Genomic DNA, 48,081 nt, shown 5'->3' on the forward strand with positions numbered 1-48,081 from the left:
TCATCCAACTGTTCGGGCTCTCGCCAAAGTGGAACGGTGAATGGCAGCTTGTGCTCCCACACGTGCTCAAGGCACCTCTGGCATTCAGCTTGCCATTCACCGCTCTCACTTCAGATTCTAATCCCCTCTCAAGACACAAGCTGGCTTGCCGGCGATAGGGCCAGCAGCCTCGACCCAGATTCATCAGGTAGCCGGCCGAATCTCGCGGATCAGCCCCTCGAGGCTGTACCCCAGGCGCGGCGCCAGCGCCTCGGCCCGGGCCCTCAGCCCATCCAGGTCCAGCGTCTGCTCCAGGTCCGCCGGCACCAGCAGGATCACATTGCCCTCCTTCACCGGCAGCTCCCAGTAATGCCGGTGGTACAACCCGCGCAGCAACGCCGCGCCCAGCGGCTTGCCGTCGTCGGTGGCCCACTGGTTGATCACCAGCCACCCACCCGGGTTCAGCTGCTGCTGGCAGTTCTCCAGGAAGTTCCACGCCAGGTGCCCCACCCCCGGCCCATGGTCGGTGTACAGGTCGACGAAAAGCAGGTCGGCCTTCTCCGCCGTGGGCAAAAGCTCCAGGGCATCACCGCTGCGTACATACAGCCGCGGGTCATCGTCCAGGCCCAGGTACTCCATGGCCAGGCGCGGTACGTCCGGGCGCAGTTCGATGGCCTCGATGTCGTCCAGCGGCAGAAACTTCATGCAGGCCTGGGTCAGCGTGCCGGCCCCCAGGCCGAGAAACAGCGCGCTCTCCGGCTGCTCGTGGCACAACGCCCCCACCAGCATGGCGCGGGTATAGTCGTATTCCAGCCAGCTTGGGTCGGCCGTGAACACGCAGCTCTGCTCGATCGCATCGCCGAACTCCAGAAAGCGGTAGTCGTCGACTTCATACACGCTGATGACACCAAAGGCGTCCTCCACCCGTGCCAGTAGCCGCTCTTCCCGTTCCGCCGCCATGCTCACCACCCACCCGCGCAAAAACGCGCATTGTCCGCCAACACCCTTGATGCAACAAGCGCAGCGCCAACTGTTACCATGGCCCATAGCCTACAACCGACAAGACCGAGCCCGAGATGAACCAACCGTGGAGCCCCGACAGCTGGCGTGCCCTGCCAATCCAGCAGCAACCGACCTACCCCGATGCCGCGCACCTGCTGAAGGTCGAACAGACCCTGGCCAGTTACCCGCCGCTGGTGTTCGCGGGCGAGGCACGCGAGCTGCGCCGGCAGTTCGCCGAGGTCACCGAAGGCCGCGCCTTCCTGCTGCAGGGTGGCGACTGCGCCGAGAGCTTCGCCGAGTTCTCGGCGGCGAAAATCCGCGACACCTTCAAGGTGCTGCTGCAAATGGCCATTGTCATGACCTTCGCCGCCGGCTGCCCGGTGGTCAAGGTCGGGCGCATGGCCGGGCAGTTCGCCAAGCCGCGCTCATCGGGCGATGAAACCATCGGCGACATCACCCTGCCCGCCTACCGTGGCGACATCGTCAACGGCATCGGCTTCGACGCGAAAAGCCGCATCCCCGACCCGGAGCGCCTGCTGCAGGCCTACCACCAAGCCACCGCCAGCCTCAACCTGCTGCGCGCCTTCGCCCAGGGCGGGTTTGCCGACCTGCACCAGGTGCACAAGTGGAACCTGGACTTCATCGCCAATTCAGCGCTGGCCGACAAGTACCACCAGCTGGCCAACCGCATCGACGAAACCCTGGCATTCATGCGCGCCTGCGGCCTGGACAGCGCGCCGCAGCTGCGCGAAACCAGCTTCTTCACCGCCCACGAAGCACTGCTGCTGAACTATGAAGAAGCCTTCGTGCGCCAGGACAGCCTGACCGGCGACTACTACGACTGCTCGGCGCACATGCTGTGGATCGGCGACCGCACCCGCCAGCTTGACGGTGCTCATGTGGAGTTTTTGCGCGGCGTGCACAACCCGATCGGGGTCAAGGTTGGCCCGAGCATGAACCCCGAGGAGCTGATCCGCCTGATCGACACGCTGAACCCGGCCAACGATCCCGGGCGCCTGAACCTGATCGTGCGCATGGGCGCCGGCAAGGTTGGCGAACACCTGCCGGGGCTGATCCGCACTGTCGAGCGCGAAGGGCGCAAGGTGCTGTGGAGCTCCGACCCGATGCATGGCAACACCATCAAGGCCAGCAGCGGTTACAAGACCCGTGACTTCGCGCAGATCCTGGATGAGGTGAAGCAGTTCTTCCAGGTGCACCAGGCCGAGGGCAGCCATGCCGGCGGTATCCACATCGAGATGACCGGGCAGAACGTCACCGAATGCATCGGCGGCGCCCGGCCGATCACCGAGGATGCGCTGTCCGACCGGTATCACACCCACTGCGACCCGCGCATGAACGCCGACCAGTCCCTGGAGCTGGCATTCCTGATTGCCGAAACCCTCAAGCAGGTGCGGCGCTGAGCAGCGCCTGGCGCAACTGGCTGCCCTCCTTGCGCGGGCAGTTAAGTTGCACCTTTTCCAGGCCCAGCCAACTGGCCAGGCGCAGCAGGTTGCCGGCCAGGGCCTGGTAACCTTCCTCGTCCAGGCCTGCGGCCTCCACATGCACGGCATGCACTGCCAGTTGCCCCTGGGCGCGCTCGGCGCGCAAGTCCACCCGTGCGCCGATGCGTTCGTGGTACAGGAACGGCAGCACGTAGTAGCCGTACACCCGCTTGTGCGCCGGGGTGTAGATTTCCAGGCGGTAGCGGAATTCGAACAAGCGCTCGGTACGGTTGCGTTCCCAGACCAGTGAATCGAACGGCGACAACAGTGCGCTGGCCTCTATGCGCCGGGGGATACGCGGTGCGCCGGCGCAGTAGGCGAGCTGCTTCCAGTCTTGCACCTCGACCGCTTGCAGGCGGCCGTCAGCCACCAGTTCGGCCAGTGCAGCCCTGCCCTGCCCCGGTTCCAGGCGGAAGTAGTCGCGCAGGTCACGCTCGGTGGCTACGCCCAGGGCCGTGGCGGCGTGCAGCATCAAGCCCTGATGCGCCTCGGTCTCGCTGGGCAAAGGTTGATCGAGGATCGCCTTCGGCAGGACCTTTTCCGGCAAATCGTAAAGCCGCTCGAAGCCGCGCCGGCCAGCGACCGTCACTTGCCCTGCGGCGAACAGCCACTCCAGTGCGTGCTTTTCCTCGCTCCAGTCCCACCAGGGGCCGGCCCGCTCCTCGCGGGTGGACAGGCTGCCTGCGCCGAGGGCGCCCTGTTCGCGGACGGCGGCCAGTACCCGGGCAATCACGTCCTGGCGTTCGCGGCCAAACTGCGCGAGCTGGCGATAGATGCCACGACCGTCGGCGGCATGGGCCATGCGCCAGCGCAGCAGTGGGTACAGGCTCAGCGGCAGCAACGAGGCTTCGTGGCCCCAGTATTCGAACATCAGGCGCTGGCGGCCACGCCCCCAGGCGAGCTGGTCGAGGGCGGCAGGCGAGTAGTGGCCCAGGCGTGAGAACAGCGGCAGGTAGTGGGAGCGGACAAGGGCGTTGACCGAATCGATTTGCAACACGCCCAGGCGTTGCAGCATGCGTTTGAGTGCCGGCCGCGTCGGCACCGATTCTGGCTGCTTGCCGAAACCTTGGGCAGAAAGGGCCAGCCGGCGGGCCTGGTTGATGGACAGCTTGAGGGGCAAGCCTGAACTCCTTGTGGTGTCTGCACTGGCCCTTTCGCGGGTGAACCCGCTCCCACAGGGATACCACTGGCCTCGGGCAATGTGGAGTTCCTGTGGGAGCGGGTTCACCCGCGAAGAGGCCAGTGATTCCACCGACAAACTTAGCCTATTTGCGCAGCGGGTCATCCCAGAAATGCCGCTCGGCCTCTTGCTGGATATCCGCCCGGCTCAACCCCAGATCGTGCAAGGTTGCGTCACTGAGGCTGGCCAGTTCCTGGCGCTGGCGGTACAGCTGCAGCCAGCGTGCCGGGCGCTGCAGGGCGGCATGCCACAGGTGGTTCAGGGAAAAGGCAGGTTGCTGGATGCTGCTGACATGACCTTTCATCGTGAAGCCCTCCGTGTTGATGGCTCCAGTCTCCTGCCAGGCATAAGATCAATCCAACGAATGTTTCTGATGCCATGCATCTCGGAGATTGATGCAATGTCCCAGTACCAGAGCCTCGATGCGGACGTACTGCGCACTTTCGTGGCCATCGCCGAGCAGGGCGGCTTCACCCGCGCCGGCGAGGTGGTCAACCGCACCCAGTCGGCGGTGAGCATGCAAATGAAACGCCTGGAAGAGGACATCCTCCAGCGCCAGCTGTTCGAGCGCGACGGCCGCCAGGTGCGCCTGACCGCCGAGGGCCAGGTGCTGCTGGGCTATGCGCGGCGCATCCTCAAGTTGCATGGGGAAGTGTTCAACACCCTGCGCATGCCGCACATGGTCGGGGTAGTACGCATCGGCACGCCGGACGACTATGCCATGCGCTTCCTGCCGACCATCCTGTCGAGCTTTGCTCAGGCCTACCCACTGGTGCAGGTGGAGGTGCATTGCGACTCCTCCAAACAACTGATGCTGCGCCAGGACCTGGACCTGACCATCGTCACCCGTGAGCCGGGCAACGAGATTGGCCAACTGCTGCGCCAGGAACGCCTGGTCTGGGCCGCCGCGGAAGGCTTCTGCCCGCACGAGCAACGCCCCATGCCGGTAGCCCTGTTCAACACTGACTGCTTCTGCCGGGCCTGGACCTGCAATGCCCTGGAGGCCCAGGGCATCGACTACCGCATCGCCTATACCAGCCCGAGCCTGGCAGCGATCTTTGCCATCGTCACCGCAGGGTTGGCGGTGACCGCACAGTTGCAGAGCCTGATTGGCGGGAATATCCGCATTCTGGGCGAGAGCGAAGGGTTGCCGCAGTTGCCGGTGGCCAATGTGATGCTGGTGCGCAGTACCCAGAACCCTTCGCCAATTACCGACTGCATGGCCGACTACATTGTCGAAGGGTTCAAATAACTTGGGGCCGCAAAGCGGCCCCAAAATCTCAAAGCTCGAACCCGAGCATCACCGCACAACCCACCAAAAACACACAGAACATCGCCCGCAACACCTTCTCCGGCAATGCATGGGCCAACTTCACCCCCCAGCTGATACTCAGCAGGCCGCCCAACGCCAATGGAATCCCCACCCCCCAGTCAACACTGTGGTGCACCCCGTAAGTCACCAGGGTTACCAAGGTACTCGGCGCCGCCAGCGCCAGCGACAGCCCCTGCGCTACCACCTGGGTGGTACCGAACACACTGGTCAGGATAGGCGTGGCCACCACGGCCCCACCCACCCCGAACAAGCCGCCCATGGTCCCGGCAAAACTGCCAAGTACACCCAGCCACGGCCAGGCATAGCGCAACTCGGCGCTGGGCGGCGATACTTTCATGAACATCCGCGCCACGTTCCACACCGCCAGGGCCACCAGGAAGCCGACAAAACCCAGGCGCATGGATTGCGCATCCAGCCCCACCGCCCAGATCGACCCCAGCCAGGCGAACACGAAGCTGCACAGCGACAGCGGCACCGCATGGCGCAACTCGATGCGGTTACGCTGGTGATAACGCCACAGCGCCAGCAGCACATTGGGCACTACCATCACCAGCGCCGTGCCTTGCGCCAGTTGCTGATCCAGGCCAAACAGCACGCCCAGCGCCGGAATCGCGATCAGCCCACCGCCAATGCCGAACAAGCCACCCATGGTCCCCAGGGCTGCGCCCAGCACGATATACAACAACCATTCGATCATCAGGGCCTCATCCGCCTGTACACACAATGCGAGCATGCTAACGAGTGCGGGCTGGCGGGGAAACGCATAGCAGCGCACAATGGCTATGCGTTTTTCGCAAAAGCAAGGCAGCCATGAACCCCGATACCCTGACCGACCAGCTAAGCCTGTTCCTCGATGTGCTGGAAACCGGCAGCTTTTCTGCCGCCGCCCGCCGCCACCCGCTGACCCCGTCGGCCGTGGCCCGGCGCATCGACAACCTGGAAAGCGCCGTGGGCAGCCGCCTGTTCACCCGCAGCACCCACGCCGTGCGCGCCACGCCTGCCGGCAACGCCTTTGCCGAACGGGCCAGGCGCATCATCGAGGAACTGCGCCTCGCCCGCGCCGAAGCGGTGTCGCTGAGCAATGCACCCGAAGGTCTGATCCGCATCGACGCCCCGGCGGCATTCGGCCGCCGCCACCTGGCCCCGGCCATTGCCGATTTCCTGGTCGCCTACCCAGGCCTGGATGTGCAACTGCGCCTGATCGACAGCTTCGTCGACCTGCATGGCAGCCACCTTGGCGAGGTCGACCTGGTGCTGCGCGCCGGCCCCCTGGCCGACACCCGGCTGGTCGCCACGCCATTGGCCTACATGGTGCGCATTGCCTGCGCCAGCCCGGCCTACCTGGCCAGCCGCGGCATGCCAATATGTCCCAGCGAACTGCCCGGGCACGACGGCCTGGACTGGGATGGCCTGGCGCCGCCATTTGCCTGGCGTTTCAACGTGGCCGGGCAAACCCACCTGTACCGCCCCTCACGCATGCGGATGGCCGCCAACAACGCCGAAACCCTTCTGTTCGGCGCCCTCGCCGGCTTAGGCATAGCCCACCTGCCTACTTGGCTGATCAGCGAATACCTGCTGCGTGGCGAGTTGATACCTTTGTTTTGCGACGGTGGCTTGCCCGAAGCGGAGACCAGCGGTATCTATGCGCTTCGCCTGGAACATGAAACGAACTCTCGCAGCCGTTTGCTGCTCGAATTTCTCAAGAGCCGCTTCAGCCCGATTCCACCCTGGGACCTGGCCTTGCGCAGTGAACTGCGCGAATAAAGCGCGCACTGACGATTCGCGTGCCAGACTTTCCCATTGATTACCTTCAAGGACCTGCATGAACGCCAACAACCAAGCCTCCTGTGACGAGCTGCTGCTGGACAACCAGGTCTGTTTCGCCCTGCACTCCACCTCGTTGCTGATGACCAAGGTCTACAAACCGCTGCTGCAGGCCCTGGGCCTGACCTACCCGCAATACCTGGCCATGCTCGTGCTGTGGGAGCACGACGGCCTGACCGTAGGCGAGATCAGCCAGCACCTGCTCACCGACCCCGGCTCGCTGACGCCGTTGCTCAAGCGTCTGGAAAGCGAAGGCCTGCTGCAGCGCAACCGCAGCCGCGAAGATGAACGGGTTGTACTGGTGCAGCTGACCGACAAGGGCCGCGCCTTGCAGCAGCAGGCCAAGGAAGTGCCGCAGTGCATCCTCAAGGCCAGCGGACGCAGCCTGGAACAGCTGCAACAGCTGCAGGCCGACCTGCTGGCGCTGCGCGAGAACCTGCAGAAAACCCTCTGACAGCTATGCTGTGCAATGGCCGTTCGGACGAGCGGTGACGATTTATCTTGCGCACTAACTAATTGCGCGCTAATTTAAATCCCACACCAACCCGCGCCCTCCTCCACACGGCGAGCGCACAGCACATTAGCGAGGCTCAAGATGCAAAAGGTCACTCCACTGTACATCGCAGAAGCTACCTCCACCGGTGGGCGCGATGGCAAATCCCGCTCCAGTGACGGCAAACTGGTGGTCAGCCTGAGCACCCCCAAGGAACTGGGCGGCGCAGGCGGTGACGGCACCAACCCCGAGCAGATGTTCGCCGCCGGTTACTCGGCGTGCTTCATCGGTGCACTGAAGTTCGTGGCCGGGCAGGAGAAAAAAGCCCTGCCGGCGGACTCCTCGATCACCGCGAAGGTGGGCATCGGCCAGATTCCGGGTGGTTTCGGCCTGGACATCGACCTGCACATCAACCTGCCGGGCCTGGCCCAGGCCGATGCCGAAGCGCTGGTGGAAAAAGCACACAAGGTGTGCCCGTACTCCAACGCCACCCGCGGCAATGTGGATGTGCGCCTGCACGTGACCGTCTGAAGTTCACGCTTCCCCTGTAGGAGCGGCCTTGTGTCGCGATGGGGCGCGAAGCGGCCTCGGAATCTCGGGTACACCTTGAGATCGCCGGGGCCGCTTTGCGGCCCTTTCGCGACACAAGGCCGCTCCCACAAAAGCAAGAGCAAGCATCGAGAACTGCAAAAACGCAGGCATGAAAAAACCCGGCCAAGGCCGGGTTTTTTGCGTTTCACAAGAAGGATTACTTCTTGGAACGGCCTTTGAAGCTGTTGTCGCGAGTGTCGATATCGATCCACTCGTCGATCTGGATGAAGTCGGCAACCGAGATCTCGGTACCGTTCTTCAGCTTGGCAGGCTTCATGACCTTGCCCGAGGTGTCGCCGCGAGCAGCGTTCTCGGTGTAGACAACCTGGCGGCTGATGGTGGTCGGCAGTTCAACCGATACCAGGCGGCCTTCGAAGAACACGGCTTCGCAGACGTCTTCCATGCCTTCTTCGATGTACGGCAGAACGGCTTCGATGTCCTCGGCGTTCAGTTCGTACATGGTGTAGTCGGTGGTGTCCATGAAGGTGTATTCATCACCGTTGATGAACGACAGGGTCGCTTCTTTGCGATCCAGGATAACGTCGTCCAGCTTGTCGTCTGCACCGTAGACGGTTTCGGTCTTGTAGCCGGTCAGCAGGTTCTTCAGCTTGGTCTTCATGATCGCGCTGTTACGGCCCGACTTGGTGAACTCAGCTTTTTGAACCAGCCACGGGTCGTTGTCGATCCGCAGGACGGTACCGGGTTTCAGTTCTTTACCAGTTTTCATTACGAAGTATCCGAATCTGGATGGATTTATAAAAATCGAGGCCGCGTATCATAGCGAATTTCGGTAAAAGTGTACTAGCGCTGTGGCAAGGTCCGGCTGAGCGGCCTGTCGCGCTGCCCAAAGCCGGGCATGCTGTTGCAGTTCCGGCCAGTGCTGGCGGGCCGCCTGCCAGGCCTGGCCCATGTCGCGGTCCATGTTCCAGGCACGCCACAAGCCAAGCAGGGCGGCATCGGCATCGTCTGACAGCCCGTGTCGATAATGCGCCAAAAACGCTTCGAGCTTTTCCCAATGGGCATTCTCGTCCTGCACGTAGATGTGCCACAGCATCGGCTGCCCGGCCCACTGCGCGCGCACGAACGAGTCTTCGCCGCGCACGGCATTGAAATCGCAGCTCCACAGCAACCGGTCGTAGTCGTCCTGGCTGACGAAAGGCAGCACCTGCACGGTCAGCGCCCCTCGCTTGCGCACGCTGCCCACTTGCAGCGCCGCCTCGCCAAGCCACTGGCCGAGCCCCGCGACAACGCGCCCTTGCGGCACCAGCAGGTGGCAAGGTTGCTCGCCCGAGGCCAGAGCATCAAGCCAGTTGCCCAGTTGGGGGTTTTCGTAGGCGAACAGGGAAATCAGCAACGTTCCCGCTTCAGGGTTTACGCCAAGCCCCTGCAAGAACGCCTGCCGGGCGCCTTGCTGGAACGCATCACGCCGCGCCAGCAGCGAGCCCTCGCGCAGCAGGCCACCGGTTTTTTCGGTAAAGCCGGGAAAGAAAAATACCTTGCGCAAGCCGTTGGGCTGCGGCGAAGGCAAGCCATGGCAACCCTCCACCCAGTCCTCGGCACTGAGGTATTCGAGGTTCAACCACAGCGGCGGCGTGGCGCGAGCACGCATTGCCTCTACATAAGCTGCTGGCAACTGGCAGGCGAAGGCACCGATCACCACATCGGCCGGCGCCACTGGCAACCAGGTCACCGGCCACTGGCGCACATCCACACCGTGCTGCCACTGCTGCGGGGCGGTGGCATCGGCCCCGGGGCACATGGGCGTGAACGCATTCAGGTCATCCACCCACAGCCGCACTGCCAAGCCGTGCTCTGCCACCAGCTGCCGGGCCAGGCGCCAGGTCACGCCTATATCGCCGTAGTTGTCGACGACGCTGCAGAAGATATCCCAGGTGGCTTTCATGTGCCCTGCCCTCGCCCAGCGGAAAAACCGCGCATTCTGCGCATAAATTGTCGCTGACAAAAGCGCCTGCGCGGAAAAATGCCCAGGCGCATGCGACAATGCACCCCGAACACCCTGCCAGGAGGCTGCCATGCCGCGCCACCGTGAACTGAAGATCACCCTCAAGCCGTTGCCATTGATCGTGTGCGTTGCCTTTGGACTGTGGCTGGGCGCCGTGGCCATCGCCGCCAGCCTGTGGCTGGCCCTGCAATTGTGGCCACAGCAGATACAGCCTCTGGCCCAGGCCGTGGCCCCCGCCGCGTACCGGCCTGCCGCGCCGCCAGCGCCAGCCCCTGCAGCGGATGCCCAGGCGGAAATGTTCGAACGCTACAAGGACATCCTGCACAAGCAGGAGCTGCAACAGGCCGCCGACGCTGCCCAGGGCAACCCGCGCAACCTCAACAGCCCCAAATGCCAGTTCTGGCTGCAGCAGAACCGCACCGCGCCCACCGACAAAAGCCAGGCCAACGTGCTGGAGTTCTGTTACTGACCATGGACAAGCCCAGCCTGCTGGCGCAGATCGTCGCCACCCTCGAGCATGACCTGGATGTGCTGACCCGCGCGGCGCAAACCGCGTACGAAGCCGCCACTGCAGAAGAAAACATCGCCGAGAACAAGTACGACACCCTGGGCCTGGAAGCCTCGTACCTGGCCACCGGCCAGGCCCGCCGCAGCGCCGAGATCCGCAAGGCGCTGGTGACCTACCAGCAACTGCTGCTGCGCGATTATGACCCGGCACGCGGGGTGCAGGTGAGCAACCTGGTGACGCTCGAAGATGAAGATGGCGGGCAGCGCCGACTGTTCCTCGGGCCGGAGGCTGCGGGGTTGAAGATTGGCGAGGGGGATGGGCTGGTGACGGTGATTACACCGCGCTCGCCGCTGGGGCAGCAGCTGGTCGGCAGGAAGGTTGATGATGAGGTGAGCCTGGCGGCACAGGTATTGTTCATAGTCGATGTTGTCTGAACCGGCCCTATCGCCGGCAAGCCAGCTCCCACAGGTACAGCGACAACCCCGAGATCAACGCTGCACCCGTGGGAGCTGGCTTGCCGGCGATAGGGCCGGTTCAGGCAATACACTTCTAAAGGGTTTGCAAGGCATCGAACCGTCGCGCCAACCCCTGCTCTTCGAACTGTTCCACCACAAAATCGACAAACGCCCGGGTCTTGCCCGGCAACAGTTTGTGCTCGGCGAAATACAGGCTGATATGCCCATCGTCCACATACCAGTCCGGCAGCACCCGCTGCAGCCGCCCGCCCTCCAGGTACGGCACGGCAAAGGGCAAGCTCACCAGGGCAATCCCTAGGCCCTGCTCGGCCACCGCGCAAGCCGCATCCGAATCGCTCATGGTCATCGTCTGGCGCAACTGCAATGGCTGCTGCACCTGCCGACGGCTGGTCAGCGGCCATGATCGCACCCGCCCGGTCTGCGGCGAGCGAATCAGGATACCGTCATGCCGTTGCAATACCTGCGGGTCGTCAATCGGCGCATACCGGCCCAAATATGCCGGCGATGCCACCAGCACCCTGTGCGCCGGGGTCAGCTTGCGCGCCACCACCCCTGGTGGCAAATCGAAGCCTCCACCAATCGCCGCATCGAAGCCCTGGCCAATCAGGTCGACCTGGCGGTTGTCGAAATGCCAGTCCGGGGTAATGGCCGGGTAGCGACGCAAGAACTCGCCCAGCAATGGCAACACATACAAGCGCCCGAACACCGTGCCCATGCTCACCCGCAACAACCCGGCCGGCTGGCCTTCGCTGCTGGCCAGGTTGGCCACGGCGTACTGGATGGTGCGGAAGCTGTCACTGACCTCGCCCAAAAATCGCTGCCCTGCCTCCGTCAGGGTCAGCTTGCGGGTACTACGCTGGAACAACCGCACCCCCAGGCGCGCTTCCAGCTGGGCAACATGCTTGCCCACGGCAGCCGGGGTAATGCTTAGGCGCCTGGCGGCTTCGGCAAAGCTGCCCACTTCGGCACTGCGGATGAAGCACTCCAACGCGTTGAACGATTCCATGGCCATGATTGGCAACCAAAGGTTTACTCTGCTGATAGTGATTGCCATCTTATCAGCAGGTAATCAAGCGCCGATACTGCGCCCATCCAAGGCATTCCGGCCTGGCTTCCAGCAGGAGATCAGCATGTCCAAGCAACACACTCTCGAAGGCAAAGTAGCCCTGGTACAGGGCGGTTCCCGCGGCATTGGCGCGGCCATCGTGCGACGCCTGGCCCGTGAAGGTGCACAGGTGGCCTTCACCTATGTCAGTTCCGCCGGCCCGGCGCAGGCGCTGGCTCAGGAAATTACCGAAAACGGCGGCAAGGCCCTGGCCCTGCGGGCCGACAGCGCCGACGCAGCGGCCGTGCAACTGGCCGTGGATGACACCGTGAAGGCCTTCGGCCGGTTGGATATCCTGGTCAACAACGCCGGTGTGCTGGCGGTAGCGCCGGTGACCGAATTCGACCTGGCCGACTTCGACCACATGCTGGCGGTGAACGTGCGCAGCGTATTCGTCGCCAGCCAGGCTGCGGCACGCTACATGGGCGAAGGCGGGCGCATCATCAACATTGGCAGCACCAATGCCGAGCGCATGCCGTTTGCCGGTGGCGCCCCCTATGCCATGAGCAAATCCGCGCTGGTCGGCCTGACCCGCGGCATGGCACGTGACCTGGGGCCGAAAGGCATTACCGTGAACAACGTGCAGCCAGGGCCGGTGGACACCGACATGAACCCGGCCAGCGGCGAGTTCGCTGACAGCCTGATCCCGCTGATGGCGATCGGGCGCTATGGCGAGGCGGATGAGATTGCCAGCTTCGTGGCTTACCTGGCGGGGCCTGAGGCAGGGTATGTCACAGGGGCCAGCCTGACGGTCGATGGCGGGTTTGCTGCCTGATTGAAGGGTTGCCTGTTCCGGCCTCTTTGCGGGCGCGCCCGCTCCCACAGGTATCCCGCCGGCCTCAAACCCTGTGATAATCCTGTGGGAGCGGGCAAGCCCGCGAAGGGGCCGGCACAGGTTGACCCCGCTCCTATCTCCCGTCTGCCACGAGAACCCCATGAATACCCCCACGCTCAGCCGCGCCCTGATCCTGCTGATGGCCACCGCCACCGGCCTGGCCGTGGCCAGCAACTACTACGCGCAACCACTGCTGCACAGCATCGCCCAGCAGTTCGGCCTGAGCACCGCCAGTGCCGGCAGCATCGTCATTGCCGCGCAACTGAGCTATGGCGCCGGCCTGTTGCTGCTGGCGCCGCTGGGCGACCTGTTCGAGCAGCGCCGGCTGATCACCGTGATGACCGCCATTTCCACCCTGGGCCTGGTCATCAGTGCCTGCGCACCGAGCCTGCCCTGGCTGATCCTTGGTACGGCGCTGACCGGGCTGTTCTCGGTGGTAGCGCAGATCCTCGTGCCCATGGCCGCGACCCTCAGCGAGCCACACCAGCGCGGGCGTGCGGTCGGCACCTTGATGAGCGGGTTGCTGCTGGGCATCCTGCTGGCGCGTACCGCCGCCGGTTTCATGGCCGAACTGGGTGGCTGGCGCAGCATCTACGTGCTGGCTGCGGTGCTGATGGCCATCACTGCCGTGGCGCTATACCGCAGCCTGCCGCAACACCACAGCCATGCCGGGCTGAAATACCCCGCGCTGATCGGCTCGGTGTTCCGCCTGTTCGTCGAAGAACCGGTGCTGCGCCTGCGCTCGCTGCTCGGCCTGCTGGCATTCAGCCTGTTCGCCCTGTTCTGGACGCCACTGGCGTTCCTGCTGGCGAAAGGCCCATACCACTATTCGGACGCGGTGATAGGGCTGTTCGGCCTGGCCGGTGCAGCGGGTGCGCTGTCGGCCAACTGGGCCGGGCGCCTGGCCGACCGTGGCAAGGGTTCGCTGGGCACCACCGTGGGCCTGGTGGTACTGCTGCTGTCGTGGGTGCCGCTGGGCTTTGCCGAACAATCGTTACTGGCCCTGCTGATGGGTGTGCTGATGCTCGACCTGGCAGTGCAACTGGTGCACGTGAGCAACCAGAACGCGGTGATTGCCCTGCGGCCCGAGGCGCGCACGCGGCTTAATGCCGGGTATATCACCTGCTACTTCATTGGCGGGGCCTTGGGGTCGTTGCTGGGCACGCAGCTGTTCCAGCGCCAGGGCTGGATGGGGATCGTGGTGGCCGGGTTGGTGATTGGCGGGCTGGCGTTGCTGGCGTGGGGGTTGGCCGAGCGCAAGCGCAGGAACGCTTTGCAAGCGGCCTGAAAAATTTTTGTTGGATTCTTCGCGGGCACGCCCGCGAAGAGGCCATCAGCCATGGCGACAATGCACCGCACGACCCTCTGTCGCATGGCCGTTGACTTGGCTGCCCGGGCAGCGCTCAGTAGGCGCTGGTCAATGCCCTTTTCCTGACAGGACGACGTTATGACAAGACTCACGGTGCAATCCGGCGATTTCTTGCAAGGCGAAGGCGAGTATCGCAACGGATCGCTCACACTCAAGACCCCGCGCAGCCCCTCCCCGGGCGAGCGGATTTCCCTGGCACGCATCAGCGACCTGCGGCTGGCCAGTCTGGAATCCAGCCGTAGCCTGGGCAGTGCCCTGGGTTGGGGCGTGGCCGGGGCCCTGGTGGCCGGGCCGGTGGGGTTGCTGGCTGGGCTGTGGCTGGGTGGCAAGGAGGAGGAAGCCACCTTCCTGGCCACTTTCAAGGACGGGCGCAAGCTCATGGCAATTACCGATGGCAAGACCTGGTCGAAGATCGATGACAACTGGCGGCAGCACAGGCGGGCGGCCCGCAGAGGCTGACAGGTTATCGCTGGGCCCGGATCGTTTTATGTTGAAGGCGGCTGTAAGATGCCGCCTTTTTCATGGCCTGTGCCGGCCCCTTCGCGGGTAAACCCGCTCCCACAGGGATATCACTGCACCTGAGGATAGTGATTTTCTTGTTGGAGCGGGTTTACCCGCGAAGGGGCCCGCTAAGGTGTCGCGCATCCAGGAGCCCCACCGCATGCCCCCGCGTCATCCCTGCCTGCCCCTGAGCCTGCTCAGCCTGGGCCTGGCCCTGCATTGCCCCCATGTGCTTGCCGAAGACAGCGTGCTATTGGCCCCGCTGCAGGTGTCCGACACCTACACCAACGACGGCTATCAGGTACGCCAGGCAGCAGTAGGCGGCTTCCAGCCCGCGCCCCTGCTCGACACCCCGGCCTCGATCAGTGTGTTCAGCCAGCAACTGCTGGAAGACCGCCAGGTGCGCCAGCTCAGCGAAGTGCTGCAAAGCGACGCCTCGGTGGGCGAAAGCTACGCCCCCATCGGCTACTACGAAAACTTCAACGTGCGCGGCTTCGAGCTGAATGCCGCCAGCAGCTACCGCATCAATGGCCAGACCATCACCGGCGAGCAGAACGTGGCTCTGGAGAACAAGCAGCAGGTGGAGCTGCTCAAGGGTTTGTCCGGGCTGCAGAGCGGCGTGTCGGAGCCGGGAGGCCTGGTCAACTACGTGACCAAGCGCGCCGAAGACGTGCGCAGCGTCACGGTGTCGACCAACGAACAAGGCGAGCGCTACCTGGCCACCGACCTGGGCGGCTGGTTCGGCAGCGAGCGGCAGTTCGGCCTGCGGGCCAACCTGGCCCATGAAGACATCCGCTCCTACGTCGACCACGCCGATGGCAAGCGCGACTTCGCCTCGCTGGCCTTCGACTGGCAGATCAACCCGGATGCCACCCTGCAGCTGGATGCCGAATACCAGCACCGCGAACAGCGCTCGGTGCCGGGTTACCAGCTGCTCGGTAGCAGCGAAGTACCCCATGGCATCGACCCCGACGACCGCCTGGCCTACCAGCACTGGGCCAAGCCGGTGCAGAATGACTCGCTGAACCTGGGTGGGCGCTTCGAGTATCGTTTCAACGAAGCCTGGACCGGGACCTTGAGCGCCTCGCGCAGCAAGGTGGTGATAGATGACTACAGCTCGTTTGCCTGGGGCTCGAGCGAAGGCGCGTTCTTCGGCAGAAACGGCGACTACGACATCTACGACTTCCGCAGCCCCGACGACACCCGCCGTACCGACGAGGCGCAGGCCGTGCTCAACGGGCGTTTCGATGCGCTGGGCGTAGGGCATGAGCTGAGCGTGGGCACCAGTGCACAGCGGCGCACGTTGGACCAGCGCCCCAGCTATATGGAATGGGTAGGTACAGGCAACATCCACACCGGTGCGCCAGGCTTTGACCCATCCGACAAACCCATCGGGTCTAGCGAACGACGCCTGGACAGCCGCCAGTACGGGCTGTTCGTGAGCGACCGCATCAGCTTCAACGAGCAATGGCAGACACTGCTGGGTGCCCGCGAAGTACGCCTGGACGAGAAAACCTGGAATGAGGACGGCGTTGCCGGCCGCCATACCCGACAGTACAAGTTGCTGCCCAACGCTGCGCTTATCTACAAGCCGCAGCCGGATACCACGGTATATGCCAGCTACTCCAAAGGCCTGTCGGCAGGCGGTACCGCACCGTGGTTCGCCGAGAACAGATTCGAAATCCTCGCTCCGACGACATCGCACCAACTGGAACTGGGCCTCAAGCATGACTGGCAAGGCCTGAGCTTCAGCGCCGCACTGTTCCAGATACGCCAGGCATACCAATACGCGCGCCCGGACGGCGCCGGCACTTTCACCTATGTGCAACAAGGTCAGCAAAAGAACACCGGCCTGGAGCTGGGCGCCAGCGGCTGGGTGACCTCGAACCTGCAGGTGCAGGCCAGCGCTGCGGCGATTCGGGCGCGGGTGCAGAACAGCGACACCGATGCCTATGAAGGCCACCAGGCAATCAACGTGCCCAGGTTCCGGGCGGCGCTGCAGGCGGAATACACCCTGCCAGTACCGGGCTTGGCACTGCTGGGCGGGGCGCGCTACAGCGCCAGCAAGTATGCGAGCCAGGCGGGGAATGTGGAAGTTGGTGGGTATACGGTGTTCGATGTGGGTAGCCGCTACCGCACGCGCATTGGTGGGTATGACACGGTGCTGCGGCTGACTGTGGATAACGTGTTCGACAAGCGTTATTGGCGCGATGTGGGGGATTACCTGGGGGATAACTACCTGTTCCAGGGGGCGCCGCGGACGGCTCGGCTTTCGGCTTCGGTCACCTTCTAGATTTTTTGGGGCTGCTTTGCAGCCCCCAAAGGCCCCAAAAACAAAAAGCCCCCGGCTTCTCAGCTCGGGGGCTCTTCGTAGAATGTGGCGGTGAAGAAGGGATTTGAACCCTTGATACGATTTCTCGTATACACACTTTCCAGGCGTGCTCCTTCGACCACTCGGACACTTCACCGTTGCTCTTCAAGCCTTGCAGCCTGTCGAGGTGCGCTAATTTAGTGAAAGAGCTTCCCTTTGGCAAGCATTTTTTTCAATTTTTTCATGCATTTGCATTTGAGCCCCGGGGAACGCTGACCGACCAGTCAGCCTTACTGCTTTACCTCGCCCCTGGCGCTGGGTAACGTCGTCGCCACGCCAACAAAAGGACTCTGCCATGAGCGAGCTGATTACCTACCACGCCGAAGACGGCATCGTCACCCTTACCCTGAACAACGGCAAGGTCAACGCCATCTCGCCCGACGTTATCGCCGCCTTCAACGCCGCGCTCGACCGCGCCACGGAAGAACGCGCGGTGGTGATCATCACCGGGCAGCCCGGCATTCTGTCTGGCGGCTACGACCTCAAGGTGATGACCAGCGGCCCCAAGGAGGCGATCAGCCTGGTCACCGCCGGCTCCACCCTCGCCCGCCGCCTGCTGTCGCACCCGTTCCCCGTGGTGGTCGCCTGCCCGGGCAATGCCGTGGCCAAGGGCGCCTTCCTGCTGCTCTCGGGCGACTATCGCATTGGTGTCGAAGGGCCGTACAAGGTGTGCCTGAACGAAGTGCAGATCGGCATGACCATGCACCATGCCGGCATCGAACTGGCCCGCGACCGCCTGCGCCGCTCGGCCTTCCACCGGTCGGTGATCAATGCCGAGGTGTTTGACCCGCAGGCCGCGGTGGACGCCGGCTTCCTCGACAAGGTGGTGCCGGCCGAGCAGTTGCAGGATGCGGCACTGGCGGCGGCTCGGGAGCTGAAGAAGCTGAACATGCTGGCGCACAAGAACACCAAGCTGAAGGTGCGCAAAGGGTTGCTGGAAGCGTTGGACAAGGCGATCGAGCTGGACCAGCAGCATATGGGTTGACCTTGCCGGCCTCTTCGCGGGTGAACCCGCTACCACAGGGAACTCCCAACCTTGAAGGTGTGGTGATCCTGTGGGAGGGGGTTCACCCGCGAAAGGGCCATCACAGGTTCACACCTAGGGTTTGCCCCAACCAGTGCACAGCCGTACACTGCCCGGCGACTGTCTGGTGTGAGTCGTACCATGCTTTATTCATTGCGCATGTTCCTGCTGGCGCTGCATTTCCTTGCCGTTGGCACCTTGGGCCTGGTCATCGGCCTGTGCCGCCCCTTCAACCCCGATAACAGCCGCGTGTTCGCACGCCTCTACAGCCTGCCGGCCACCTGGCTGATGCGTATCAGGGTCAAGGCCGAAGTCGGCCCGCTGTGGGACCAGCCGCCAGGCTGCGTGATCGTCGCCAACCACCAGTCCAACTTCGACCTGTTCGTGCTGGGCCAGGTGGTGCCGCAGCGCACCGTCGCCATCGGCAAGAAAAGCCTGGGCTGGATCCCGCTGTTCGGCCAGTTGTTCTGGCTGGGTGGCAACGTGCTGGTCGACCGCAAGAACGCCTACCAGGCACGCAAGGCCATGCAGAAGACCACCCGGGTCCTTCAGGACGACACCTCGATCTGGATTTTCCCCGAGGGCACGCGCAACCCCGGCGAGCACCTGCTGGCCTTCAAGAAAGGCGCGTTTCACATGGCCATCGAGGCCGGTGTGCCGATCGTGCCAGTATGCGTCAGCCGCTATGCCGGGCGCCTGAGCCTGAACAGCTGGCGCCAGCGCACGGTGATCGTACGCTCGCTGCCACCGATCGCCACGGCTGGCATGACCCTGCAGGACCTGCCAGCGCTGATCGAACAATGCCGGGGGCAGATGCAGCAATGCATCGACCGCATGGAAGGGGAACTGGCCAAGCGCTAGGTTGCTCTTGCGCCCACTACAGCCCAAGCTGTAACCCGTGTCCAACCGGAATAAGCGAACAACCATGGGTCGAGTCGTGGCATCGGCGGTGTACAGCGCCGGCAGAAAGGTCACCAACATCAGCATCGATGAAGGCAGCGAATGGGCGCGCAAGCCAGGGCACTTTGTATGGATCGGCCTTGAAGAGCCCAACGCAGAGGAACTGGCCAACCTGCAGTGCCAGTTCAACCTGCACGAGCTGGCCATCGAAGACGCCCTGGAAAAGCACAGCCGGCCCAAGTTGGAAACCTTTGGCGACGCCCTGTTCATCGTCACCTACTCGCCGGTGCGCCACGAAGGCAAGCTGGAGTTCATCGAAACCCACATCTTCGCCGGCAACGGCTACATCATCACCTGCCGCAACGGCCACTCCAAATCCTATGCCCTGGTACGCCAGCGCTGCGAGGCGCGCCCGTTGCTGCTGGAGCACGGCGAAGACTTCGTGCTGTACGCCCTGCTCGACTTCGTCACCGAGAACTACCAGCCGGTCAGCGAGGCCATTCATGGCGAGATCGAAGAGCTGGAGCAGAGCGTGCTTGGCGGTTCGCTGCAAGAGGACGATATCCGCCGCCTGCACAGCCTGCGCCGCGACATCCTGCGCCTGCGCCGCTACGTGGCACCGATGGTGGAAGTGAGCGAGGAACTGCAGCGCCTGAGCTTCCCGTTCATCGACAAGAACATGCGCCCGTACTTCCGTGATGTGCAGATCCACGTGACACGACAGATGGAAGACCTGGCTGGCATCCGCGACATCGCCAGCCAGACCATCGAGATCGGCATGCTGCTGGAGTCGTCACGGCAGAGCATCGTGCAACGCAAGTTTGCAGCCTGGGCGGCGATCCTGGCGTTCCCCACCGCAATTGCCGGCATTTACGGGATGAACTTCCAGAACATGCCGGAGCTGGGGTGGCACTATGGGTATTTCGGGGTGCTGGGGGTGATCGGGCTGGGCTGTACCGCGTTGTATGCCAGCTTCAAGAAGTCTGGCTGGCTTTGAGATTGTCGGGGCCGCTTTGCGGCCCCGGGGCCCTCACGCCGCGTCGTGCTTGCTCACCGGCTGCTGGATAAACCGCAACATCCACTCCCCCACCAGGTCGCCCTGGTGCTCGGTGGCCAGGCTGGCCACGGCCTTGTGGTACACCTCATCACCCAGATACTCCTGGCGCGCATCGAGCAGTGCGCGGGAGTAGTCGTGCACGAACTCTGGGTGCCCCTGGAAGCACAGCACCTGGTCACGAATGTGGTACGCCGCGTTCGGGCAGAAGTCGCTGGAGGCGATCACCGTGGCGCCTTCCGGCAGCTCGGTCACCTGGTCCTGGTGGCTGATCAGCAAGGTCAGCTCCGATACCTCCGGGTCCATCCAGGGCGCATGGGCTGCCAGCGAATAGCGATGGATACCCACGCCCCAGCCCTGCTCGGCACGCTCGGCCTTGCCACCCAGGGTCAACGCCAGCAACTGGTGGCCGAAACACACACCCAGCAGCTTCTCGCCACGCTCGTACAGCTTCAACAGGTAAGCCTTGAGCGTCTGGATCCACGGGTCGGTACCAAACGAGTCGGCCTTGCTGCCCGTCACCAGGTAGGCATCGAACACCTCGTTGTCGGCGGGGTAATCGCCGTTCATCACGTTGTACACACGAAATTCGGCGGCGATCGGCTGACGCGAGAAGAGCTGCTCGAACATCCTGCCGTAGCCCTGGTACTGCGCGGTCAACTCCGGTCGCAGGACATCGGTTTCAAGGATGCAGATGCGTAACGACATAGGGATAGTCCTGAACGACATGGGTGGGAATCTGCTGTAGAGACTGACGCGAAAGGCACGTACAAGCAAGTAGGCCGCACTGACGAACGGTCACATTTCGTCGGGGCCCTGCTGGCACTTGCGCCACCGTCTAGCGAGAGCATGCCAGCCAGCTGGCATTTGGCCTCATAGCCAGAAGAAATCAACGATCAACAGCATTAGAACAAAGGGTTCTCAAACAAGGATGACGCACACCCTACTGTTGGTTGTATATCCACTTTCAAGAGGCAGGCAGTTCAGGCGTCACGCAACGCCACTGCGATCGACCCGAAGCGCGACAAGGAAGCCAACGGGTATTCAGGAATAACAACAAGAAGGCGGTCCGCCATGTTCAGACAATCGAAAATTCGCCAAGCTGGGCTCATTCTCTTCGCCACGACTTTGCTGCTGATCCTGCCGAACCTCACACGTTTGTTCGGCTGACCGCTGCTGTGGCGCCAACAGGCAACGCACAGGTAACCTGCTGGCCTTGATGGTCGGAGATTACCCATGCGCCACTGCCTTGCACTGTTAGTGTTGTTCCTGAGCCTGCCGCTGTCGGCGGCGCAGCTGCACCTTGAACTGGGCGCCACGACGCGCGAGTGGAGCAGTGCAGACCTGCTCGATCACCCGCAGGCCCGGGACATCAGCATCGACCAGGACGTTTCCTACAAGCAGCCCATGCGTTACAGGGCGGTGCCGCTGGCCGCGCTGCTGGATGGCGTGAGCGCCAGCGACCATCTGCAAGCGGTGGCGCTGGACGGCTTTGCCGCCGAAATGCCGGCAGCGCCGCTGTTGCAGCACGGGCCGGCACAGGCGTGGCTGGCGGTGGAAGAACCGAGCCGGCCGTGGCCACCACTGGGCCAGGGCAAGCCGAGTGCGGGGCCGTTCTACCTGGTGTGGACTGCACCACAGGCCAGCGGCATCCGCCCGGAACAGTGGCCGTTCCAGATTTCCACCATTCGCAAGCTGGCTTCTGTCGAGGCGCGTTTTCCGGCGCTGCTGCCCGACCCGAAGCTGCCGGCCGAAAGCCCGGTGCGCCGGGGCTTTGCCTTGTTCCAGCAGAACTGCCTGGCGTGTCACCGGCTGAACGGCGCGGGGGATGCACAGGTGGGGCCGGATCTGAATGTGCCGCATAACCCGACCGAGTATTTTCGGCCCGAATATCTACGCCAGCTGATTCGTGACCCGCAGAGTTTGCGGCAGTGGCCGCAGGCGAAGATGCCGGGTTTTGCAGAAAGTGTCTTGAGTGAACCGGAGCTGGATGAATTGCTGGCCTATTTGAGGCATATGGCTGGGCGCAGGCCTTGAGAACCTGGGGGCGCTTTGCGCCCCTTTCGCGACACAAGGCCGCTCCTACAAGGGTAAGCGCACGCCTGTAGGAGCGGCCTTGTGTCGCGATGGGCCGCAAAGCGGCCCCAAATTCCCAAAATCTCAGGCTATGGGCCGCTCCTGCTTGACCCCCCAACCTTCCACCTCACCGCCATAAGGTGTCACCAGCTGCTCGAAGGCCTCTTCGAAGTCGCCAATCCCGCCATGGGTGGCATACATGACCTTGCTCAGTTCCAGATGCCAGGCACCGTCGCCCAGCTCCTTCACCTGGGCATTCAGCGATTCACCGCGAAACTGCCCGGCCGCACGGCGGGCCCCTGCTTCGTCGGGGAATATGGCGTAGAACTCGATGGGGTGGATCTGGGTGAAGTCGAAACCGCCTGCCTTCATCTGGCGCAGGACGTTGCTGCTGATATCGTCGTTCTGGCTGCTCATGAAACGTCCTCCTGAATAATGCGATGGATAGACTTTCCGTGCACTACGCACCTGCCGGCAGCGGCCGGGCAGTTCGAGCTGATGCAAGACGCGAAGGGATGCGGTGCCGCCCCGCAGAATAGACTGGCACCTTCTTGCAGCGTAGTGCCTGCCAGAGCACCACGCAAACGTGTGGTTCAGGGCGTTTCGTGGATGCTGGTGATGGTCACGCCACTCTGCTCCTTGAGCCAGCGTGCAGTGGGGGAAATGGCGCGGTCCTGGAAGTCGTTGAGGTCCAGTTCGTCCATCACCGGAAACAGGTGCGAACGGATGGCCCGCGCGGCATCCTCCTCGCTGGGGCACTGCTCGGCGCGCAGCGTCAGGGTGGTGAGCACGCCTTTCTGGTCGGCAAAAATGACTTCCCACTCTTTCATCGAACGACCCCTCTCAGTCAACGAACACCGGGTGTGTGATGCCTGAAACAAGTGACCTTTAGGTGGGGAGAATGTTCAGTCAGATGACTTGGTAGCGGTGCGGCTTTTTGTGGGAGCGGCCTTGTGTCGCGAAAGGGCCGCAAAGCGGCCCCGGCGATTTATGCATGGATACTGGATCTGGGGCTGCTGCGCAGCCCTTTCGCGACACAAGGCCGCTCCCACACGGCCCAGGTCCGCCTGGCGATCCAGCTATTACTTCGGCGTGCCGTGCACTACACCGGCCGTGTTATCCAGCAGGCTCTTGGTCGCGGTCTGGATATACGCTTCCAGCTTTTTCAGCATCTCTGGCTGGTCCGGGCTTTCGATCAGCTCGGCCTTGAACTCGCTGCCCAGCTGGTAGCGGTACATACGCGGGGTCATGTCCTTGGACTCGATCAGGATACGGTCGCCCTGCACCAGGCCGACGATCTGCTCGCTGCCCGATGGCTTGATCATGCCCACGCCCTGGTCGCCCTCAGGAAGGTTGAGCAAGTCGCGGCCCCAGCACTGGTGACGGGCCTGGCCACCCAGGCGGCCCATGATGGTCGGCACGATGTCGACCTGGGTGCCCACGGTGTGGTTGACCGCACCGAACTTTTCCTGGATGCCCGGGGCAATCAGCAGCAGCGGCACGTTGAAGCGGCCCAGGTCCAACTCGGTGACCTGCTGGTGGTTGCCAAAACCATGGTCGCCAACGATGACGAAGAGGGTTTCCTTGAAGTACGGCTCCTTGCGCGCCTTTTCGAAGAACTGCCCCAGCGCCCAGTCCGAATAGCGCATGGCGGTCAGGTGCTCGTCCAGGCGCCCCTGGCCGGTTACCGGCTCTACCGGCAGGTCCTTGGGCAGCGCGTACGGGGTGTGGTTGGACAGGGTCTGCAGCAGCGCGTAGATAGGCTTCTTGCCATCATGCTTGGCCAGCTCTTCGGCGCCGCGGTCGAACATGTCCTGGTCGGACACGCCCCAGGTCGGGTCGGAGAACACCGGGTTGACGAAGTCGTTACGGCCAATGAAGGTGGTCATGCCCTGGTTGCCGAAGAACCCGGACTGGTTGTCCCAGGCAAAATCGCCGTTGTAGACGTACACGTCGTCGTAATCGCGGGCGCTGAGCAAGGCCGGCAGGCCGGACAGCTTGTGGCCACCTTCCGGGGTCTGCATCAGGTATTCGAAGCCTGGCAGGTTGGGGAAGCAGGCCATGGTGGCGAACATGCCCTGGTGGGTATGGGTGCCGTTGGAGAAGAAGCGGTCGAACAGCAGGCCCTCTTTGGCCAGCTTGTCGAAGTATGGGGTGATGTTGTTGGGGCTGCCCAGCGCGCCCACAGAGTGGCCGGCGAAGCTTTCCATCAGGATCACCACCACGTTCTTGATCGGCAGGGTGCGCTCGGCCGGCGGCACGAAGTCGCGGCGGATGGCTGCCTCGTCGGCATCGACCAGAGTGTCGTTGGCGGTCAGCAATTGCTCGCGCACGCTCTGTGTGGCCACGTCCTGCTCCAGCACCGGCTTCCAGATGTTGGCGCGGTCTTCGCCGAAGCGGCTCTTGGCAGCATCGATCAGGGTCAGGGTGCCGTTCAGGCCCAACTGGTTGACGAAGTTGGAATCGGTGGTGAAAGCATCACCCCAGCGCATCGGCGGGCCCTGGCGCAAGGTGCCACGGGCGGCGACCACGGCCACCAGCAGGATGACCATGAACACCGCCAGGCGGTTGTACCACGGGGCCGCGCGGCGCTGAAGGGTGACCTCGCCGGCGCCATTGCCACGGGTCATGCGGTCGATGCCCTTGAACAGCAGGCTCAGCAGCCATGTGCCGAACAGCCAGGCCAGCAGGTAGCGCACCACCGGGAAGCCGTACCAGAGCATGCTCAGCACGGTCTTCGGGTCTTCCTTGATGTACTGGAACACCAGGCCGTTGAGGCGCTGGTGGAACTCGCGATAGAAGTCCATCTCCATCAGGCCGAGGAACATCACCACGCTCGAGGTGATGGTCAGCCAGAAACGGAACAGGCCACGCCGGGCCATGGCCCAGGGGCTGAGGATGGCCAGCAGCAGCGGAATGCTGATGTACACCACCACCCGCAGGTCGAAGCGCAAGCCGTTGAGGAAGCCTTCGGCGACGGTCGCATTGGGGGTATCGCCGATCATGTCGCTGTTGTAGACCAGCAGCGCCAGGCGCACGAGGCTGAGCATCAGCATGATCACCAGGCCGCTGAGCAGCGTGTAGGCCAGGTGGGATTTCAGGGTGGGCGAGAACGACGCTCGCGCGCCCCGTTGCTTCAAGGCGTCCGGGTTAGCCATGAATGGGAAGGTCCTAGGATTGCGGGTTTGCGGAGATGGCGCAGGTGTATACCAACGCAGCATTGTGCGGGTGCGGATTCTGTTTAAACCAATGTGAAAATTTTGTCACGGGGGTGTTGCGGGTTTTGTCTGTTCCGGCCCTATCGCCGGCACAGCCATTCAGATCCTCACATTCCCCCGCGGCCCGGCGATCGCCCATATCACCAGCCCCACCACCGGCAGCAAGGCGATCAGCAGGATCCACAACACCTTGATGCCCACTTCGCTGCCACTCTTGATCACATTGAGGATGGCCCAGATATCCAGCGCCAGAATGATCAGCCCGACCAGGCTGTTGAACGTCGACCCCATGCCAAAACTCCTGTCAAAAGCTTTTGCTGCACAGCATAGCCAGCTATCACGTCGATAGAAGGGAATCCTTGGCCGTTTGCGCGGGTCACTGCTTAAACTGCTGTATCCATCGATTTCGAGGTTGCCATGCCCCCCGCTAATACCCACCCCGTTGCCCTGCCATCGCCCGTCAGCGCCTGGCGCCAACAGATGCACGACAACCCATGGATAGGTGCTGGCCTGGCCCTTAGCCTGCTGGTGGTACTGGTACTGCTCGGGGCAAGCCTGTGGAACGCGGTGAACGGCGACCACGCTGAAAACCTGCACCTGGCCGCACTGGGCGGGTTGTCCGGCTTTGGTGCCACGGCACTGGGCGCGGTGCTGGCGGTGGTGCTGCGCGATGTCAGGGCGCGCACGCAGGATGTGATGCTGGGTTTTGCCGCCGGCATGATGCTGGCGGCCAGTTCGTTTTCACTGATTCTGCCGGGCCTGGATGCCGCCCGCGAAATTACCGGCAACGGCCCGGCCGCGGCCTTTACCGTGGTGCTGGGCATGGGCCTGGGCGTGCTGCTGATGCTGGGCCTGGACCGCTTCACCCCGCATGAACACGAAAGCACCGGCCCTTGCGGCCCGGAGGCCGAGCGCATCAGCCGGGTGTGGTTGTTCGTGCTGGCGATTACCTTGCACAACCTGCCTGAGGGCATGGCCATTGGCGTGAGCTTTGCCAATGGCGACATGAACATCGGCCTGCCGCTGACCAGCGCCATCGCCATCCAGGACATCCCCGAGGGGCTGGCGGTGGCATTGGCCTTGCGCGCTACCGGGTTGTCGAACCTGAAGGCTGCGCTGGTGGCGATCGGGTCGGGGCTGATGGAGCCGCTGGGCGCGGTGATCGGCCTGGGGATTTCTACCGGCTTTGCCCTGGCCTACCCGGTGAGCATGGGGCTGGCGGCAGGGGCGATGATCTTTGTGGTGAGCCACGAGGTGATTCCCGAAACCCACCGCAATGGGCACCAGACAGCGGCGACCCTGGGGTTGATGGGTGGGTTTGCGGTGATGATGTTCCTGGATACCGCACTGGGCTGACTATTCAGGTTGCCTGAACCGGCCTCTTCGCGGGCTTGCCCGCTCCCACAGGACTCCACTGCCCTCGGGCCCAGTGATTATCCTGTGGGAGCGGGCATGCCCGCGAAGAAGCAACCGCGGAAATCAGACGTGCACGGCGACCTTCAAGGCCTCCAGGGCCGGCTCGACCTTGATCCCCACCTCTGCCCCCAGCTCCAGCACCCGCGCCAGATCGTTCTGCCCCACCATCACCATCTGCAGCTCGTCATCCAGCAACTGGCTGAAGTTGAGTAGCACATATCCACCCGCCTCTTTGTTCAACGCCCCCATCTGCACCTGGATGCGGTTGAGTGCGGTCAGCGGCTCGGTGCGGGCCAGTTGCTTGGGCTTGAGGGTAAACGGCACGCTCTGGTCGAACGAATCGCTGATCTGCTGGAACAGCTCCTGGTAGCTGTCGGCCTGGAACACCACGGTGTCCGGCAGGCTGCCCAGCACCACCCATTCGCCCAGCGGGATGGGGAAGCTGTCGTCGTAGTTGATGTCGGGGTTGGCGGCCAGGAAAGCGGCGGGGTCGGCGTAGGCCTGGGCGGCCTCGTCGGCGATGCGCTCGATGTCTTCCTCGCGCATGCAGCCAGCGCCAATGAGGCTGATGAATTCGAGCAACTGAGTTTTCATGAAAGGGGGCCTGCGACGGGTGAAAAGTCGCCAAGGATAGCCGCAAATGCCCCCTTGCGGTTAGCCGGCCAGCACTTGCAGGCGCGCTGCGGCGTCCACGGCCCCCATGGTTTGCGCTGCCATCAGCGCGGTGCTGCCACGGGCATCCTGGCGGGCCGGGTCGGCTCCTTGGGCCAGCAGGTATTCGAGGATCTCGCTGCGGTTGAACATGGCCGCCAGCATCAGCGCGGTGCGGCCATCCTGCGCGGCGGCGTCCACCGGTACGCCGTGTTCCAGCAGCAGGCGGATCATGGCCAGGTCGCCCTTGAACGCGGCACCGGCGATGGGCAGCTGGCCGTTATCGTTGGCAATCAGCGGGTCGGCGCCATGCGCCAGCAGCACGCGCACTGCGTCATGATGGCCGTGGTAGCTGGCCAGCATCAGCAGGGTGTCACCCTTGTGGTTGCGCAGGTTGGCCGGCAGGCCACTGGTTAGCAGGCGCCCGAGCATCTCGGCATCACCTTGGCGGGCACGTTCGAACACCTGCTCGGCGAATGCGGCGGTTTCGTCGTCGGTCATGGTTGCAGGCGTGGGTTGGCTGGACATTTGGAACCTCCTGGCAGAAATCGTTGCCCAAGTCTTTGTCAGGCAAGGCTGCCGGGTCAAAGGTTCAGATTCTATCGGGCCGATAGCTGGCCGCCTGTCGTGCAATATGCACTGTGCAAAATGCACGACCGTGCAGGTTGCACGGAAGCGCTTAAGAAAAAAGTGCGTAACCTCCTGAAATTAAAGGAAATTTTCAAAGAAAACTTCCTGGCACGGACACTGCAATGATCGACTCACGTCTGTCACACAACAGCCAGGAGTTGATATGGACCTCATCCAGGAAAAGTTCGTTTCGGTATTTTCGGCCTACCAGGTGAATACTCAGGCCCGCCCCGACGGTGGTGTGCTGCTGACCCTGCGCGCTGCTGATGGCAAGGTCACCCGCCGCGTATTGACCTATTCACAATTGCACAGCGCCGAGCAGCTTTCGTGGGCGATCAGCGCCATCCGCCGGGATTTGGCCGAGCAGGCCAGCGAGTTGCCGGTGATTTCGATGCTGCAGAGCCAGCAGCGGTTTGCCCTGCCGACCTATCGCTGAGTTTGGTTTTGGTGGATCTGGCCTCTTCGCAGCACGAGGCTGCCCCTACAGGGCCCGCGCCGGCCTCAGGCTTCGCGTTTTACCTGTAGAAGCAGCCTTGTGCTGCGAAGAGGCCGGCAAAACCATCACAACTCATCGATGCCAAGAAACGCCCGCGCAGTCACATCTCCGGTAAACCTCGGCTGTATCCCCTGCTCGCTGCCATACAACCGCAACGCCAGGCAAAATGGTACATCGCCCAGCTCGACCCAGCGCCGGGTCCCCGCCGGCACCACCAGCTGGTCGCCCTTCTCGCACAGCACCGAATACACCCAATCCCCCAAACGCAGGCCAACCTGCGCCCGCCCGCTGACCACGGCAAACACCTCCTCGGCGTCATGCACATGCTCATCGCGCACATCTACCTGCGCAGGGGCCTCACCGTCACGGTTGAGCACCACGAAGGCCCTGCTGCCGTGCGCCGTCATCAACTGGTCCAGGTGATCGCGACAGGCTTCCAGCACCTCGTCCTGGGCCGTGCCCGGGCGCACCCGCAGGCCATGCGCGGCATGGGCAAAGCGCACGCCCTGCTCGGCCAGGGTGGCGGTGATGTCGTCGTGGTGGGTCAGCACCTTGTTCGGCAGTTCCGGGCTGGAGAGATGGAAAACGCTGAGAATGCTCATCAGGGGCGGGTCCTGGTCGGTTGCGAACAAAGGGCAATGATAACGGCTGCAGCCAAAGCTGCGGCACTGGCCATACCAAAGGTGAAGGTGGGGCCCAGCAGTTTCCAGCTGTAGCCCGAATACAACGCCCCCAGCGCACCGCCAGTGCCCGACAACGCCGCATACAGCGCCTGGCCCTGGCCCTGCTGGCGGGCGCCGAAGCTGGCCTGGACGAAAGCGATGCTGGCGGCATGGAAACAGCCGAAGGTTGCAGCATGCAGCACCTGGGCGAACACCAGCACCGCCGGCTCACCGGCCAGGTTGCCCAGCAACAGCCAGCGCAGCGACGCCAGCACGAAGCTGGCCAGCAACACCCGTTGCACCGAAAAGCGCGCGAAGATGCGGCTCATGGCCATGAACACCAGTACTTCGGCCACCACCCCCAGTGCCCACAGCAGACCGATGGCACCCCGGGCATAGCCCAGGTGTTCCAGGTGCAGGGTGAGGAAGGTGTAGTACGGCCCGTGGCAGAGTTGCATCAGTGCCACGCAGGCGTAGAACGCGATCACCCCGGGCGCCCGCAGCTGCTGCAGGAAGCCGCCCGCGCCGGTGCGCTCGCCCTGCTCCACCGGCTGGGCATTGGGTACCCACAGGCTGGCGGCGACGATACCGGCCATGATCGTGACCAGCGCCACCGGGTAGATATCCAGGCTCAGCCACTCGAACAGCCGGCCCAGGCCGACCACGGTGAGGATGAAGCCGATCGAGCCCCACAGGCGCACCTGGCTGTAGCGCGCGGTTTGCCCGTGCAGGTGGGCCAGGGTAATGACCTCGAACTGCGGCAGCACCGCATGCCAGAAGAATGCGTGCAGGGCCATGACCAGCGCCAGCCAGGCGTAGCTTTTGCCAAGGAAGATAAGAGCGAAGGTGGCCAGGGTCGACAATGCGCCCAGGCGCACGATCAGCAGGCGCTGGCCGGTGCGGTCACCCAGCCAGCCCCACAGGTTGGGTGCGATGCAGCGCATGAGCATGGGGATGGCCACCAGCTCGCCGATGCGTGCCGGAGAGAAGCCCAGGTGGTCGAAGTACAGCGCCAGGAACGGGGCGGTGGAACCGAGCAGGGCGAAGTAGAACAGATAGAAGCTGGACAGGCGCCAGTAGGGGATTGGTTGCATGGGGTCGCCTATGGGGTTGCCGGTACTGGCCCTATCGCCGGCAAGCCAGCTCCCACAGGTACCCCACAATGTTCAGGCTTGTGGTAATCCTGTGGGAGCTGGCTTGCCGGCGATAAGGCCAGTGCAAGCGAATCAGAGCTGGCCCAGCACCGGGGTATTCACCTTCACATCGGCATTCTGCGCGCGGTGGCGCAGCAGGTGGTCCATCAACACGATGGCCATCATCGCCTCGGCGATGGGCGTGGCGCGGATGCCCACGCACGGGTCGTGGCGGCCTTTGGTGATGACATCCACCGGGTTGCCGTCAATGTCGATGGAACGGCCCGGGGTGGTGATGCTGGAGGTAGGCTTCAGTGCCAGGTGGGCAACGATCGGCTGGCCCGAGGAAATACCCCCGAGGATGCCGCCAGCATTGTTGCTGAGGAAACCTTCCGGGGTCAGTTCGTCACGGTGCTCGGTGCCGCGTTGGGCCACGCTGGCGAAGCCGGCGCCGATTTCCACGCCCTTGACCGCGTTGATGCTCATCAGCGCGTGGGCCAGTTCGGCGTCGAGGCGGTCGAAGATAGGCTCGCCCAAGCCCGGCATGACGCCTTCGGCGACCACGGTGATCTTGGCGCCCACCGAGTCCTGGTCACGGCGCAGCTGGTCCATGTAGGCCTCCAGCTCGGGCACTTTGCTAGGGTCAGGGCTGAAGAAGGCGTTCTGCTCCACCGACTCCCAGGTCTTGAACGGGATTTCGATCGGGCCCAGCTGGCTCATGTAGCCGCGCACGGTGATGCCCTGGGAGGCCAGGTATTTCTTGGCAATGGCGCCGGCGGCCACGCGCATGGCGGTTTCGCGGGCCGAGCTGCGGCCACCGCCACGGTAGTCGCGGATGCCGTACTTGTGGTGGTAGGTGTAGTCGGCGTGGGCCGGGCGGAACAGGTCCTTGATCGCCGAGTAGTCCTTGGACTTCTGGTCGGTGTTGCGGATCAGCAGGCCGATCGAGCAGCCGGTGGTGCGGCCTTCGAACACGCCGGAGAGGATTTCCACCTCGTCGGCTTCCTGGCGTTGGGTAGTGTGCCGGCTGGTGCCGGGCTTGCGCCGGTCGAGGTCGTGCTGCAGGTCGGCGAGGGAAATTTCCAGGCCCGGTGGGCATCCATCGACAATGGCGACCAACGCCGGGCCATGGCTCTCGCCAGCGGTGGTGACAGTGAACAGCTTGCCGTAGGTATTGCCGGACATGGACGCTCCGCGAGATCTGCCTGAAGTGAACGAAAGCGGCAGTATACAGATGGATTGATCGCCTGTGCTGGCCTCTTCGCGGGTAAACCCGCTCCCACAGGGTGGTCAGAAGATGCGAAAATTGCGCTGTACCTGTGGGAGCGGGTTTACCCGCGAAGTGGCCAGTACAGGCAACCTCCCCTTCGAACCTTCCCGCAAACACTGGGTCAAACCCTCATCTCCCCATGTAGTACCGCATGATGTCGCGCCTCGTCGCCCTGTTCTTCCTGCTGTGCACCGGCCTGGCCCAGGCCGCCGCCCCCACCGTGCTGCAACGCCCGATCGACCTCGACACCGGCCAGGGCGTGCTGCACGGCAGCCTGCTGCTGCCGCAACAGGCCACCCCACCACCGGTGGTGCTGATCATCGCCGGCTCCGGCCCCACTGACCGTGACGGCAACAACCCGGAGTCAGGCCGGGTCGACAACCTCAAGCGCCTGGCCCTGTTGCTGGCCAACGAGCACATCGCCAGCGTGCGCTACGACAAGCGCGGGGTGGCCGCCAGCCAGCCGGCCACGCCCGACGAGCGTGACCTGAGCGTGGAGCGCTACGTGGCCGATGTGGTCGCCTGGAGCCACAAGCTCAAGGCCGACCCGCGCTTCGGCCCGTTGATCCTGATCGGGCACAGCGAAGGCGCGCTGATCGCCAGCCTGGCCGCCGAGCAGGCCGGTGCCAGCGCGGTGATTACCCTGGCCGGCAGCGGCCGGCCGCTGGCCGAGGTGCTGCGCGAACAGCTGGCCCAGCGCCTGCCGCCGGCACAACTGGCCGGTGGCAGCGCCCTGCTCGACCGCCTGCAGGCCGGGCAGACCAGCCTGGAGGTGCCGGCGCCGCTGCGCCAGGTGTTCCGCCCCAGCGTGCAGCCCTATCTGATTTCGCTGTTCCAGCAGAACCCGGCGGCGGCCTTTGCCCGCCTGCCAATGCCCGCGCTGATCGTGCAGGGGCGCAACGATGTGCAGGTGGGGGTGGTCGACGCCGAACGGCTGAAGGCGGCCAAGCCGGATGCCCGACTGGTGCTGATCGATGGCATGAACCACATGCTGCGCATCAGCCCCAAGGCGATGAGCCAGCAGCGCGACAGCTACCTCAACCCTGAACTGCCGCTGGCAAGGGAGCTGGGCGAGCAGATTGTGACGTTTATCCAGCATTTGCCATCTGCCTGACCCTCAGGTCTTTGCCGGTACGGCCGATATTTCAGTATTAGCGGAACTTTGGGGCCGCTGGCGCGCCCCATCGCCGGCAAGCCAGCTCCCACAGGAACACAACAGGCCTGAATGCCCTGCGGTCCCTGTGGGAGCTGGCTTGCCGGCGATGGGCTGCGCAGCAGCCCCTGCCGCATGCCCGTACCCAAGGACAAGCCCTGATGACAACCGCCCCTACCGCCGTAGAGCCGGCCGAAGAGCCCGAGGAAAGCACCGCCCTGCCCTGGGCCGACCTGGCCGCCGAACATTTCCAGCTGTTGCGCCTGGCCGCCCTGCCTACCGACCGCAACACCGGCGCACGGCCACTGCGCTTTGTGCAGTTCGGCTATGCCGAACGCCACGACAAGGCCCACAGCCTGTTGCGCATGGAAATCCAGCTGCCTGGGCAGAAAGTGCACAAGGAACAGAACCGCCTGGACATTCGCGTCGACCACACCGAGCGCCTGGTGCGCATCGGCAATGAACATGGCCTGCAACTGGAGCCGCTGAACCGTGGCATCGGCCGCTTCCTGCTGGCTCAGGCCGCGCAATGGCTGCAGCGCAAGTGGTCGCACTACCGGATCGAGGGCATGGCGCTGCCGAGCAAGGATGCGCTGAACGAAGACTCACGCCTGCGTCGTGACCACTGCCTGCGCGGGGTGGGTATCGAGGTGGAGTACGAGGACAGCCAGCACCTGAAGGGCCGTACCGTGGAAATGACCGTGGGCCAGCTCAAGGGCGCGTGGAACAGCGAGCGCTTGCAGCGAGTGGGGATACTGGATGCTGCCGGCCTGCTGCAGCAGGCTGACCAGCAGTTGCAGGAGAAGGAAGGGCAACTGCGTGAGCGGGATGAACGGGTTGCCAAGTACCAGCGTGAAGACAGCGGGTTGCGCTTTACCATCACCTGCCTGGTGGCGTTTGCGGTGTTCCAGGCGGGGTTGCTGATCTGGATTGCCACGCGCTGAGACCGCGTCGCCTAATTCGCGGGTAAACCCGCTCCCACAGGGTCCGCGTCGCACCTGAGGGCAACGCTATACCTGTGGGAGCGGGTTTACCCGCGAAGAGGCCCTGGGATCAGACCCGGGCCTTGAACAGCTCCTGATGCTGGCGGCACTGCTCGGCGGTCAGCATGAACACCCCATGCCCGCCGCGCTCGAATTCCAGCCAGGCAAAGTCCACTTCGGGGTACAGCGCCTCGACATGCACCTGGCTGTTGCCCACTTCGACAATCAGCAAGCCCTTGTCGGTCAGGTGGTCCGCCGCTTCGGCCAGCATGCGCCGCACCAGGTCGAGGCCATCGTTGCCGCAGGCCAGGCCCAACTCGGGCTCGTGGTGATACTCGGCCGGCATGTCCTCGAAGTCCTCGGCATCGACATACGGCGGGTTGGACAGGATCAGGTCGAAACGCTGCCCCGGCAAACCGCCAAAACCGTCGCCCTGCACGGTGTACACGCGCCCATCCAGGCCGTGGCGTTCGATATTCTGGTTGGCCACTTCGAGCGCTTCGAACGACAGGTCGGCCAGCACTACCTCGGCCTCGGGGAACACGTCGGCGGCAACGATGCCGATGCAGCCAGAACCGGTGCACAGGTCGAGAATGCGCGCCGGCTCGCTCGCCAGCCACGGCTCGAAGCGTTTCTCGATCAGCTCGCCAATCGGCGAACGCGGCACCAGCACGCGCTCGTCGACGATGAACGACATGCCGCAGAACCAGGCCTCGCCCAGCAGGTAGGCAGCCGGCACGCGTTCTTCGATACGGCGCTTGAGCAGGTGCTGCAGGCGTACCCGCTCGTCGTCCTCGAGCATGCAGTCCAGGTAGCTGTCGGCCACCTCCCACGGCAGGTGCACCGCCCCCAGCACCAGCAGGCGGGCCTCGTCCCAGGCGTTGTCGGCGCCGTGGCCGAAGAACAGATCGTGCTCATGGAAGCGGCTGACCGCCCAGCGGATATAGTCGCGCAGCGTGCGCAGGCGGGATGTGATCACGGGGTACTCCTAATTCAGACCGGACAAAAGTCTAACAGCCCAACCCGCACATTTGTTCCTTTGCCTTGCCCAATGGCTAGCCACAAGCCAGTAACCATGCCGCTTGCGTTGTCAACCATTCCCATTGGCGCCAAGGCAGGGGACAATAGGTATACAAAAGCCCTATCCAAGGAGCCCTTGATGTCCGTTCCAACCACGATGTTTCGCCTCACTGGCCGCGACTATCCGCCGGCCAAGCTGAGCCACGCCAGCCTGATCATCATCGATGCGCAAAAGGAGTACCTCAGCGGGCCCCTGGCGCTGTCGGGCATGGACGAGGCCGTGGCCAACATCGCCAGGTTGCTCGACGCCGCGCGCAAGAGCGGCCGTCCGATCATCCACGTTCGCCACCTGGGCACTGTCGGTGGCCGCTTCGACCCACAAGGGCCGGCCGGCCAGTTCATTCCGGGGCTGGAGCCGCTGGAAGGCGAAATCGTCATCGAAAAACGCATGCCCAATGCCTTCAAGAACACTCAGCTGCATGAGACCCTGCAGGCGCTGGGCCACCTGGACCTGATCGTCTGCGGCTTCATGAGCCACTCCAGCGTCAGCACCACGGTACGCCGCGCCAAGGACTATGGTTACCGCTGCACCCTGGTGGAAGACGCTTCGGCGACACGCGACCTGGCATTCAAGGATGGGGTGATCCCGGCCGCGCAGATCCACCAGTGCGAAATGGCCGTGATGGCCGACAACTTCGCTTGCGTGGCCCCTACCGCCAGCCTGATCTGATCGGCTGGGTACAACCGCCCGGCAGCCGGGCGGAACCCGATGGGCGGCTCCAGGTCGAATTCCGGATATCCACAGAGGAGAGCGGAATGAAGCTCAAAGGCAGTTTCGACGCCAAGCGCCTGCGCCCGCGCGAACCGCGTAACTGGGGCGCCCGCCTGGCGGCCGGCCTGGCGGCCATGCTGGCGACCCTTGGCGTGCTGCTGGCGATGGCCGGTGTCGCCGGCCTGCTGGGCAACTACCCTGCGCTGGCGGAGCTCAACGCCAACAAACCGCTGGCCGGCATCCTCACCGTGGCCGGTTTGCTGCTGCTGTGGCTGGGCGTGCGCTTCTGGCGGCGCAGCCGCATTCGCCTGCGTCGCGGGCGCGAGCTGAACCTGTCGCCGCACCTGATGAAGAAGCATGACTGATGGGGTTGTATTACCTGTATCGGCCTCTTCGCGGGCACGCCCGCTCCCACAGGTACCCCGCTCCCTTTAGCCGCTGTGATATCCCTGTGGGAGCCGGCTTGCCGGCGATAGGGCCCGCACAGGCTGCACAAGGCCCCACAGTCGCGTAAACTACGCCGCCCACGTGGAGGCATCATGCAAGACGACGATTTTTCCCTGTTCAAGGCCGAAGTGCGCGGTGTCAAACCGATCACGCACGACCGCGCCGAAGTCGGCAAGCCAAAGGCCGACCGCCAGAAGCTGGCCGGCCTGCGCCAGGCGGCGACCGTGCGCAGTGACAAGGCATTGGTGATCGACGGCATGTCCGACCAGTTCGTCATCGACGTTGGTGCCGAAGACGAGCTGCTGTGGCGCCGCGATGGCGTGCAGGAAGGCCAGCTGCGCAAGCTGAAGCTGGGGCAGATTCCGTTCGAGGGCAGCCTCGACCTGCATGGCATGACCGTGGAAAAGGCCCGCGAAACCCTGTGGGACTTCATCGCCGAAGCCACCAAGCTGGAAGTGCGCTGCGTGCGGGTTACCCACGGCAAGGCCGCGCGCCTGGACGGCAAGCGCCCGATGATCAAGAGCCACGTCAACACCTGGCTGCGCCAGCACCCGCAGGTGCTCGGTTTTGCCTCGTGCAACGCCCGCCACGGCGGCACCGGCGCAGTGTATGTGATGCTCAAGCGAACCATGCTCGAAGGCCGCGACGAGTAACGCCGCGCTTGCAGCGCCGCCCTCGCCGCCGTACCCTTCGTTTTTGCGATTTTTTCCCACAGGTAGATCCATGTCCCTGGAACAGAACTACACCGAGATCCTCAGCCAGATTGGCGAGGACGTCTCCCGTGAGGGCCTGCTCGACACGCCCAAGCGGGCTGCAAAGGCGATGAAGTACCTTTGCCGCGGTTATGAGCAAACACTGGAAGAAGTCACCAACAACGCGCTGTTCAGCTCTGACAACAGCGAAATGGTGCTGGTCCGGGACATCGAGCTGTATTCGATGTGCGAACACCACATGCTGCCGTTCATCGGCAAGGCGCACGTGGCCTACCTGCCCAAGGGCAAGGTACTTGGCCTGTCGAAGGTGGCGCGCATCGTCGACATGTACGCTCGCCGCCTGCAGATCCAGGAAAACCTCAGCCGCCAGGTTGCCGAGGCCGTGCAGAAGGTAACCGGTGCCGCCGGCGTTGCCGTGGTCATCGAAGCCAAGCACATGTGCATGATGATGCGCGGTGTCGAGAAGCAGAACTCGACCATGATCACCTCGGTGATGCTGGGTGAGTTCCGCGAAAACGCCGCTACCCGCAGCGAGTTCCTCAGCCTGATCAAGTGATTGGCTGCGGACCCCGAGCCGACCCTGCCGGGTCGGCTTTTTCATTTCAGGAGTTGCCCATGATCGTCAAAGCCCTGCGGGTTGGCCTCGGCCAGCTCATCGTGTTCGGCGACTGGATCAGCCGCCCGGCCAAGCGCAAGCGCGACGCCGCCGCCCAGGCCCGCGTCGAGCAAGCGGCCCAGGGCCTGGCGCTGTACCAGTTCCACGCCTGCCCGTTCTGCGTCAAGACACGCCGCACCCTGCACCGTTTGAACGTGCCGGTGGCGCTGCGCGATGCCAAGAACGACCCGGTGCACCGCCAGGCCCTGCAGGAAGGTGGCGGCCGGGTGAAAGTGCCGTGCCTGCGCATTGAAGAAGCGGGCAAGGTGACCTGGATGTATGAGTCCAAGGCGATCATTGCCTACCTGGATGAGCGGTTCGCTTCGGCCTGACGGTTTGCAGGTTTCCTGTACCGGCCCTATCGCCGGCAAGCCAGCTCCCACAGGGATCCCACAATATTCAGCCCTGTGGTGAACCTGTGGGAGCTGGCTTGCCGGCGATAGCGCCAGTACAGGCTAAAGGTCAGCCCACCATCGGCACATGCCGCGGGTGGCTGCTGACCCGCTCCAGCCAGGCCCTCACTGCCGGGTAATCGGCCAGGTCGAACCCGCCCTGATGCGCCACATGGGTGTATGCATACAACGCCACATCGGCAATCGAATACTGCTCGCCGACCAGGTACGGCGTCATCTGCAGCTGCCGCTCCATCACCCTCAGTGCCTTGTAACCGCCCTTGTGAAGCTTGCGGTACTCCTCCAGGCGCTCGTCCGGCAACCCCAGGTAGAACTGGATGAAACGCGCCACGGCAATATACGGCTCATGGCTGTACTGCTCGAAGAACTGCCACTGCAACACCTGGGTGCGCAGGCGTGGCTCGGTGGGCAGGAACTCGCTGCCATCGGCCAGGTAGTTGAGAATGGCATTGGATTCCCACAGGTAGCTGCCGTCCTCAAGCTCCAGCACCGGCACCTTGCCGTTGGGGTTCATGGCCAGAAACTCCGGTGTTTCGGTCTCGCCCTTTAGGATGTCCACAGGGTGCCATTCGTATGGCCGGCCGAGCAGGCTCAACATCAGCTTGATCTTGTAACAGTTGCCCGACTGGTAGTCGCCATAGACCTTGTACATCGCCCCTTCACTCCCAAGCAGTTCTGCATTTGCGCCCAATAGTTGGCGACTGTACGGCTAAAAGCAATGGCCGCTGTATGGCAAGAATCAACCTTGCTCGCTGTAGTCTGAAAAAACTGCTTACACCTTTACAAGGATTTTGTTCATGAACGATGCCACTTCCGCACGCCTGCGGCCCTTGGCAGACAGCTCCCCGTCGGCGGTGGTCGCCGGCTTCATCGCCATGCTCACCGGCTACACCAGCTCGCTGGTGCTGATGTTCCAGGCCGGCCAGGCTGCCGGGCTGACCAGCGCGCAGATTTCGTCATGGATCTGGGCGTTGTCGATCGGCATGGCGGTGTGCAGCATCGGCCTGTCGCTGCGTTACCGCACACCGATCACCGTGGCCTGGTCCACCCCCGGCGCCGCCTTGCTGATCACCAGCCTGGGCGGGGTCAGCTATGGCGAGGCGATCGGCGCCTACATCACCTGTGCGGTGCTGGTGCTGATCTGTGGCCTGACCGGCAGCTTCGAGCGCCTGGTCAAGCGCATCCCGGCCTCACTGGCCTCGGCGCTGCTGGCGGGCATTCTGTTCAAGATCGGCAGCGAAATCTTCGTTGCCGCCCAGCACCGAACCTTGCTGGTACTTGGCATGTTCTTCAGCTACCTGCTGGTCAAGCGCCTGTCGCCGCGCTACTGCGTTCTGGCCGCATTGCTGGTGGGCACCGCGCTGTCCAGCGCCCTGGGCCTGCTGGACTTCAGCGGCTTCCGCCTGGAAGCAGCCACGCCGGTGTGGACCACGCCAAGCTTCTCGCTGGCGGCGACCATCAGCATCGGCATCCCGCTGTTCGTGGTGGCGATGACTTCGCAGAACATGCCGGGTGTGGCCGTGCTGCGCGCGGACGGCTACCAGGTGCCGGCCTCGCCGCTGATCTCGGCCACCGGCTTTGCCTCGCTGCTGCTGGCACCGTTTGGCTCGCACGGGGTCAACCTGGCGGCGATCAGCGCGGCGATCTGCACCGGGCCGCATGCCCATGAAGACCCGGCCAAGCGCTATACCGCGGCGGTGTGGTGCGGGATTTTCTATGGCATTGCCGGGGTGTTCGGCGCGACCTTGGCGGCGCTGTTTGCGGCGCTGCCGAAAGAGCTGGTGCTATCGATTGCAGCACTGGCACTGTTCGGCTCGATCATGAACGGGCTGACCGTGGCCATGAGCGAAGCACGGGAGCGGGAGGCGGCGGTGATTACCTTCATGGTGACCGCTTCGGGGCTGACCTTGTTCTCGATTGGGTCGGCGTTCTGGGGGATTGTGGCGGGGGTGCTGGCCTTGATGATCCTCAACCCGCGCAGGGGCTGAAGGTTTTTGTTGCCTGCGCCGGCCTCTTCGCGGGTAAACCCGCTCCCACAGGAATACCACAAGGCTGAATATTGTGTGATCCCTGTGGGAGCGGGTTTACCCGCGAAGAGGCCGGTACAGGCAACACAAAGCCCAGGCCCAGATCACAACCTGAAATGCCCCACCATCCCCTTCAGGTCGGTACCCAACTGCGCCAGCTCGATACTCGACCGGGCATTGTCCTGCATCGCCAACGCCGCCTGATCGGCACTGCCGCGGATCTGTGTGACGCTGCGGCTGATCTCTTCCGCCACAGAGCTCTGCTGCTCGGCCGCCGCGGCAATCTGCTGGTTCATCTGCTGGATCAATGAAACCGCCGCCGCAATGCTGCCCAGTGCGCTTTCGGTCTGCAGCGCATCGGCCACCGCCAAACGTACCAGCTCGGTACTGCCGCGAATCTGCGCCACCGACTGCTGGGCATTGCCGCGCAGGCTGGCGACCAAGGTCTCGATCTGCTCGGTAGACTGCCGGGTACGCCGCGCCAGCGCACGCACCTCATCAGCGACCACGGCAAAACCACGCCCCTGCTCGCCCGCGCGGGCGGCTTCGATAGCAGCATTCAACGCCAGCAGGTTGGTCTGCTCAGCCACGCTCTTGATCACTTCCAGCACGTCGCCAATGGTGTGGATCTCGGCACTGAGGCTGTCGATACCAGCGCTGGCCGTCTCCGCCGCCGCCGCCAGTTGCTCGATGCGCTGCATGCTCTGGCGCACCACCTGTTGCCCGGAATCCACCTTCTCATCCGCAGCCTGGGCCGCCTGCGCCGCTTCTTCGGCATTACGCGCCACATCGTGCACGGTAGCGGTCATCTGTTGCATGGCGGTGGCCACCTGCTCGGTCTCTTCCTTCTGGCTGCCCACCTCGCGGTTGGTCTGCTCGGTCACCGCCGACAGCGCCTGCGCATTGCCAGCCAGTTGCTCGATGCCCTGCTGCAAACCGCTGACAATCCCAGACAGGCCCGCCGCCATCTGCTGCATGGCCTGCATCAGCTGCCCTACTTCGTCACGGCGCGGCTCCAGGGCGTCAAAGCTCAGTTCACCGGCAGCGATGCGCTGGGCGCGTGCAATCACATGCTTGAGCGGGCCAACCACGGCGCGGGTGATCAGCCAAGCGGCCAGCACACCCACCACTAGCGCCAATGCCGTGGCCAGGCCGATGGCCACGGCATTGCGTTGCAGTTCGCCCTGCAGGGCCTGCTCCTGCCCCACATAGGCCTGGTCGACCCGACTGGTGACTTGCTCGGCACTGGCTTGCAATTGCGCCTTCAAGCCCTGCTCGCGGGCCAACTGGTCAGTGTATTCGTTGAGTTTTTCCGAGAAGCTGCCGATGTGCCCCGCCACTTCGCCCAGCACACTCTGGTAGCCGGCATCGCTGACGGCGCCCTGCAACTGGCTGACCAGGCTGGCGGCCTCGACAGTCTGGGCGATGCGGTCCTGGCTGACGCCCTCTTCGCCCTTGCGGCTTTTTTCCAGGCGTACCCGCGCTTCGTCCATGGCCTGCAGCATCAGCCGCGACACCTGCGCCACCTGCCCGGCCTGCTCGAGGAACGCGCCGCCCTCCTGGCCCTGGGACTGCTTGAGGGTGTACACGCCGTCATCAGCCAGGCCGGCCTGCAACACATCGAGATTGTTGGCCACGCTGGATACCGACCAACTGGCCATGTCCAGCGCCAGCTCCTTGGCCTGCACCGCTTCGACAAAGGCCTCGAATGCCTGGCCATAGGCCGTCAGGTCAGTTTCCGCCGCCGCCAGCGCCGGCAGGCCACGGGCGCGTTCGGCCAGGCCCTGCAGGCCGCTGCGCAAGGCCTCGGCCTGCTTGAGGTCGGAGCGCAGGGCAAAGGCCTGCTCGTGCTGGCGCAAGCGCAGCAGGTCGGTATTGAACTGGGCCAGTTGGCGCAAGCTGTCGAAGCGCTGGCCAACACTGTGCAGCGCGGCAATGCCAATGGCCGCCACCGCCAGGGTCAGCACCAGCACCAAGGCAAAGCCCAGGCCGAGTTTGCGGGCCATGCCCAGGTTGGCCAGCACACCGTGCTTGCTCGCGCCCATGCCGATTCCCCTTCTGTGTGCGAGGTTATCCCGAAGGCCAAGGGTGGCAACGTTGCCAGCCGATGAACAAGGGCCTGACGTCAGAATAGTGTCAAATAGCTATGAGCATGTCGCTATCAGCTTGCCAGAGGTCGCCCTGCGTGCTGAAGGAAGGCCTGGGCGCGGGAGTCCTGCCCGTAGGCGACATTGATGCGCAGCCAGGCGCTGGCCGCGCCCTGGTAATCGAAGGCGCTGCCGGGGGTGAGCAGCACATCGTGTTCCAGCGCCAGGCGTTCCAGGCTGGCGAAATCCCGGCCCGGCACGCAGGCCCAGACGAACATGCCGCCGTAGGGCTCGCAGAACACCTGCCAGCCCGCCTGCTCCAGCTGGCCGAGCAGCCTGGCCATGTGTTGCCCAAGGCGCACACGCAGGCGTTGCACGCTCTTGCGGTAGCTGCCGTTGGCCAGCATCTGCCCCACCACCTGCTCGGCAAAGCGCGAGGTGCCGATGCCGCTGACCATCTTCAACTCAGCCAGACGCGCCAGCAATGCCGGGTCGGCTACCAGGTAGCCGACCCGCAGCGAGCTGCTGAGGGTTTTCGAGAAGCTGGCCATGTAGATTACCCGCTGCTCGCTGTCGAGGGTGGCCAGGCGGGTTGCCGGGCCTTCCTGGAAGTCTGCGTAGATATCGTCCTCGATGATGCGCAGGTCGTGCTCGCGGGCCAACTCCAGCAGGCGGTAGGCCACCTTGGGCGTCAGACTGGTGCCGGTGGGGTTCTGGTACAGGCTGTTGGTGAAAAGGCAGCGCGGCTTGTGCGCCATCAGCAGGGCTTCGAGGGTGGCCAGGTCCGGGCCTTCGGCGGTGCGTGGCACCGGCAGCATGTGTACCTGGTGCTGGCGCAGCAGGTTGTACAAGTTGTAGTAGCCGGGGTTTTCCACCAGTACCGTGTCACCCGGGCGCAGCAGGGTGCGCACCAGCAGGTCGAGGCCGTGGCTGGCGCCGTGGGTAGTGAGGATACGTTCGGGCCCGGCGGCGATGCCCAGCTGCGCCAGGCGCTTGTGCAACTGCTGGCGAAGGCTGGCCAGGCCCAGGGGCGGGCAGTAGTCGAACAGGTCCTGTGGGTTGCCGCGGCTGACCTGGCGCACTGCCTGGGCCAGTTCGGTGGCGGCGCGCCAGCTGCTGGGTAGCCAGCCGCAGCCCAACTTGAGCAACTCGTCATGGCCCTCGCGAAACTGCCGCCAACTGCCATCGCCGGCCTCGCCCCAGGGTTGGGCGTCTTCCACGGCCAGGCCGGCTTTGCGTTCGGCGACGAAAAAGCCGGTACCGTGGCGGGCCTCCAGCCAGCCGCTGGCGACCAGGCGGTCGTAGGCTTCGATCACACACGACGCACTGACCGCCTGGCTGCGGGCCAAAGCCCGGATCGATGGCAGACGCGCGCCGGGGCGCAGGCGCTGCTGGTCGATCCAGGTTTGCAGGTGGTCGGTGAGTTGCTGCACCAGCGGGGTGGGGCTGGTGCGGTCGAGGGGCAAGTGCATGGGGCAAGTGTTCGCTGGTTTTGAGCGAACAGTTAAGCATAAAAGGGTTGCCGGTGTGTCTGGTGATGGGAATGGGCTGGCATCAGAGTGAACAGGCCCGGCCCTTTCGCGGGTGAACCCGCTCCAACAGCGATCGCACCCAACCCGAGAGCGGTGCAGTACCTGTGGGAGCGGGTTCACCCGCGAAAGGGCCGGTACAGCCACTACAGAACCAGGATCCTACCCATGCCCTCCGCCCCGGCCCGCCTGGCCTTCGCCCTCTGCCTGATCACCCTGGCCGTCAATCTGCAGGCCCCGCTGTACATCACCTACGCCGACCTTTCCGGCCAAGGCGCCGCCGCCACCGCAGTAGCCTTCTCCGGCTATGTGCTCGGCGTGCTACCCGTGCTGCTGGCCCTGGGCGGGCTGGCCGACCGGGTCGGGCGACGGCCATTGGTGCTTGCCGCACTGGCCCTGTCGATGGTCGCCACCGTGCTGATGCTGGCGGCCCCCAAACTGCACACTCTGGGGCTGGCGCGGCTGTTCCTCGGCCTGGGCACTGGCCTGGCGTCGGCAACGGCCACCGCCTACATGGGTGAGTTGATGGGCGGCGCGGACAACACTCGCGCCGCCAATTGGGTTACCGCCAGCACCTCGCTGGGCTTTGGCCTGGGCGCGGCGCTGACCAGCCTGTTCCTGCTGCGCGGCCCCAGCCTGACCCCAGGCAGCTTCCACCTGCAACTGCTGCTGGCGGCGCTGGCCATGCTGCTGGTTTGGCGCCTGCCGGACCCACGCCCGGCACAACGCAACCCCATGCTGCGCCTGCCCTGCTACCCACGTGGCAGCGTGGCCTATGGCCTGGCCATTCTGCTGGCGTGGGCCTGCGTGGGGCTGGTGATCGCCCTGCTGCCGGGCATCCTGCGCCAGCACGGGCTTAGCGCCTGGTCGGGGTTCTCGACCTTTTGCGTGATCAGCTGCGGGTTGTTGTTCCAGCCCATGGCACGGCGCCTCAGCAGCCGTACAGCCACATTGCTGGGGCTGGTGATATTGCCGTGCAGCTATGCCGTGCTGGCCTGGGGTGCGGACAGCGGCCAGCTAGGCGCGGTATTGCTGGGTGCGGTGGCGGCCAGCAGTGCGTGCTACGGGTTTATCTACCTGGGTGGGCTGGCAGCCGTGAACCAGTTGGCCGGCAGCGAGCAGACACGGGCCAGCGCCGGGTTCTTCCTGCTGGCGTACCTGGGGTTCAGCCTGCCGGTGATCTTTACCGGGCTGCTGAGTGACCGGTTAGGGTCACAGCTGGCCTTACTGGTATTTGGTGAAGTGTTGGTGGTGGGATGTGTTGTTGTTGGGCTGGCATTGTGGTGGTCTGCCAGGGCCTCTTCGCGGGCTTGCCCGCTCCCACAGAGACATCACAGGACCTGAGGGCAGCGGGGTACCTGTGGGAGCGGGCAAGCCCGCGAAGAAGGCCACGCGGTTTCGGCTCAGATCGCCGTAGCCCCACCATCCACCGTCAGGCAATGCCCTGTGGTAAACGCCGCGCCATCACTGCACAGGTACAGCACGGCACTGGCAATTTCCTCGACCTTGCCAATGCGCCCCACCGGATGCATGGCAGCGGCAAACTCGGCCTTGCGTGGGTCGGCCTCATAGACGCGGCGGAACATGTCGGTGTCAATCACCGCCGGGCACACCGCATTCACCCGGATACCCTTCTTGGCGTACTCGATGGCCGCCGACTTGGTCAGGCCGATCACCGCGTGCTTGGAGGCGCTGTAGATGCTCATCTTCGGCGCCGCGCCCAAACCGGCCACCGAAGCGGTATTGACGATGGCCCCACCGCCCTGGGCCATCAGCAACGGCAGCTGGTACTTCATGCACAGCCACACACCCTTCACGTTGACGCCCATGATGGCATCGAACTCCGCCTCGCTGCCCTCGGCCAGGCGGCCCTGCTCTATCTCGATACCTGCGTTGTTGTAGGCATAGTCCAGCCGCCCATAGGCAGCGATCAGGCGCTCGTGCAGTTGGCGCACCTCGGCTTCACGGGTAACGTCGCAGGCAATGAACAGCGCCTCCCCGCCCGACGCGTGGATCAGGGCCACAGTGGCCTCGCCACCGACAGGGTCAAGGTCGGCCACCACCACTTTCAGGCCCTCCCGGGCGAAAGCCAGGGCAGTTGCCCGGCCGATGCCGGCGGCGCCGCCGGTGACCAGGGCTACCTGGCCGGAAAAGGTCATGCTCATCGCGTGCTCCAAAGCGTGCTTGGTGGGGTTCAGAGCATAGTCAGCCACCACCCGCACGGGCAGCATCATCACCCCACCGGTTGGGCTACCATGCTTGTCAGTGATGTTACGGACCTGCCTACATCAACAGGGTAGATTTGACGCCTCCCCCTTCAATGCCTACGAGGACCCGCCATGACCAACACCAACCGCCGCTTCCTGCTCGCCAAACGCCCGGTCGGCGCCGTGCGCCGTGACGACTTCAGCTTCGAGACCGTGCCCGCCGAACAACCCGGCGAAGGTCAGGTGCTGGTGCGCAACCTGTACCTGTCGCTGGACCCGGCCATGCGCGGCTGGATGAACGAAGGCAAGTCCTACATCCCGCCCGTGGCCCTGGGCCAGGTGATGCGCGCGCTGGGCGTTGGCGAAGTGGTTGCCTCAAACCACCCCAATTACAAGCCGGGCGACCATGTAAGCGGCGCCCTTGGCGTGCAGGACTATTTCACTGGCGAACCCCAGGGCCTTCACAAGATCGACCCCAGCCTGGCGCCCCTGCCCCGCTATCTGTCGGCACTGGGCATGACCGGCATGACCGCCTACTTCGCGCTGCTGGACGTCGGCCAGCCCAAGGCCGGTGACACCGTGGTCATTTCCGGCGCGGCCGGCGCGGTGGGCAGCATTGTCGGGCAAATTGCCAAGATCAAAGGCTGCCGAGTGGTCGGCATTGCAGGTGGTGCCGAGAAGTGCCAGTACCTGAAGGACGAACTGGGCTTTGACGGGGTGATCGACTACAAGGCCGAAGACGTGCTGGCCGGCCTGAAGCGCGAATGCCCCAAAGGCGTGGATGTGTACTTCGACAACGTCGGCGGCGACATCCTCGACGCCGTGCTGACCCGCATCAACTTCAAGGCACGCATCGTGATTTGCGGCGCCATCAGCCAGTACAACAACAAGGAAGCGGTGAAAGGCCCGGCCAACTACCTGTCGCTGCTGGTAAACCGCGCGCGCATGGAAGGCTTTGTGGTGATGGATTACACCAAGGACTACGGCAAGGCCGCGCTGGAGATTGCCGGGTGGCTGGCCAGTGGGCAGGTGAAGAGCAAGGAGGATGTGGTCGAAGGGCTGGAGACCTTCCCCGAGACCTTGCTGAAGCTGTTCAGTGGGGAGAACTTTGGCAAGTTGGTGCTCAAGGTTTGAGATTGAGGTAGCCAACACTGGCGTCATCGCCGAAAGCTCCCACAGGTACAGCGCCCCCCTTGAGCCCGACGCTGTACCTTGGGAGCCGGCTTGCCGACGATCACCGTCAAAGGCGGTGCCATGTAACAGCCAGATAAAAAAGGCCAGCACTCTCGTGCCGGCCTTTTTTCACAACGCTGGCTACCTACCCACGAATCTCCGCCACAACCGCAGCCAACGCCTGCGCCGGGTCGGCAGCCTGGCTGATCGGGCGGCCGATCACCAGGTAGTCCGAACCTGCATCCAGTGCCTGGCGCGGGGTGAGGATACGGCGCTGGTCATCCTGCGCACTGCCTGCCGGGCGAATGCCCGGAGTCACCAGCTGCAGCGACGGGTGCGCCGCCTTCAGCGCCGGGGCCTCCAGCGCCGAGCACACCAAACCGTCCATGCCAGCCTTCTCGGCCAGCGCCGCCAGGCGCAGCACCTGCTCTTGCGGGTCGACATCCAGGCCGATACCAGCCAGGTCTTCACGCTCCATGCTGGTCAGCACGGTCACACCAATCAGCAACGGTTGCGGGCCGCTGCGCTTGGCCAGCTCTTCACGGCAGGCCGCCATCATGCGCAGGCCACCGGAGCAATGCACGTTCACCATCCATACGCCCATCTCGGCCGCAGCCTTCACCGCCATGGCGGTGGTGTTGGGGATGTCGTGGAACTTGAGGTCCAGGAACACTTCGAAGCCCTTGTCGCACAGGGTTTCGACAATGCCCGAAGCGCTGCTGGTGAACAGCTCCTTGCCAACCTTCACCCGGCACAGCGCAGGGTCAAGCTGGTCAGCCAGCTTCAGGGCGGCCTCACGGGTAGGGAAATCCAGGGCGACGATCAGGGGCGTCTGGCAGGCGGACATGGGCAGGGTCTCTTGGCAAGTCGAAAACGGCGCGCATTGTAAACGAAGTGGCGCAGGCTTTGGGGCCCGCGGGTCACGGAATTGGCCCGACAATGGCTGGCTCCTATAATTGAACCAACGGAACGGGCAATTGCTCAACATTTGTACAAGCGCTGCCCATCACCAGCAAAGGAGAACGACAATGCCCTGGTATGCCTGGCTGATACTCATCATAGCCCTCGGCTCGATCGTCGGCGGGCTGATGCTGCTGCGCGACACCGCAAAAAAACTGCCACTGACCGAAGAACAGCTGCGCAAGGTGCATGAGCGCAATGCCGAAGCGGATGCCAAGGATGCGCAGGACCGCTAGCCTGCCTGTCGGCGCTGGCACGGTCTGACCGGCTGATACGGTCCATGTGGGAGATTCTATGGTTGTGGGCAATGCTTTTTGCCCCCTTTGCTCATGTATTCGCCTTGAGTCTTCATCAAGGCGAATGCAATTCTGGCCAGCTTT

Annotated in this window: 51 protein-coding genes, 1 tRNA gene and 1 pseudogene; 28 read left to right on the forward strand and 25 right to left on the reverse strand. The window is 64.0% G+C overall.

All coding sequences use genetic code 11. The features are described 5' to 3' along the window. Positions 1-183: 183 nt before the first annotated feature. Entirely contained in the window at positions 184-939 is a 756-nt protein-coding gene (locus CAF92_RS24765; RefSeq protein ID WP_085602211.1) for a spermidine synthase, read from the reverse strand. A 116-nt stretch (positions 940-1,055) separates the two neighbouring features. On the opposite strand from CAF92_RS24765, the gene CAF92_RS24770 reads away from it, so the two are divergent. Then, on the forward strand, positions 1,056-2,402 hold the full coding sequence (locus tag CAF92_RS24770; RefSeq protein ID WP_046615479.1) for a class II 3-deoxy-7-phosphoheptulonate synthase: 1,347 nt from the start codon (positions 1,056-1,058) through the stop codon (positions 2,400-2,402). On the opposite strand, the gene CAF92_RS24775 is transcribed toward CAF92_RS24770, so the two are convergent. Continuing rightward, entirely contained in the window at positions 2,383-3,603 is a 1,221-nt protein-coding gene (locus CAF92_RS24775) for a winged helix-turn-helix domain-containing protein (RefSeq protein ID WP_085602212.1), read from the reverse strand. The two genes, CAF92_RS24770 and CAF92_RS24775, sit on opposite strands and share 20 nt — an antisense overlap. 145 nt (positions 3,604-3,748) lie before the next feature. Then, positions 3,749-3,967, reverse strand: a complete 219-nt coding sequence (locus tag CAF92_RS24780) for a DUF1127 domain-containing protein (protein ID WP_013971536.1) — start codon at positions 3,965-3,967, stop codon at positions 3,749-3,751. A gap of 96 nt (positions 3,968-4,063) precedes the next feature. On the opposite strand from CAF92_RS24780, the gene CAF92_RS24785 reads away from it, so the two are divergent. Then, a complete protein-coding gene (locus CAF92_RS24785; RefSeq protein WP_085602233.1) occupies positions 4,064-4,915 on the forward strand; it encodes a LysR substrate-binding domain-containing protein in 852 nt (283 codons plus the stop codon). 28 nt (positions 4,916-4,943) lie between these two features. Here CAF92_RS24785 and CAF92_RS24790 read toward each other — a convergent pair whose 3' ends face one another. Further along, complete coding sequence (locus CAF92_RS24790; RefSeq protein ID WP_085602213.1) at positions 4,944-5,693, reverse strand: sulfite exporter TauE/SafE family protein; 750 nt, start codon at positions 5,691-5,693, stop codon at positions 4,944-4,946. A gap of 113 nt (positions 5,694-5,806) precedes the next feature. Here CAF92_RS24790 and CAF92_RS24795 point away from each other — a divergent pair, with 113 nt between their 5' ends. The 3 genes from CAF92_RS24795 to CAF92_RS24805 all read left to right on the forward strand — a co-directional run bounded on the left by CAF92_RS24795 (position 5,807) and on the right by CAF92_RS24805 (position 7,844). Next, a complete protein-coding gene (locus CAF92_RS24795) occupies positions 5,807-6,760 on the forward strand; it encodes a LysR family transcriptional regulator (RefSeq protein ID WP_085602214.1) in 954 nt (317 codons plus the stop codon). 58 nt (positions 6,761-6,818) lie between these two features. Then, entirely contained in the window at positions 6,819-7,274 is a 456-nt protein-coding gene (locus CAF92_RS24800) for a MarR family winged helix-turn-helix transcriptional regulator (protein ID WP_046615484.1), read from the forward strand. Between the two features lie 141 nt (positions 7,275-7,415). Next, entirely contained in the window at positions 7,416-7,844 is a 429-nt protein-coding gene (locus CAF92_RS24805) for an organic hydroperoxide resistance protein (RefSeq protein WP_046615485.1), read from the forward strand. 217 nt (positions 7,845-8,061) lie between these two features. Here the strand turns inward: CAF92_RS24805 and efp are convergent, their stop codons facing one another. Continuing rightward, positions 8,062-8,631: an elongation factor P gene (efp, locus tag CAF92_RS24810; protein ID WP_013971530.1), complete on the reverse strand. Its 570-nt coding sequence runs from the start codon at positions 8,629-8,631 to the stop codon at positions 8,062-8,064. Positions 8,632-8,679: 48 nt separating this feature from the next. Beyond that, positions 8,680-9,807 carry an elongation factor P maturation arginine rhamnosyltransferase EarP gene (earP, locus tag CAF92_RS24815; protein WP_085602215.1) on the reverse strand — a complete coding sequence of 376 codons (1,128 nt, stop codon included), beginning with the start codon at positions 9,805-9,807 and terminating at the stop codon, positions 8,680-8,682. Between the two features lie 130 nt (positions 9,808-9,937). On the opposite strand from earP, the gene CAF92_RS24820 reads away from it, so the two are divergent. Then, positions 9,938-10,336 (forward strand): hypothetical protein, encoded by a 399-nt coding sequence (locus tag CAF92_RS24820; protein ID WP_046615487.1) that lies wholly within the window; start codon positions 9,938-9,940, stop codon positions 10,334-10,336. A 2-nt stretch (positions 10,337-10,338) separates the two neighbouring features. Then, positions 10,339-10,809, forward strand: coding sequence for a GreA/GreB family elongation factor (locus CAF92_RS24825; protein ID WP_085602216.1), 471 nt, complete (start codon positions 10,339-10,341; stop codon positions 10,807-10,809). Positions 10,810-10,924: 115 nt separating this feature from the next. Here CAF92_RS24825 and CAF92_RS24830 read toward each other — a convergent pair whose 3' ends face one another. Further along, the gene (locus CAF92_RS24830) at positions 10,925-11,863 is read right to left on the reverse strand and encodes a LysR family transcriptional regulator (protein WP_085602217.1); all 939 of its coding nucleotides are present in this window, start codon (positions 11,861-11,863) and stop codon (positions 10,925-10,927) included. Between the two features lie 118 nt (positions 11,864-11,981). Between CAF92_RS24830 and CAF92_RS24835 the strand changes: the two genes are divergently transcribed. From CAF92_RS24835 to CAF92_RS24850, 4 genes are all read left to right on the forward strand, one after another. Then, positions 11,982-12,731, forward strand: coding sequence for a 3-oxoacyl-ACP reductase family protein (locus CAF92_RS24835; RefSeq protein WP_085602218.1), 750 nt, complete (start codon positions 11,982-11,984; stop codon positions 12,729-12,731). Between the two features lie 160 nt (positions 12,732-12,891). Further along, positions 12,892-14,079, forward strand: coding sequence for an MFS transporter (locus CAF92_RS24840; protein WP_085602219.1), 1,188 nt, complete (start codon positions 12,892-12,894; stop codon positions 14,077-14,079). A 159-nt stretch (positions 14,080-14,238) separates the two neighbouring features. Then, entirely contained in the window at positions 14,239-14,619 is a 381-nt protein-coding gene (locus CAF92_RS24845; protein ID WP_085602220.1) for a hypothetical protein, read from the forward strand. 202 nt (positions 14,620-14,821) lie between these two features. Continuing rightward, the gene (locus CAF92_RS24850) at positions 14,822-16,954 is read left to right on the forward strand and encodes a TonB-dependent siderophore receptor (protein ID WP_085602221.1); all 2,133 of its coding nucleotides are present in this window, start codon (positions 14,822-14,824) and stop codon (positions 16,952-16,954) included. A gap of 85 nt (positions 16,955-17,039) precedes the next feature. Here CAF92_RS24850 and CAF92_RS24855 read toward each other — a convergent pair. Further along, a tRNA-Ser gene (locus CAF92_RS24855) sits at positions 17,040-17,129 on the reverse strand. A gap of 198 nt (positions 17,130-17,327) precedes the next feature. On the opposite strand from CAF92_RS24855, the gene CAF92_RS24860 reads away from it, so the two are divergent. The 3 genes from CAF92_RS24860 to CAF92_RS24870 all read left to right on the forward strand — a co-directional run bounded on the left by CAF92_RS24860 (position 17,328) and on the right by CAF92_RS24870 (position 19,953). Beyond that, positions 17,328-18,017, forward strand: coding sequence for a crotonase/enoyl-CoA hydratase family protein (locus tag CAF92_RS24860; protein WP_085602222.1), 690 nt, complete (start codon positions 17,328-17,330; stop codon positions 18,015-18,017). A gap of 180 nt (positions 18,018-18,197) precedes the next feature. Next, the gene (locus CAF92_RS24865) at positions 18,198-18,917 is read left to right on the forward strand and encodes a 1-acyl-sn-glycerol-3-phosphate acyltransferase (protein WP_046615494.1); all 720 of its coding nucleotides are present in this window, start codon (positions 18,198-18,200) and stop codon (positions 18,915-18,917) included. 64 nt (positions 18,918-18,981) lie between these two features. After that, positions 18,982-19,953 carry a magnesium and cobalt transport protein CorA gene (locus CAF92_RS24870; RefSeq protein WP_046615495.1) on the forward strand — a complete coding sequence of 324 codons (972 nt, stop codon included), beginning with the start codon at positions 18,982-18,984 and terminating at the stop codon, positions 19,951-19,953. Between the two features lie 33 nt (positions 19,954-19,986). Here CAF92_RS24870 and CAF92_RS24875 read toward each other — a convergent pair whose 3' ends face one another. After that, the gene (locus tag CAF92_RS24875) at positions 19,987-20,718 is read right to left on the reverse strand and encodes an amidotransferase (protein ID WP_038409106.1); all 732 of its coding nucleotides are present in this window, start codon (positions 20,716-20,718) and stop codon (positions 19,987-19,989) included. 528 nt (positions 20,719-21,246) lie between these two features. Here CAF92_RS24875 and CAF92_RS24880 point away from each other — a divergent pair. Continuing rightward, on the forward strand, positions 21,247-22,047 hold the full coding sequence (locus tag CAF92_RS24880) for a cytochrome c (protein WP_085602223.1): 801 nt from the start codon (positions 21,247-21,249) through the stop codon (positions 22,045-22,047). A gap of 123 nt (positions 22,048-22,170) precedes the next feature. On the opposite strand, the gene CAF92_RS24885 is transcribed toward CAF92_RS24880, so the two are convergent. The 4 genes from CAF92_RS24885 to CAF92_RS24900 all read right to left on the reverse strand — a co-directional run bounded on the left by CAF92_RS24885 (position 22,171) and on the right by CAF92_RS24900 (position 25,595). Further along, positions 22,171-22,503 carry a ribonuclease E inhibitor RraB gene (locus CAF92_RS24885; RefSeq protein WP_003260395.1) on the reverse strand — a complete coding sequence of 111 codons (333 nt, stop codon included), beginning with the start codon at positions 22,501-22,503 and terminating at the stop codon, positions 22,171-22,173. A gap of 176 nt (positions 22,504-22,679) precedes the next feature. Beyond that, positions 22,680-22,916, reverse strand: a complete 237-nt coding sequence (locus CAF92_RS24890) for a hypothetical protein (protein WP_046615497.1) — start codon at positions 22,914-22,916, stop codon at positions 22,680-22,682. A 252-nt stretch (positions 22,917-23,168) separates the two neighbouring features. Continuing rightward, the gene (locus CAF92_RS24895) at positions 23,169-25,244 is read right to left on the reverse strand and encodes an LTA synthase family protein (RefSeq protein WP_085590064.1); all 2,076 of its coding nucleotides are present in this window, start codon (positions 25,242-25,244) and stop codon (positions 23,169-23,171) included. A gap of 159 nt (positions 25,245-25,403) precedes the next feature. Continuing rightward, entirely contained in the window at positions 25,404-25,595 is a 192-nt protein-coding gene (locus CAF92_RS24900) for a PLDc N-terminal domain-containing protein (RefSeq protein WP_012271091.1), read from the reverse strand. A 126-nt stretch (positions 25,596-25,721) separates the two neighbouring features. Here CAF92_RS24900 and CAF92_RS24905 point away from each other — a divergent pair, with 126 nt between their 5' ends. Continuing rightward, positions 25,722-26,660, forward strand: coding sequence for a ZIP family metal transporter (locus tag CAF92_RS24905; protein ID WP_046615499.1), 939 nt, complete (start codon positions 25,722-25,724; stop codon positions 26,658-26,660). Between the two features lie 123 nt (positions 26,661-26,783). Here CAF92_RS24905 and CAF92_RS24910 read toward each other — a convergent pair whose 3' ends face one another. Together CAF92_RS24910 and CAF92_RS24915 are read right to left on the reverse strand one after the other, a co-directional pair. Beyond that, complete coding sequence (locus CAF92_RS24910; protein WP_046615500.1) at positions 26,784-27,314, reverse strand: hypothetical protein; 531 nt, start codon at positions 27,312-27,314, stop codon at positions 26,784-26,786. A gap of 60 nt (positions 27,315-27,374) precedes the next feature. Then, positions 27,375-27,899: an ankyrin repeat domain-containing protein gene (locus tag CAF92_RS24915; RefSeq protein ID WP_046615501.1), complete on the reverse strand. Its 525-nt coding sequence runs from the start codon at positions 27,897-27,899 to the stop codon at positions 27,375-27,377. 265 nt (positions 27,900-28,164) lie between these two features. Here CAF92_RS24915 and CAF92_RS24920 point away from each other — a divergent pair, with 265 nt between their 5' ends. After that, positions 28,165-28,437 (forward strand): DUF3509 domain-containing protein, encoded by a 273-nt coding sequence (locus CAF92_RS24920; protein ID WP_046615502.1) that lies wholly within the window; start codon positions 28,165-28,167, stop codon positions 28,435-28,437. A gap of 125 nt (positions 28,438-28,562) precedes the next feature. Here the strand turns inward: CAF92_RS24920 and CAF92_RS24925 are convergent, their stop codons facing one another. From CAF92_RS24925 to aroC, 3 genes are all read right to left on the reverse strand, one after another. Next, positions 28,563-29,099: an oxidase gene (locus CAF92_RS24925; protein ID WP_085602224.1), complete on the reverse strand. Its 537-nt coding sequence runs from the start codon at positions 29,097-29,099 to the stop codon at positions 28,563-28,565. Then, positions 29,099-30,253, reverse strand: coding sequence for an MFS transporter (locus tag CAF92_RS24930; RefSeq protein WP_085602225.1), 1,155 nt, complete (start codon positions 30,251-30,253; stop codon positions 29,099-29,101). The genes CAF92_RS24925 and CAF92_RS24930 overlap by 1 nt, the downstream gene beginning before the upstream one ends. Positions 30,254-30,385: 132 nt before the next feature. After that, positions 30,386-31,477 (reverse strand): chorismate synthase, encoded by a 1,092-nt coding sequence (gene aroC / locus CAF92_RS24935; RefSeq protein WP_046615505.1) that lies wholly within the window; start codon positions 31,475-31,477, stop codon positions 30,386-30,388. Positions 31,478-31,713: 236 nt separating this feature from the next. On the opposite strand from aroC, the gene CAF92_RS24940 reads away from it, so the two are divergent. Next, complete coding sequence (locus CAF92_RS24940; protein WP_085602226.1) at positions 31,714-32,676, forward strand: alpha/beta hydrolase; 963 nt, start codon at positions 31,714-31,716, stop codon at positions 32,674-32,676. Between the two features lie 200 nt (positions 32,677-32,876). Continuing rightward, positions 32,877-33,659 carry a hypothetical protein gene (locus CAF92_RS24945; protein ID WP_085602227.1) on the forward strand — a complete coding sequence of 261 codons (783 nt, stop codon included), beginning with the start codon at positions 32,877-32,879 and terminating at the stop codon, positions 33,657-33,659. A gap of 109 nt (positions 33,660-33,768) precedes the next feature. On the opposite strand, the gene prmB is transcribed toward CAF92_RS24945, so the two are convergent. Further along, complete coding sequence (gene prmB, locus CAF92_RS24950) at positions 33,769-34,677, reverse strand: 50S ribosomal protein L3 N(5)-glutamine methyltransferase (protein ID WP_085602228.1); 909 nt, start codon at positions 34,675-34,677, stop codon at positions 33,769-33,771. A gap of 180 nt (positions 34,678-34,857) precedes the next feature. Between prmB and CAF92_RS24955 the strand changes: the two genes are divergently transcribed. From CAF92_RS24955 to CAF92_RS24975, 5 genes are all read left to right on the forward strand, one after another. Next, on the forward strand, positions 34,858-35,448 hold the full coding sequence (locus CAF92_RS24955; protein WP_025338152.1) for a cysteine hydrolase family protein: 591 nt from the start codon (positions 34,858-34,860) through the stop codon (positions 35,446-35,448). 86 nt (positions 35,449-35,534) lie between these two features. Beyond that, on the forward strand, positions 35,535-35,855 hold the full coding sequence (locus CAF92_RS24960) for a hypothetical protein (protein WP_013971504.1): 321 nt from the start codon (positions 35,535-35,537) through the stop codon (positions 35,853-35,855). A 174-nt stretch (positions 35,856-36,029) separates the two neighbouring features. Further along, positions 36,030-36,590, forward strand: a complete 561-nt coding sequence (locus tag CAF92_RS24965) for a Smr/MutS family protein (RefSeq protein WP_024086499.1) — start codon at positions 36,030-36,032, stop codon at positions 36,588-36,590. A gap of 70 nt (positions 36,591-36,660) precedes the next feature. Then, positions 36,661-37,206 carry a GTP cyclohydrolase I FolE gene (gene folE / locus CAF92_RS24970; RefSeq protein WP_024086498.1) on the forward strand — a complete coding sequence of 182 codons (546 nt, stop codon included), beginning with the start codon at positions 36,661-36,663 and terminating at the stop codon, positions 37,204-37,206. Between the two features lie 59 nt (positions 37,207-37,265). Then, positions 37,266-37,637 carry a glutaredoxin gene (locus CAF92_RS24975; protein ID WP_003260822.1) on the forward strand — a complete coding sequence of 124 codons (372 nt, stop codon included), beginning with the start codon at positions 37,266-37,268 and terminating at the stop codon, positions 37,635-37,637. A gap of 130 nt (positions 37,638-37,767) precedes the next feature. Here CAF92_RS24975 and CAF92_RS24980 read toward each other — a convergent pair whose 3' ends face one another. Continuing rightward, the gene (locus CAF92_RS24980) at positions 37,768-38,370 is read right to left on the reverse strand and encodes a glutathione S-transferase family protein (RefSeq protein WP_046615509.1); all 603 of its coding nucleotides are present in this window, start codon (positions 38,368-38,370) and stop codon (positions 37,768-37,770) included. A 145-nt stretch (positions 38,371-38,515) separates the two neighbouring features. On the opposite strand from CAF92_RS24980, the gene CAF92_RS24985 reads away from it, so the two are divergent. Further along, positions 38,516-39,706 carry a benzoate/H(+) symporter BenE family transporter gene (locus tag CAF92_RS24985; RefSeq protein WP_085602229.1) on the forward strand — a complete coding sequence of 397 codons (1,191 nt, stop codon included), beginning with the start codon at positions 38,516-38,518 and terminating at the stop codon, positions 39,704-39,706. Between the two features lie 143 nt (positions 39,707-39,849). Here CAF92_RS24985 and CAF92_RS27920 read toward each other — a convergent pair whose 3' ends face one another. From CAF92_RS27920 to CAF92_RS24995, 3 genes and pseudogenes are all read right to left on the reverse strand, one after another. Continuing rightward, a complete protein-coding gene (locus CAF92_RS27920; protein ID WP_371034086.1) occupies positions 39,850-40,731 on the reverse strand; it encodes a methyl-accepting chemotaxis protein in 882 nt (293 codons plus the stop codon). Further along, positions 40,711-41,790, reverse strand: a pseudogene (locus tag CAF92_RS27925) (HAMP domain-containing protein); the annotation flags it as partial. The gene CAF92_RS27920 and the pseudogene CAF92_RS27925, both read right to left, overlap by 21 nt. A 116-nt stretch (positions 41,791-41,906) precedes the next feature. Beyond that, positions 41,907-43,304, reverse strand: coding sequence for a PLP-dependent aminotransferase family protein (locus tag CAF92_RS24995; RefSeq protein ID WP_085602231.1), 1,398 nt, complete (start codon positions 43,302-43,304; stop codon positions 41,907-41,909). 225 nt (positions 43,305-43,529) lie between these two features. Between CAF92_RS24995 and CAF92_RS25000 the strand changes: the two genes are divergently transcribed. Continuing rightward, on the forward strand, positions 43,530-44,705 hold the full coding sequence (locus CAF92_RS25000; RefSeq protein WP_085602232.1) for an MFS transporter: 1,176 nt from the start codon (positions 43,530-43,532) through the stop codon (positions 44,703-44,705). Positions 44,706-44,764: 59 nt separating this feature from the next. Here the strand turns inward: CAF92_RS25000 and CAF92_RS25005 are convergent, their stop codons facing one another. Beyond that, positions 44,765-45,526: an SDR family oxidoreductase gene (locus CAF92_RS25005; RefSeq protein WP_085602234.1), complete on the reverse strand. Its 762-nt coding sequence runs from the start codon at positions 45,524-45,526 to the stop codon at positions 44,765-44,767. A 174-nt stretch (positions 45,527-45,700) separates the two neighbouring features. Here CAF92_RS25005 and CAF92_RS25010 point away from each other — a divergent pair, with 174 nt between their 5' ends. After that, positions 45,701-46,702 (forward strand): NADP-dependent oxidoreductase, encoded by a 1,002-nt coding sequence (locus CAF92_RS25010; protein ID WP_046615513.1) that lies wholly within the window; start codon positions 45,701-45,703, stop codon positions 46,700-46,702. 184 nt (positions 46,703-46,886) lie between these two features. Here CAF92_RS25010 and pyrF read toward each other — a convergent pair whose 3' ends face one another. Further along, complete coding sequence (gene pyrF / locus CAF92_RS25015) at positions 46,887-47,588, reverse strand: orotidine-5'-phosphate decarboxylase (protein WP_010952851.1); 702 nt, start codon at positions 47,586-47,588, stop codon at positions 46,887-46,889. A 181-nt stretch (positions 47,589-47,769) separates the two neighbouring features. Between pyrF and CAF92_RS25020 the strand changes: the two genes are divergently transcribed. Next, positions 47,770-47,937, forward strand: coding sequence for a DUF2897 family protein (locus tag CAF92_RS25020; protein WP_010952850.1), 168 nt, complete (start codon positions 47,770-47,772; stop codon positions 47,935-47,937). Positions 47,938-48,081: the final 144 nt, after the last annotated feature.

This window comes from Pseudomonas sp. B10(2017), assembly GCF_002113295.1.
Classification (GTDB): Bacteria; Pseudomonadota; Gammaproteobacteria; order Pseudomonadales; family Pseudomonadaceae; genus Aquipseudomonas; species Aquipseudomonas pudica.

Excerpts from the sequence above, each read along its gene's own strand:
- CAF92_RS24900 (WP_012271091.1), bottom strand. The coding sequence starts at position 25,595 with ATGGGGTCGACGTTCAACAGCCTGGTCGGGCTGATCATTCTGGCGCTG.
- CAF92_RS24870 (WP_046615495.1), top strand. The coding sequence starts at position 18,982 with ATGGGTCGAGTCGTGGCATCGGCGGTGTACAGCGCCGGCAGAAAGGTC.
- CAF92_RS24955 (WP_025338152.1), top strand. The coding sequence starts at position 34,858 with ATGTCCGTTCCAACCACGATGTTTCGCCTCACTGGCCGCGACTATCCG.
- CAF92_RS24850 (WP_085602221.1), top strand. The coding sequence starts at position 14,822 with ATGCCCCCGCGTCATCCCTGCCTGCCCCTGAGCCTGCTCAGCCTGGGC.
- CAF92_RS24835 (WP_085602218.1), top strand. The coding sequence starts at position 11,982 with ATGTCCAAGCAACACACTCTCGAAGGCAAAGTAGCCCTGGTACAGGGC.
- CAF92_RS24985 (WP_085602229.1), top strand. The coding sequence starts at position 38,516 with ATGAACGATGCCACTTCCGCACGCCTGCGGCCCTTGGCAGACAGCTCC.
- CAF92_RS24875 (WP_038409106.1), bottom strand. The coding sequence starts at position 20,718 with ATGTCGTTACGCATCTGCATCCTTGAAACCGATGTCCTGCGACCGGAG.
- CAF92_RS24945 (WP_085602227.1), top strand. The coding sequence starts at position 32,877 with ATGACAACCGCCCCTACCGCCGTAGAGCCGGCCGAAGAGCCCGAGGAA.
- CAF92_RS24925 (WP_085602224.1), bottom strand. The coding sequence starts at position 29,099 with ATGAGCATTCTCAGCGTTTTCCATCTCTCCAGCCCGGAACTGCCGAAC.
- CAF92_RS24980 (WP_046615509.1), bottom strand. The coding sequence starts at position 38,370 with ATGTACAAGGTCTATGGCGACTACCAGTCGGGCAACTGTTACAAGATC.
- CAF92_RS24885 (WP_003260395.1), bottom strand. The coding sequence starts at position 22,503 with ATGAGCAGCCAGAACGACGATATCAGCAGCAACGTCCTGCGCCAGATG.
- CAF92_RS24790 (WP_085602213.1), bottom strand. The coding sequence starts at position 5,693 with ATGATCGAATGGTTGTTGTATATCGTGCTGGGCGCAGCCCTGGGGACC.
- CAF92_RS24830 (WP_085602217.1), bottom strand. The coding sequence starts at position 11,863 with ATGGCCATGGAATCGTTCAACGCGTTGGAGTGCTTCATCCGCAGTGCC.
- CAF92_RS24965 (WP_024086499.1), top strand. The coding sequence starts at position 36,030 with ATGCAAGACGACGATTTTTCCCTGTTCAAGGCCGAAGTGCGCGGTGTC.
- CAF92_RS24765 (WP_085602211.1), bottom strand. The coding sequence starts at position 939 with ATGGCGGCGGAACGGGAAGAGCGGCTACTGGCACGGGTGGAGGACGCC.
- CAF92_RS24780 (WP_013971536.1), bottom strand. The coding sequence starts at position 3,967 with ATGAAAGGTCATGTCAGCAGCATCCAGCAACCTGCCTTTTCCCTGAAC.
- CAF92_RS25020 (WP_010952850.1), top strand. The coding sequence starts at position 47,770 with ATGCCCTGGTATGCCTGGCTGATACTCATCATAGCCCTCGGCTCGATC.
- CAF92_RS24805 (WP_046615485.1), top strand. The coding sequence starts at position 7,416 with ATGCAAAAGGTCACTCCACTGTACATCGCAGAAGCTACCTCCACCGGT.
- CAF92_RS24890 (WP_046615497.1), bottom strand. The coding sequence starts at position 22,916 with ATGAAAGAGTGGGAAGTCATTTTTGCCGACCAGAAAGGCGTGCTCACC.
- CAF92_RS24910 (WP_046615500.1), bottom strand. The coding sequence starts at position 27,314 with ATGAAAACTCAGTTGCTCGAATTCATCAGCCTCATTGGCGCTGGCTGC.
- CAF92_RS24960 (WP_013971504.1), top strand. The coding sequence starts at position 35,535 with ATGAAGCTCAAAGGCAGTTTCGACGCCAAGCGCCTGCGCCCGCGCGAA.
- CAF92_RS24820 (WP_046615487.1), top strand. The coding sequence starts at position 9,938 with ATGCCGCGCCACCGTGAACTGAAGATCACCCTCAAGCCGTTGCCATTG.
- CAF92_RS24800 (WP_046615484.1), top strand. The coding sequence starts at position 6,819 with ATGAACGCCAACAACCAAGCCTCCTGTGACGAGCTGCTGCTGGACAAC.
- CAF92_RS24940 (WP_085602226.1), top strand. The coding sequence starts at position 31,714 with ATGATGTCGCGCCTCGTCGCCCTGTTCTTCCTGCTGTGCACCGGCCTG.
- CAF92_RS24865 (WP_046615494.1), top strand. The coding sequence starts at position 18,198 with ATGCTTTATTCATTGCGCATGTTCCTGCTGGCGCTGCATTTCCTTGCC.
- CAF92_RS24915 (WP_046615501.1), bottom strand. The coding sequence starts at position 27,899 with ATGTCCAGCCAACCCACGCCTGCAACCATGACCGACGACGAAACCGCC.
- CAF92_RS24825 (WP_085602216.1), top strand. The coding sequence starts at position 10,339 with ATGGACAAGCCCAGCCTGCTGGCGCAGATCGTCGCCACCCTCGAGCAT.
- CAF92_RS24905 (WP_046615499.1), top strand. The coding sequence starts at position 25,722 with ATGCCCCCCGCTAATACCCACCCCGTTGCCCTGCCATCGCCCGTCAGC.
- CAF92_RS24845 (WP_085602220.1), top strand. The coding sequence starts at position 14,239 with ATGACAAGACTCACGGTGCAATCCGGCGATTTCTTGCAAGGCGAAGGC.
- CAF92_RS24995 (WP_085602231.1), bottom strand. The coding sequence starts at position 43,304 with ATGCACTTGCCCCTCGACCGCACCAGCCCCACCCCGCTGGTGCAGCAA.
- efp (WP_013971530.1), bottom strand. The coding sequence starts at position 8,631 with ATGAAAACTGGTAAAGAACTGAAACCCGGTACCGTCCTGCGGATCGAC.
- CAF92_RS24975 (WP_003260822.1), top strand. The coding sequence starts at position 37,266 with ATGATCGTCAAAGCCCTGCGGGTTGGCCTCGGCCAGCTCATCGTGTTC.
- CAF92_RS24860 (WP_085602222.1), top strand. The coding sequence starts at position 17,328 with ATGAGCGAGCTGATTACCTACCACGCCGAAGACGGCATCGTCACCCTT.
- CAF92_RS24880 (WP_085602223.1), top strand. The coding sequence starts at position 21,247 with ATGCGCCACTGCCTTGCACTGTTAGTGTTGTTCCTGAGCCTGCCGCTG.
- CAF92_RS24785 (WP_085602233.1), top strand. The coding sequence starts at position 4,064 with ATGTCCCAGTACCAGAGCCTCGATGCGGACGTACTGCGCACTTTCGTG.
- pyrF (WP_010952851.1), bottom strand. The coding sequence starts at position 47,588 with ATGTCCGCCTGCCAGACGCCCCTGATCGTCGCCCTGGATTTCCCTACC.
- CAF92_RS25005 (WP_085602234.1), bottom strand. The coding sequence starts at position 45,526 with ATGAGCATGACCTTTTCCGGCCAGGTAGCCCTGGTCACCGGCGGCGCC.
- CAF92_RS27920 (WP_371034086.1), bottom strand. The coding sequence starts at position 40,731 with ATGCAGGCCATGCAGCAGATGGCGGCGGGCCTGTCTGGGATTGTCAGC.
- CAF92_RS24840 (WP_085602219.1), top strand. The coding sequence starts at position 12,892 with ATGAATACCCCCACGCTCAGCCGCGCCCTGATCCTGCTGATGGCCACC.
- CAF92_RS24895 (WP_085590064.1), bottom strand. The coding sequence starts at position 25,244 with ATGGCTAACCCGGACGCCTTGAAGCAACGGGGCGCGCGAGCGTCGTTC.
- CAF92_RS24920 (WP_046615502.1), top strand. The coding sequence starts at position 28,165 with ATGGACCTCATCCAGGAAAAGTTCGTTTCGGTATTTTCGGCCTACCAG.
- CAF92_RS25010 (WP_046615513.1), top strand. The coding sequence starts at position 45,701 with ATGACCAACACCAACCGCCGCTTCCTGCTCGCCAAACGCCCGGTCGGC.
- CAF92_RS24770 (WP_046615479.1), top strand. The coding sequence starts at position 1,056 with ATGAACCAACCGTGGAGCCCCGACAGCTGGCGTGCCCTGCCAATCCAG.
- CAF92_RS24930 (WP_085602225.1), bottom strand. The coding sequence starts at position 30,253 with ATGCAACCAATCCCCTACTGGCGCCTGTCCAGCTTCTATCTGTTCTAC.
- aroC (WP_046615505.1), bottom strand. The coding sequence starts at position 31,477 with ATGTCCGGCAATACCTACGGCAAGCTGTTCACTGTCACCACCGCTGGC.
- CAF92_RS24795 (WP_085602214.1), top strand. The coding sequence starts at position 5,807 with ATGAACCCCGATACCCTGACCGACCAGCTAAGCCTGTTCCTCGATGTG.
- CAF92_RS25000 (WP_085602232.1), top strand. The coding sequence starts at position 43,530 with ATGCCCTCCGCCCCGGCCCGCCTGGCCTTCGCCCTCTGCCTGATCACC.
- earP (WP_085602215.1), bottom strand. The coding sequence starts at position 9,807 with ATGAAAGCCACCTGGGATATCTTCTGCAGCGTCGTCGACAACTACGGC.
- folE (WP_024086498.1), top strand. The coding sequence starts at position 36,661 with ATGTCCCTGGAACAGAACTACACCGAGATCCTCAGCCAGATTGGCGAG.